Annotated in this window: 58 protein-coding genes and 1 pseudogene (2 of these 59 only partly in view); 28 read left to right on the forward strand and 31 right to left on the reverse strand. The window is 56.8% G+C overall.

From position 1 onward, the window contains the following. Positions 1-97 carry the end of a GMP/IMP nucleotidase gene (gene yrfG, locus VXJ35_RS02065; RefSeq protein WP_064020291.1) on the forward strand. Its footprint begins 581 nt before the window's first position, so 97 of the gene's 678 nt are visible here — the last part of the coding sequence; its start codon lies off the left edge, out of view; the stop codon is at positions 95-97. Here the strand turns inward: yrfG and rhlB are convergent. Then, positions 12-1,343 (reverse strand): ATP-dependent RNA helicase RhlB, encoded by a 1,332-nt coding sequence (gene rhlB / locus VXJ35_RS02070; protein WP_064020292.1) that lies wholly within the window; start codon positions 1,341-1,343, stop codon positions 12-14. The two genes, yrfG and rhlB, sit on opposite strands and share 86 nt — an antisense overlap. A gap of 101 nt (positions 1,344-1,444) precedes the next feature. On the opposite strand from rhlB, the gene trxA reads away from it, so the two are divergent. From trxA to VXJ35_RS02090, 4 genes are all read left to right on the forward strand, one after another. After that, positions 1,445-1,771: a thioredoxin TrxA gene (gene trxA / locus VXJ35_RS02075; RefSeq protein ID WP_054762347.1), complete on the forward strand. Its 327-nt coding sequence runs from the start codon at positions 1,445-1,447 to the stop codon at positions 1,769-1,771. A gap of 163 nt (positions 1,772-1,934) precedes the next feature. Next, the gene (gene rho, locus VXJ35_RS02080; RefSeq protein ID WP_054762345.1) at positions 1,935-3,191 is read left to right on the forward strand and encodes a transcription termination factor Rho; all 1,257 of its coding nucleotides are present in this window, start codon (positions 1,935-1,937) and stop codon (positions 3,189-3,191) included. Between the two features lie 241 nt (positions 3,192-3,432). Beyond that, the gene (locus tag VXJ35_RS02085; RefSeq protein ID WP_197495949.1) at positions 3,433-5,103 is read left to right on the forward strand and encodes an ABC transporter ATP-binding protein/permease; all 1,671 of its coding nucleotides are present in this window, start codon (positions 3,433-3,435) and stop codon (positions 5,101-5,103) included. 158 nt (positions 5,104-5,261) lie between these two features. After that, positions 5,262-5,519 (forward strand): hypothetical protein, encoded by a 258-nt coding sequence (locus tag VXJ35_RS02090; protein ID WP_064020294.1) that lies wholly within the window; start codon positions 5,262-5,264, stop codon positions 5,517-5,519. On the opposite strand, the gene VXJ35_RS02095 is transcribed toward VXJ35_RS02090, so the two are convergent. Both VXJ35_RS02095 and VXJ35_RS02100 read right to left on the reverse strand, forming a co-directional pair. Next, positions 5,501-5,953: a molybdenum cofactor biosynthesis protein MoaE gene (locus VXJ35_RS02095; protein ID WP_064020295.1), complete on the reverse strand. Its 453-nt coding sequence runs from the start codon at positions 5,951-5,953 to the stop codon at positions 5,501-5,503. The genes VXJ35_RS02090 and VXJ35_RS02095 overlap by 19 nt on opposite strands. 5 nt (positions 5,954-5,958) lie before the next feature. Then, entirely contained in the window at positions 5,959-6,192 is a 234-nt protein-coding gene (locus VXJ35_RS02100; RefSeq protein WP_064020296.1) for a MoaD/ThiS family protein, read from the reverse strand. A gap of 51 nt (positions 6,193-6,243) precedes the next feature. On the opposite strand from VXJ35_RS02100, the gene moaC reads away from it, so the two are divergent. Then, entirely contained in the window at positions 6,244-6,738 is a 495-nt protein-coding gene (moaC, locus tag VXJ35_RS02105) for a cyclic pyranopterin monophosphate synthase MoaC (RefSeq protein ID WP_064020297.1), read from the forward strand. Here moaC and VXJ35_RS02110 read toward each other — a convergent pair. The 6 genes from VXJ35_RS02110 to rlmH form a co-directional block, all read right to left on the reverse strand. After that, on the reverse strand, positions 6,735-7,310 hold the full coding sequence (locus VXJ35_RS02110; protein ID WP_064020298.1) for an outer membrane protein assembly factor BamC: 576 nt from the start codon (positions 7,308-7,310) through the stop codon (positions 6,735-6,737). The two genes, moaC and VXJ35_RS02110, sit on opposite strands and share 4 nt — an antisense overlap. An 8-nt stretch (positions 7,311-7,318) precedes the next feature. After that, on the reverse strand, positions 7,319-8,137 hold the full coding sequence (locus VXJ35_RS02115; protein WP_064020299.1) for a carbon-nitrogen hydrolase family protein: 819 nt from the start codon (positions 8,135-8,137) through the stop codon (positions 7,319-7,321). A gap of 61 nt (positions 8,138-8,198) precedes the next feature. Further along, positions 8,199-12,005, reverse strand: coding sequence for a YhdP family protein (locus tag VXJ35_RS02120; protein ID WP_064020300.1), 3,807 nt, complete (start codon positions 12,003-12,005; stop codon positions 8,199-8,201). Between the two features lie 9 nt (positions 12,006-12,014). Next, positions 12,015-13,472, reverse strand: coding sequence for a ribonuclease G (gene rng, locus VXJ35_RS02125; protein ID WP_064020301.1), 1,458 nt, complete (start codon positions 13,470-13,472; stop codon positions 12,015-12,017). Continuing rightward, positions 13,469-14,047, reverse strand: a complete 579-nt coding sequence (locus tag VXJ35_RS02130; RefSeq protein ID WP_064020302.1) for a nucleoside triphosphate pyrophosphatase — start codon at positions 14,045-14,047, stop codon at positions 13,469-13,471. The genes rng and VXJ35_RS02130 overlap by 4 nt, the downstream gene beginning before the upstream one ends. 4 nt (positions 14,048-14,051) lie before the next feature. Continuing rightward, entirely contained in the window at positions 14,052-14,516 is a 465-nt protein-coding gene (rlmH, locus tag VXJ35_RS02135; RefSeq protein WP_064020303.1) for a 23S rRNA (pseudouridine(1915)-N(3))-methyltransferase RlmH, read from the reverse strand. 310 nt (positions 14,517-14,826) lie between these two features. Here rlmH and VXJ35_RS02140 point away from each other — a divergent pair, with 310 nt between their 5' ends. Then, positions 14,827-15,417 carry a Uma2 family endonuclease gene (locus VXJ35_RS02140; protein ID WP_064020304.1) on the forward strand — a complete coding sequence of 197 codons (591 nt, stop codon included), beginning with the start codon at positions 14,827-14,829 and terminating at the stop codon, positions 15,415-15,417. Between the two features lie 93 nt (positions 15,418-15,510). Here the strand turns inward: VXJ35_RS02140 and VXJ35_RS02145 are convergent, their stop codons facing one another. Continuing rightward, the gene (locus VXJ35_RS02145; protein WP_197495951.1) at positions 15,511-15,723 is read right to left on the reverse strand and encodes a phage integrase N-terminal SAM-like domain-containing protein; all 213 of its coding nucleotides are present in this window, start codon (positions 15,721-15,723) and stop codon (positions 15,511-15,513) included. Positions 15,724-15,810: 87 nt separating this feature from the next. On the opposite strand from VXJ35_RS02145, the gene VXJ35_RS02150 reads away from it, so the two are divergent. The 5 genes and pseudogenes from VXJ35_RS02150 (at position 15,811) to VXJ35_RS02170 (ending at position 19,126) form a co-directional block, all read left to right on the forward strand. Further along, on the forward strand, positions 15,811-16,461 hold the full coding sequence (locus tag VXJ35_RS02150; RefSeq protein WP_064020306.1) for a hypothetical protein: 651 nt from the start codon (positions 15,811-15,813) through the stop codon (positions 16,459-16,461). 430 nt (positions 16,462-16,891) lie between these two features. Then, positions 16,892-17,233 carry a hypothetical protein gene (locus VXJ35_RS02155; RefSeq protein ID WP_157198042.1) on the forward strand — a complete coding sequence of 114 codons (342 nt, stop codon included), beginning with the start codon at positions 16,892-16,894 and terminating at the stop codon, positions 17,231-17,233. A 158-nt stretch (positions 17,234-17,391) separates the two neighbouring features. Then, positions 17,392-18,371: pseudogene (locus VXJ35_RS02160) on the forward strand (IS5 family transposase). A gap of 316 nt (positions 18,372-18,687) precedes the next feature. Then, complete coding sequence (locus tag VXJ35_RS02165) at positions 18,688-18,912, forward strand: type II toxin-antitoxin system HicB family antitoxin (RefSeq protein ID WP_064020308.1); 225 nt, start codon at positions 18,688-18,690, stop codon at positions 18,910-18,912. Continuing rightward, positions 18,905-19,126, forward strand: coding sequence for a type II toxin-antitoxin system HicA family toxin (locus VXJ35_RS02170; protein ID WP_064020309.1), 222 nt, complete (start codon positions 18,905-18,907; stop codon positions 19,124-19,126). Before VXJ35_RS02165 ends, VXJ35_RS02170 begins: the two co-directional genes overlap by 8 nt. A gap of 71 nt (positions 19,127-19,197) precedes the next feature. On the opposite strand, the gene VXJ35_RS02175 is transcribed toward VXJ35_RS02170, so the two are convergent. Beyond that, complete coding sequence (locus VXJ35_RS02175) at positions 19,198-19,458, reverse strand: DUF2024 family protein (RefSeq protein ID WP_064020310.1); 261 nt, start codon at positions 19,456-19,458, stop codon at positions 19,198-19,200. Positions 19,459-19,565: 107 nt separating this feature from the next. After that, positions 19,566-20,615 carry a low specificity L-threonine aldolase gene (locus VXJ35_RS02180; RefSeq protein WP_064020311.1) on the reverse strand — a complete coding sequence of 350 codons (1,050 nt, stop codon included), beginning with the start codon at positions 20,613-20,615 and terminating at the stop codon, positions 19,566-19,568. A 208-nt stretch (positions 20,616-20,823) separates the two neighbouring features. On the opposite strand from VXJ35_RS02180, the gene VXJ35_RS02185 reads away from it, so the two are divergent. From VXJ35_RS02185 to VXJ35_RS02215, 7 genes are all read left to right on the forward strand, one after another. Continuing rightward, positions 20,824-22,296, forward strand: coding sequence for a NuoM family protein (locus VXJ35_RS02185; protein WP_064020312.1), 1,473 nt, complete (start codon positions 20,824-20,826; stop codon positions 22,294-22,296). A 43-nt stretch (positions 22,297-22,339) separates the two neighbouring features. Continuing rightward, positions 22,340-25,489 (forward strand): DUF2309 domain-containing protein, encoded by a 3,150-nt coding sequence (locus VXJ35_RS02190; protein WP_064020313.1) that lies wholly within the window; start codon positions 22,340-22,342, stop codon positions 25,487-25,489. Between the two features lie 8 nt (positions 25,490-25,497). Further along, entirely contained in the window at positions 25,498-27,069 is a 1,572-nt protein-coding gene (locus VXJ35_RS02195; protein WP_064020314.1) for a proton-conducting transporter membrane subunit, read from the forward strand. Next, the gene (locus VXJ35_RS02200; RefSeq protein ID WP_064020315.1) at positions 27,066-28,601 is read left to right on the forward strand and encodes a NuoM family protein; all 1,536 of its coding nucleotides are present in this window, start codon (positions 27,066-27,068) and stop codon (positions 28,599-28,601) included. Before VXJ35_RS02195 ends, VXJ35_RS02200 begins: the two co-directional genes overlap by 4 nt. Continuing rightward, on the forward strand, positions 28,594-30,153 hold the full coding sequence (locus VXJ35_RS02205) for a NuoM family protein (RefSeq protein ID WP_064020316.1): 1,560 nt from the start codon (positions 28,594-28,596) through the stop codon (positions 30,151-30,153). Before VXJ35_RS02200 ends, VXJ35_RS02205 begins: the two co-directional genes overlap by 8 nt. Before the next feature lie 148 nt (positions 30,154-30,301). Continuing rightward, the gene (gene can, locus VXJ35_RS02210) at positions 30,302-30,934 is read left to right on the forward strand and encodes a carbonate dehydratase (protein WP_064020317.1); all 633 of its coding nucleotides are present in this window, start codon (positions 30,302-30,304) and stop codon (positions 30,932-30,934) included. Between the two features lie 33 nt (positions 30,935-30,967). After that, the gene (locus VXJ35_RS02215; RefSeq protein ID WP_064020318.1) at positions 30,968-32,527 is read left to right on the forward strand and encodes a SulP family inorganic anion transporter; all 1,560 of its coding nucleotides are present in this window, start codon (positions 30,968-30,970) and stop codon (positions 32,525-32,527) included. Positions 32,528-32,610: 83 nt separating this feature from the next. Here the strand turns inward: VXJ35_RS02215 and VXJ35_RS02220 are convergent, their stop codons facing one another. The 4 genes from VXJ35_RS02220 to VXJ35_RS02235 form a co-directional block, all read right to left on the reverse strand. Further along, positions 32,611-33,684 (reverse strand): phosphotransferase enzyme family protein, encoded by a 1,074-nt coding sequence (locus VXJ35_RS02220; protein ID WP_064020319.1) that lies wholly within the window; start codon positions 33,682-33,684, stop codon positions 32,611-32,613. Beyond that, positions 33,681-34,265 carry an RdgB/HAM1 family non-canonical purine NTP pyrophosphatase gene (gene rdgB, locus VXJ35_RS02225; RefSeq protein ID WP_064020320.1) on the reverse strand — a complete coding sequence of 195 codons (585 nt, stop codon included), beginning with the start codon at positions 34,263-34,265 and terminating at the stop codon, positions 33,681-33,683. The genes VXJ35_RS02220 and rdgB overlap by 4 nt, the downstream gene beginning before the upstream one ends. Before the next feature lie 4 nt (positions 34,266-34,269). Beyond that, positions 34,270-35,019, reverse strand: a complete 750-nt coding sequence (gene rph, locus VXJ35_RS02230; RefSeq protein ID WP_054763034.1) for a ribonuclease PH — start codon at positions 35,017-35,019, stop codon at positions 34,270-34,272. Positions 35,020-35,080: 61 nt separating this feature from the next. Then, entirely contained in the window at positions 35,081-35,980 is a 900-nt protein-coding gene (locus tag VXJ35_RS02235) for a serine/threonine-protein kinase (protein ID WP_054763035.1), read from the reverse strand. 43 nt (positions 35,981-36,023) lie between these two features. On the opposite strand from VXJ35_RS02235, the gene VXJ35_RS02240 reads away from it, so the two are divergent. After that, on the forward strand, positions 36,024-36,887 hold the full coding sequence (locus VXJ35_RS02240) for a YicC/YloC family endoribonuclease (RefSeq protein ID WP_054763036.1): 864 nt from the start codon (positions 36,024-36,026) through the stop codon (positions 36,885-36,887). A gap of 90 nt (positions 36,888-36,977) precedes the next feature. On the opposite strand, the gene VXJ35_RS02245 is transcribed toward VXJ35_RS02240, so the two are convergent. The 10 genes from VXJ35_RS02245 to VXJ35_RS02290 all read right to left on the reverse strand — a co-directional run bounded on the left by VXJ35_RS02245 (position 36,978) and on the right by VXJ35_RS02290 (position 44,812). Then, on the reverse strand, positions 36,978-38,453 hold the full coding sequence (locus tag VXJ35_RS02245; RefSeq protein ID WP_064020321.1) for a class I SAM-dependent DNA methyltransferase: 1,476 nt from the start codon (positions 38,451-38,453) through the stop codon (positions 36,978-36,980). 18 nt (positions 38,454-38,471) lie between these two features. After that, a complete protein-coding gene (locus tag VXJ35_RS02250; RefSeq protein ID WP_082409911.1) occupies positions 38,472-38,828 on the reverse strand; it encodes a DUF2442 domain-containing protein in 357 nt (118 codons plus the stop codon). Between the two features lie 7 nt (positions 38,829-38,835). Continuing rightward, on the reverse strand, positions 38,836-39,069 hold the full coding sequence (locus VXJ35_RS02255; RefSeq protein ID WP_064020322.1) for a DUF4160 domain-containing protein: 234 nt from the start codon (positions 39,067-39,069) through the stop codon (positions 38,836-38,838). Further along, positions 39,062-40,591, reverse strand: a complete 1,530-nt coding sequence (locus tag VXJ35_RS02260; protein ID WP_064020323.1) for a restriction endonuclease subunit S — start codon at positions 40,589-40,591, stop codon at positions 39,062-39,064. Before VXJ35_RS02260 ends, VXJ35_RS02255 begins: the two co-directional genes overlap by 8 nt. A gap of 83 nt (positions 40,592-40,674) precedes the next feature. Next, the gene (locus VXJ35_RS02265) at positions 40,675-40,944 is read right to left on the reverse strand and encodes a DUF2442 domain-containing protein (RefSeq protein WP_064020324.1); all 270 of its coding nucleotides are present in this window, start codon (positions 40,942-40,944) and stop codon (positions 40,675-40,677) included. Next, a complete protein-coding gene (locus tag VXJ35_RS02270) occupies positions 40,937-41,203 on the reverse strand; it encodes a DUF4160 domain-containing protein (protein WP_064020325.1) in 267 nt (88 codons plus the stop codon). The genes VXJ35_RS02265 and VXJ35_RS02270 overlap by 8 nt, the downstream gene beginning before the upstream one ends. Positions 41,204-41,237: 34 nt before the next feature. After that, positions 41,238-41,378, reverse strand: coding sequence for a type I restriction-modification enzyme R subunit C-terminal domain-containing protein (locus tag VXJ35_RS02275; RefSeq protein WP_082880770.1), 141 nt, complete (start codon positions 41,376-41,378; stop codon positions 41,238-41,240). A gap of 13 nt (positions 41,379-41,391) precedes the next feature. Further along, a complete protein-coding gene (locus VXJ35_RS02280; RefSeq protein ID WP_064020326.1) occupies positions 41,392-41,778 on the reverse strand; it encodes a type II toxin-antitoxin system VapC family toxin in 387 nt (128 codons plus the stop codon). Next, the gene (locus tag VXJ35_RS02285; protein ID WP_064020327.1) at positions 41,775-42,002 is read right to left on the reverse strand and encodes a hypothetical protein; all 228 of its coding nucleotides are present in this window, start codon (positions 42,000-42,002) and stop codon (positions 41,775-41,777) included. The genes VXJ35_RS02280 and VXJ35_RS02285 overlap by 4 nt, the downstream gene beginning before the upstream one ends. A 44-nt stretch (positions 42,003-42,046) precedes the next feature. Beyond that, a complete protein-coding gene (locus tag VXJ35_RS02290) occupies positions 42,047-44,812 on the reverse strand; it encodes a DEAD/DEAH box helicase family protein (RefSeq protein ID WP_064020328.1) in 2,766 nt (921 codons plus the stop codon). 345 nt (positions 44,813-45,157) lie between these two features. Between VXJ35_RS02290 and VXJ35_RS02295 the strand changes: the two genes are divergently transcribed. The 7 genes from VXJ35_RS02295 (at position 45,158) to VXJ35_RS02325 (ending at position 52,419) form a co-directional block, all read left to right on the forward strand. After that, positions 45,158-45,298 carry a hypothetical protein gene (locus tag VXJ35_RS02295; protein ID WP_157198043.1) on the forward strand — a complete coding sequence of 47 codons (141 nt, stop codon included), beginning with the start codon at positions 45,158-45,160 and terminating at the stop codon, positions 45,296-45,298. A gap of 122 nt (positions 45,299-45,420) precedes the next feature. Further along, the gene (locus tag VXJ35_RS02300) at positions 45,421-45,735 is read left to right on the forward strand and encodes a hypothetical protein (protein WP_064020329.1); all 315 of its coding nucleotides are present in this window, start codon (positions 45,421-45,423) and stop codon (positions 45,733-45,735) included. Positions 45,736-46,003: 268 nt separating this feature from the next. Next, positions 46,004-46,156, forward strand: coding sequence for a hypothetical protein (locus tag VXJ35_RS02305; protein ID WP_157198044.1), 153 nt, complete (start codon positions 46,004-46,006; stop codon positions 46,154-46,156). Between the two features lie 315 nt (positions 46,157-46,471). Then, positions 46,472-47,803, forward strand: a complete 1,332-nt coding sequence (locus tag VXJ35_RS02310) for a TolC family protein (RefSeq protein ID WP_064020330.1) — start codon at positions 46,472-46,474, stop codon at positions 47,801-47,803. Positions 47,804-47,820: 17 nt separating this feature from the next. After that, complete coding sequence (locus tag VXJ35_RS02315; protein ID WP_231914832.1) at positions 47,821-48,999, forward strand: efflux RND transporter periplasmic adaptor subunit; 1,179 nt, start codon at positions 47,821-47,823, stop codon at positions 48,997-48,999. 15 nt (positions 49,000-49,014) lie between these two features. Beyond that, positions 49,015-52,083, forward strand: a complete 3,069-nt coding sequence (locus VXJ35_RS02320) for an efflux RND transporter permease subunit (RefSeq protein ID WP_064020331.1) — start codon at positions 49,015-49,017, stop codon at positions 52,081-52,083. Between the two features lie 9 nt (positions 52,084-52,092). Continuing rightward, positions 52,093-52,419: a P-II family nitrogen regulator gene (locus VXJ35_RS02325; RefSeq protein WP_064023327.1), complete on the forward strand. Its 327-nt coding sequence runs from the start codon at positions 52,093-52,095 to the stop codon at positions 52,417-52,419. A gap of 23 nt (positions 52,420-52,442) precedes the next feature. On the opposite strand, the gene VXJ35_RS02330 is transcribed toward VXJ35_RS02325, so the two are convergent. Continuing rightward, the gene (locus VXJ35_RS02330; protein WP_064020332.1) at positions 52,443-53,339 is read right to left on the reverse strand and encodes a phosphoribosylaminoimidazolesuccinocarboxamide synthase; all 897 of its coding nucleotides are present in this window, start codon (positions 53,337-53,339) and stop codon (positions 52,443-52,445) included. 69 nt (positions 53,340-53,408) lie between these two features. On the opposite strand from VXJ35_RS02330, the gene djlA reads away from it, so the two are divergent. After that, positions 53,409-54,212, forward strand: a complete 804-nt coding sequence (gene djlA, locus VXJ35_RS02335) for a co-chaperone DjlA (protein ID WP_064020333.1) — start codon at positions 53,409-53,411, stop codon at positions 54,210-54,212. A gap of 88 nt (positions 54,213-54,300) precedes the next feature. Here the strand turns inward: djlA and VXJ35_RS02340 are convergent, their stop codons facing one another. From VXJ35_RS02340 to VXJ35_RS02355, 4 genes are all read right to left on the reverse strand, one after another. Then, positions 54,301-54,462, reverse strand: coding sequence for a hypothetical protein (locus tag VXJ35_RS02340; protein ID WP_172680320.1), 162 nt, complete (start codon positions 54,460-54,462; stop codon positions 54,301-54,303). Between the two features lie 157 nt (positions 54,463-54,619). Beyond that, positions 54,620-55,180 (reverse strand): YigZ family protein, encoded by a 561-nt coding sequence (locus tag VXJ35_RS02345; protein WP_064020335.1) that lies wholly within the window; start codon positions 55,178-55,180, stop codon positions 54,620-54,622. Between the two features lies 1 nt (position 55,181). Then, positions 55,182-55,922 carry an ABC transporter ATP-binding protein gene (locus tag VXJ35_RS02350; RefSeq protein ID WP_064020336.1) on the reverse strand — a complete coding sequence of 247 codons (741 nt, stop codon included), beginning with the start codon at positions 55,920-55,922 and terminating at the stop codon, positions 55,182-55,184. Continuing rightward, positions 55,919-56,069 carry the end of an ABC transporter permease gene (locus VXJ35_RS02355; RefSeq protein WP_064020337.1) on the reverse strand. It continues 614 nt past the right edge of the window, so only the last 151 of its 765 coding nucleotides appear in the window; its start codon lies beyond the right edge, outside the window — the gene reads right to left on this strand; the stop codon is at positions 55,919-55,921. The genes VXJ35_RS02350 and VXJ35_RS02355 overlap by 4 nt, the downstream gene beginning before the upstream one ends.

Below are 56,069 nucleotides of genomic sequence, written 5' to 3' on the forward strand. Positions count from 1 at the left end.
CCGGCGCCCGGTCAGGCCGATTGCGGAGTTTCCGGCGATTGAGGATTTTCGGGCGTTGATGCCTGGCTTGCAGCCGGATGCGGCCGGTGTTCCCTAGGTTTGCGCTCGGGCCGCGGCGGACGTTTGCCGTGCGGTACCACCCGTTCGCGCGGCTCGCGGCGTTCCGGCTTGGCGACGTGTTCGGCCAGTAGTTCCGGTTCGATCGCCGCGACCGGTACTTTTTCGCCGATATAGTCTTCGATGTCCGGCATCGAATAGGCGTATTCCTCGCAGATGAAGCTGATCGCTTCGCCGCTGGCGCCGAAGCGGGCGGTGCGGCCGATACGGTGCACGTAATCCTCGACGTCTTGCGGCAGGTCGTAGTTGAAGACGTGAGACACGTCCGGAATATGCAGGCCGCGGGCGGCAACGTCGGTGGCGATCAGTAGGTTGACCTGGTTGTCCTGAAACGCGGCGAGCAGTTTTTGCCGTTTTTCCTGCGGCACGTCACCGCTCAGCATCGCGACTTTGTAGCCGTTGGCTTGCAAGTAATCGTCGAGCCGTTCGGCGCAACGCTTGGTATTGACGAAAACGATGCTGCGCTGCGGCTGGTGGTGTTTCAATAAACCCAGCAGCAGCGGAATCTTCTGGTCGTTGGCCGGGCAATAAGCGATTTGCTTGATGGCTTTGGAGGTGACTTCCTCGGGTTCGATCCGGATCAGCACCGGGTTGTTCATGTGTTCGTATGCCAGCTCGGTAACCTTGTAGGACAGCGTGGCCGAGAACAGCAAATTCAGGCGTTTGTCGGCCGGCGGCATCCGCCGCAGCAGAAAACGGATGTCCTTGATAAAGCCCAGGTCGAACATGCGGTCGGCTTCGTCCAGCACCGTGACCTGGATGTTGTCCAGCGTAAACGCGCCTTGTTTGTAGAAGTCGATGATGCGCCCTGGCGTGCCGATAATGATGTCGACGTTGGTCTTAATCTTGTCCAGTTGTTTCTGGTAATCGGTGCCGCCGTAGATCAGCGCTAACTTCAGGTTCAGATATTTGCCCAGCACCAGTGCGTCCTTGTGGATCTGAATCGCCAGCTCGCGGGTCGGCGCCAGGATCAGTGCCCGCGGATTCTTGATTTTTTCGCTTTCGTCGTTGATCAGGTGCTGGAAGGTGGCGAGCAGGAAGGTCGCGGTTTTGCCGGTGCCGGTTTGCGCTTGGCCGGCGATGTCTTTGCCGCGCAAGGATAACGGCAGGGACTTATCCTGGATCGGGGTACAGTTGATGAAACCCGCTTCTTTCAGACCTTTGATGATGGAGTCGGACAGCTCCAGATTGCTAAATCGCGTTTCTGTTAAGTGTGTTTTTTTCATAACTCGCTAGAATAACTCAAAATGCGGCGCGGTTGAAATCGATTGACAATTTAAGCGCGGCGAAACTATAGTCTTGGCTTTGCAAACTAACGGAGAATGGCGTGAGCGACCTAGTCCTTCATGTATCAGACGCTGATTTTAACGAAACAGTCTTAAAAGCCGGCTCACCGGTATTGGTCGACTACTGGGCCGAATGGTGCGGCCCTTGCAAAATGATTGCTCCTGTACTGGATGAAATCGCATCCGAGTACCAAGGCAAACTGACCGTCGCCAAACTCAATATCGACGAAAATCCGAAGACCCCGCAGCACTACGGTGTGCGCGGTATTCCTACCTTGATGATTTTCAAGGGCGGCGAGGTGGAGGCTACCAAAGTCGGCGCCTTGACCAAATCGCAGTTGGCCGCATTCATCGACAGCAACCTGTAGTACGGCTGCACCGGGCTTGTCGAAAATGTTTTGATAAGTCCGGTTATTGCGCTAGAATTCCGCCCGCTTCTCGCACCCCGATCGCCCGAGTTTTTCCAACACACTTCTTCCGCCGTAAACAGCTTTCTGCTGTTTTGCATTTCTTCCATTTCCCTAAGTCAACATGAACCTTACCGAGTTAAAACTTAAACAACCGACAGAAATCATTGCTATCGCCGAATCCCTGGGGCTGGAAAACATCGACAGAGCCCGAAAGCAGGAGCTGATTTTCTCGATTTTGAAGAAGCAGGCGAAAAGCGGAGAAGACATATTCGGCGACGGGGTGCTGGAAATTTTGACTGACGGTTTCGGCTTTCTGCGCACGCCGGGTTGTTCTTACTTGGCCGGACCTGACGACATCTACGTATCGCCCAGCCAGATTCGGCGTTTCGGCCTGCGCACCGGCGATACCGTCAGCGGCAAGATTCGGCCGCCGAAAGAGGGCGAGCGTTACTTTGCGATGCTGAAGGTGGAAAGCATCAACTTCGAATCCCCCGAGCAATCCAAAAACAAGATTTCCTTTTCCAACCTGACGCCGTTATTCGCCAACAAACGCTTCCGCCTGGAGCAGGGCAACGGTACCAGCGAAGACTTGACCGCCCGCATCATCGATTTGATCGCGCCGATCGGCAAAGGCCAGCGCGGCCTGATCGTTTCGCCGCCGAAAGCCGGTAAAACCATGATCATGCAAAGCATTGCCCACGCCATCGCCGAGAATAACCCTGAATGCTACCTGATCGTGCTGTTGATCGACGAGCGTCCGGAAGAGGTGACCGAGATGGAGCGTTGCGTGCGCGGCGAAGTGGTGTCCAGCACCTTCGACGAACCGGCCACCCGCCACGTGCAGGTCGCCGACATGGTGATCGAAAAAGCCCGGCGCATGGTAGAGCACAAGCACGACGTGGTTATTCTGTTAGACTCGATTACACGTTTGGCCCGCGCTTACAACATGGTGGTGCCGTCCTCCGGCAAGCTGCTGTCCGGCGGTGTCGACGCCAATGCCCTGGAAAAACCGAAACGCTTTTTCGGTGCCGCGCGGAATATCGAAGAAGGCGGCAGTTTGACGATTATCGCTACCGCGCTGGTAGAAACCGGCTCGCGGATGGACGAGGTCATTTTCGAGGAGTTTAAGGGCACCGGTAACATGGAGTTGCATCTGGAGCGGAAAATTGCCGAAAAGCGGGTCTATCCGGCCATCAACATCAACCGTTCCGGCACCCGCCGCGAAGAATACCTGGTCGATCCGGACGAGCTGCAAAAAACCTGGATCCTGCGCAAGATTCTGCAACCGATGGACGAATTGGCGGCATCCGAATTTTTGCTGGGCAAACTGAAGGACTTCAAAACCAACGCCGAATTTTTCGATTCGATGAAGCGTTAATGCTTGTCCTCGGGTCGGCGGATGGCGCTCTGCTCGCCGTTCGCCGCCGATCCTCCCCCGTTTTCCAGTCTCCTGCGCCCTGCCGCATTTTTTCCCGCCAGCACAGCAACCTAGTTCCAGTCTAAGCCGCGTTCGCCATAACACCGAAATATTTCTTGGTTGTGTAAGCGATTAATTTTGTTATATTGCGCCCCGACCTTTACGCGGAGAGATGGCCTTGCGAAATACCAGCAAATTTTTCATGCAGTTCGTCCGACTGGCGGGACCTTTCTGGTGTTCCGAAAATAAGGCCAGCATTCGCGGACTGTCGGCGGCGCTGGTTGCGCTAACCGTCGCTCAAATCGCGGTTTCGGTGATTATCACCGAATGGAGCGCGGACCTGTTCGATGCGCTGGAACAGCGCTCGATGTCGCGCTTCTTTACCCAAATCGGGCTGATCGTACTGATTTTTCTGGCGAACATCGCCATTACCGCCACGCACCTGGTGGTGAAACGCCGCTTGCAACTCGGTTGGCGCGGTTGGCTGACCGACAAGCTGATCGGCCAGTGGATGCGCGACGGCCGGCATTATCTGGTCACGCACATTCCCGGCCAGCACGACAATCCCGACGGCCGTATCGCCGAAGACGTGCGGATATCGACCGAATACGCAATCGACTTGCTGCATACCATGTTCTATTGCCTGCTGTTGTTGATCAGTTTTACCGAGATTTTGTGGACATTGTCCGGCAGCGTGACCATGGACCTGGGTATTGCCGAAATTCCGATCCAAGGCCATCTGGTTTGGTTGGCCCTGATTTACGCGGCTAGCGCTTCGGTGCTCGGCTGGTGGATAGGCCGGCCGTTGACAACGGCGACCGACAACCGGCAAACCGTCGAGGCCAATTTCCGTTTTGCCTTGGTCAAGGCCCGCGAAAACGCCCAGGCGATTGCGTTAATCCACGGCGAGCGCCACGAAAATCCGCATTTTCACCGTTTGTTCGGCAATATCGTCGATGCCTGGAACCAGCAAACCCATGCCTGGCAGCGGATTACGATGTTCAGTTCCGGTTATTCCATCCTATCGATGGCTTTTCCGATCCTGGTGTCCGCGCCGCGTTTCATTCTGGGAACCATCAGTTTGGGTGCCTTGATGCAGTCGGCCCAAGCCTTCCAGCAAATGGTCGCCGCTTTGTCCTGGCCGGTGGATAACATGGGTAAGGTCGCCGAATGGCGGGCGTCGGTAGAGCGTATCCTGGGCTTGAGCAAAGCTCTGGAGCAATTGGAGCGGGAAATTGCCAAGCCCGATCCGCACCGCATCCGCATCGTCAAGAATGAAGGTTCGGTGTTGGCATTCCGCAATTTGTGCATTAGCCGGCTGGACAATATCGTCTGCGTGTCGATGCTGAACGAAGAAATCCGTGCCGGCGAACGGGTATTGATCGCCGGTAACGCATTTTCCGGCAACAAATTGTTCAAGGCCATCGCCGGTTTGTGGCCCTGGGGCGAAGGCACGATAGAGCTGCCCGACGACGAACCGATGTTTTTCATGCCGCCCAAGCCTTACTTGCCGACCGGCCTTCTGCGTGCCTCGATTTGTTACCCGAGCGATGCCGGCGCCTTCGATCCCGACGTATTGGCCAGTATCATGCAATTGGCCGGCGTCGGCGAACTGGTGGAGCAGTTGAACCAACAGGCAGACTGGGATAAAAGCTTGGAGCGCGAGCAAAAGCAACGTTTGGGCTTGGTGCGGCTGTTGCTGCACAAGCCGAAGTGGATTTTGATGCAGGAGGCCTTCGATTCGCTCGATCCCGACGGCGAGGTGGAAATGGTTAGCCTGATCCATAAGAAATTGCCGCATGCGGCGATGCTGACGATTACCAAGCAGCCGACGATACAGAGGTTGCATAAACGCCGGATCACGCTGAATTGAGCGCAGGCCGGATTTGCGATCGGCCATGGGTACACTTGACCCGGGTAAATTTTTAATAGCAAAAGTGGGGGAATTGGTTTCTGAAACGTCTTAATGGATAAGGAGCCCGAGGTGCGGCGCAAATGCCGGGGTAGGCCTTAACATGCTCAGGTAATTTTATGAAATCAAGACATTCTCGCAGCAGGCCGGCGGATTCGCCGGCCGACAAGGTCGAATCCGGTTTTCCGTCGGCCCGTTATTTTCAGGTTCATTTCGAATATCTTCACGAAACCATCGGCGAACTGAAGCAGCAGATCGAGACGGCGAACCGGCAAATTGCCGAATTGCAACAGCGGCTGTTGGATACGGAAGCCAAGGGCATCGAATTGGAAGGTCAGCCCGGCAACGCCTTTACGACTCAAGATTGGCGTTTGTAACCGCCGCTGTTTTTATCGACCCAGCGCTGCTCGCCGTTAGCCAGCGTTTCGCGTTTCCAAAACGGCGCCCGGCTTTTCAGATTTTCCATGATAAAGCGGCTGGCGTCGAAGGCGTCGCCGCGATGTTCCGACCAGACCGCAACCAGAACCAGCGTATCGTTGGGCTCGACCCGGCCGACGCGGTGTACGACCAGCGTCTCCAGCACCTGCCATTGGCTTGCGGCTTGCGCGACGATCAGTTGCAGTTGGGTCTCGGTCATGCCCGGATAGTGTTCCAGATACATGCCGCAGACCGCATCGCCCTGGTTGAAATCGCGCATCGTGCCGACGAACACGGCCGTGGCGCCGTATTTTCCGGCCATTCCGGCCGCTTGCTGGTGGTTCGCGATTTCTTGCCAAGGGTCGAAAACCGTATCCGATAATTTCACCGCCATAGCCTTCAACCTCCCGTGACCGGTGGAAAGAAAGCCACCTCGTCGCCGTCGCTGGCCAGACTATCCAGGCTTGCGTAATTCATGTTGACCGCCGCCAGCAAAGCATTCGGCAGCGGCAGGTTCGGATTCGCCAATTGCCAGAGCTCCAGCAGCGAAACCGGCGCCGAAACCTGTAGTTCGTCGCCGCTGCGGCCGACGTGGTCTTTAAGGCTTGCGAAGTACAGCACTTTGATCGACATTCTGTTCCACCGGGTAATACAATGCGCGCTGTTTCAATAATTCCATCCGCCATGTCCGATTCGCCGCTCACCCATTTCAACGCCGCCGGGGACGTCCACATGGTCGATGTCGGCGCCAAGACGGTCACCCAGCGCAGCGCGGTTTGCGAGGGCTATATCGAAATGCGGCCGGAAACGCTGGCGTTGATTGTAAACGGCGCGCATAAAAAAGGCGACGTACTTGGCGTGGCCAGAATCGCCGGGATCATGGCCAGCAAAAAGACGGCGGAACTGATTCCGTTGTGCCATCCGTTGCCGCTGACCCATGTCGAAATCGATCTGCAGCCCCAGGCCGGCCTGAATCGGGTTTATTGCCGGACATTGGCCAAAACCAACGGCCAGACCGGCGTCGAAATGGAAGCGCTGACCGCGACGCAGATTGCCTTGCTGACCGTCTACGACATGTGCAAGGCCGTCGATCGCGGCATGGTGATCCAGGGCGTGCGGCTGTTGGAAAAAAGCGGCGGCAAGTCCGGGGATTGGCGGGCGGACGCCGCCGCGGCTTAGTTTTCCGGTTTGGCCTGCGGGCTCCGGTTCAGAATTTTCTCGTCTATGGTTTTGTGCAGCAAGCGCAACAATTCGGCGGAGCCGTCTTCGTCGCTCTCCATTTCTTCCGGTTTGGCCAAAGCCGCGCTGACGCGGATGCCGCCGGTTTCCTGATGCAGCGTAATCAGATACTCGGCCTCGGCGTAATGGTTGTTCAGCAAGGTTCGGATCAGGCTCAGATCCTTGCCGGCCGTATCCGGATCGTAACGCACTTGAAACCGGCCGTCCTGCTGGTTCTTATCCAGGATTTCAATGTCGGTGATTTTCAAAGCCGTTGCCAACATATCCCAGGCCCGTTCTTCGCGGGTCTTCAGGAGCAGCAGTGGTTTGTCGCCGTCGGTGAAGGCCATCAGCCCGGCCAGGACCGATTTCGGTTTCAAGTCGTCGGCGTCGATGGCCGGTTGCGGATTGGTGTGCTCGATCGGCAATACCGGCGGTAATTCCAAGTGGTGGGTGTCGCGGTATTTCTCGGGCGTTTCGCCGCAGGCGGCCAATAGCAAGCAGGGAAGTACGTGGCGGACTCGTTTCAACATAACCGGATTCACTCGCAAAAATAGCGTCTGTGTTCCAGCACCGGGAACGAGGCTCGCATTTTTTCCAGCCGGTTTTTATCGATCTCGCCGCAGACGAAACCGGGACCGGTTTTGTAGCAATCCAGCACCACGCCCCAGGGGTCGATGACCATGCTGTGGCCGTAAGTTTGCCGGCCGTTGATATGGAAGCCGCCTTGGTTGGGCGCCAGCACGTAGCACAGGTTTTCGATGGCCCGCGCCCGCAGCAGCACTTCCCAGTGTGCGGCACCGGTCTTGGCGGTAAAGGCCGACGGAATGACCAGGATGTCGAGGCCTTTGCGGGCCATGGGCCGGAAAAATTCCGGAAAGCGCAAGTCGTAGCAGACGGCGACGCCCAGGCGGCCGAACGGGGTATCGATCACGCAGGAGCCTTCGCCGGCTTCCACCGAATCCGATTCGCGGTATTCCTCGGCGGTGTCGGGAACGCTGACGTCGAACAAATGCACCTTATCGTATCGCGCCACGCGTTCGCCCTGGTCGTTGTAAATCAGGCAGGCTGCGCGGACTTTATTCGGCACCGAGGCCTGCATCGGCATCGTGCCGCCGACGATCCAGATGCCGTATTTTTTCGCCGTGGCGGCCAGAAACTCCTGAATCGGGCCTTGGCCGTCGGCTTCGGCCACTTTAACTTTGTCGTATTCGTTCATGCCCATGATGGCAAAGTTTTCCGGCAAAGCCACTAGTTTGGCTCCGGCGTTGACCGCTTCGGCAATTTGTTTTTCGGCTTCCAGCAGATTGGCGCTGACTTGCGGCCCGGAAGCCATTTGAATGGCGGCACATAGTGTCATGAGTGGTCCCTGTTGGTTTTTTAGGTTGATTGCGCGTTGGGGCGGGCCGGCGCCGGGCCGGTCATTTGCCGAGCGAGTCCAGCCACTCGAAGCCGGTCAGGCTGCGCCAGGCTTTCTTCACCAAACCGTCCTGGTCGTGCAGCGGCGTGACTTCGACATTGCCCCACGGCCCGCTCAATTTGTATTGCGAGCCGAAGAAATATCCCTCTTTGTAATCGTCGGTCACCGCCTGGGTGATGATAGCGGCGATGCCGCCGACGATTGTACCAGCAATGGGAACGGCGCCGGAACTCTTGGGCACTACCGCCACCCGCTGGTCCAGGGTCTTGCGGACCAAGTCGGCGCTGCCGGCGACGCTGAGTTTGGCCGAGACCGCGTCGATCACCAGATCGTCGGAATACGCCAGGCCGTTGCTGATTTTGACGGTGCCGGTAATCGTATCGAAGGCCAGCCCCTGGCGGTAAACGTCGCTGAAATCCAGACTCAGGCGTTTGGCCCATTGTTCCATCGCGATCAGTCCGAGTAAGCGGCCGAAGCCGGGTTCGATGCTGGAGATGCGGCCGTCGCTGAGTTTGAGCCGGAGCTGGCCGTTGACGTCGGCCAGCGAAAACTGCTGCGGCCCGCCGCGCCAACTGCCGTTGAAGCCGATTTCGGCGTCGGTGCCGCGGAAGTCGTCGGTAAAGCCGAGTTGCGACAGGAACAAGCCGAAGCCCTTCATGTTCAATTTGCCGGTCAGTTGGGTGGAACTGGCGCTGCCCAATTTCAACCAGTCGGCGCTGAAATCAATGGTGCCGGCCACGCTGGCCAATTGCACGTGTTTGAAATGGATGCCGTTGATCAGCCTTTCGGTGCGCAGTTTCAGATTGCCCAGGTCCACATTCCGCCACAGCAGTTGCTTGCTGTCGATATCGATCAGCGGCAATTCGCCGACGGCCGCCTCTTCGGCCTCGCCGAAATTCAGCCCTTCCATGGCGGTCAGATTTAGGTGCTCCATTTGCAGGCGGATGCGTTCGGCGCCGCCGCGCTGGTCCGGAATCGCGAAGCGGCCGCTGGCCATCGCGCTGTCGATGGTGCCCTGCCAGGCTTGGCCGCTATGCTGCATGCTGCAGGCGACCGCGCCGAATTGGTGGCCTTGCCAGATCAACTCGCCGCTGTCCAGCACCAGTTCCTGCAGCGCAGGCAGACGTGCCTGGCTGTCGCCGTCGGCGAATGCGGCCAGCGCTTCGGATAATTTGAATTGCGGCTGACGGATTTCCAGTTTCAGGCCGGGCCGGTCGAAAATTTCCGCGCTGCCTTCGCCGTAAACGATATGCGCCGAACGCAAGCCATTCCGCTTGCCGTCGATTTGCAGGGCTGCCTGCAAATCCCGGCCGTAACCTATGTGCAGCGGCACGAATTCGCTGTCGTCCAGCACAAAGCGCAAATTCAGCGCGCGTTCCTCGCCGGCGGTTTTGCCGAGCCGCTCCGGCGCATCCAGGCTGACGCCTTGCAAATTGCTGGTGATCTGCAAAACGTCCGGCTGGTCGGCGGCGTAAGGCAGGGTCAGTGCGGCCTGGTAATTGAAGCCGCCCTTGGCGGCCTGGTTTTTCAAGAACGCGAATTGCTTTTGCAGGCGGTCGACGTCGGTAACGCCGCTGATCAACAATTGCGTCGCGCTCTGGTCGCTTTGCAGTTGGCCGCGGATCGGATAGCCCAGGGTTCTGGCTTCGAGCGGGCTGCTGCTGACGCGGTCTTCGGTAAAGTGCAGCACGCCGCCGATATTGTCGACCAGCAGGTCGACCGGCTTCAGCACTAAGCGCGCCTTGTCCAGATGGGCATCGACTTTAACCGTGGTGGGCAGGGTTTCGTAATAAGCGATTTTCAGGTCCAGATCGACTCGCGTGTCGCCTTCCGGTGCCAGCACCTTGGCCAGAGGGTCGGTTTTGACGTGCAGCGGGGTTTTTTGCAGGTATTGCATGCTTTGCGGCAGCTTGCTGTGTACCTGGCCCCAGACGTAAACGTAATCGCTGTCGGCCAGATCGGGAATGGTTACCACGGCCTGGCCGATATCGACCTCTTCGCTATGGCCGCCGTCGATGGCAACTTGCAGATCGGCGCCGAGAAATTGGACGTCGGCGTGCACCGCGCGCAAATGCGGCCACAACGCGTTGAACTGGATTTCGCCGTCGTCTATCGCGAACACGACTTCGAAACGGCCGCCGCCGTTGCTGAACGGAAAGTCCGCCAGCTTGCCCTGCAACAGCATTTCGCCGTGGTCGATATGGCCGCCGATAAAGGCGTCATCCAGCCAGGCTACGGCGTCCTTGCCCATGATTTTCGCCGGCAGGTAGCGCGGCACTTTGCCGATGTCGGCGAAATTGCCGAAGCGGGTATGCATGTCCAGTACCGGGCTGGAGCCGTCGTTCGGTAAACTCAATTGCAGCCGGGTGTTGGTTTGGAAGTCGGCGCTGTCCAGTTGCAGGCCGTCGCTCGAAATCTGCCAATCGCTGCCGGTTTGCACCCAGTCCAGCCGGCCGCTCAGGCGGGCAATCTCCAGCTTGTCCCGGAACAGTTCCGGCGCGTCGAAGCCGGCGCGTTCGGTCGCGAAATCCAGCCGGCCGCGCTGGTCGCCGGCACTGATGCTGCCGCGCAAGCCTTGCAATTGCGGTACGCCGCCGCCGCCGGCTATGCCGAGCTCGGCAAATTCGCCGTGCAGGGCGTAATGCTGCAGTGCGCTGTCGCCATAAAATGCCGTATCGCGCAATTCGCCGCGCGGATTCAGTTTCAGCCAACGCTCGAAGCCGGCGGCGTCGGCCAGAAAAGGCGCGGTCAAATGGTCTAGGGCCTGCAAATTCAATATTTCGATGCGGCCGCCGAGATTGCCTTGGGCGTCGCGCTGTAGGTAAAACTCGCCGCCGCGCCAGCGCTGGCGGTTGCTGACCGCATTCATGTCGTAAACGCCCCAGCGTTGGCGGCCGCCGTTTTCGCTCCAGGCCAGATTGCCCTCGAAGGTGTCCAGTTGCAGGGCTTTGCCGTTCTGTTTGCCGATTTTAATCTGTTGGCCCTGGACGTAACCGGCGATCCGGTAAGGCGCCGAGTCGCGCCAATCGCTCCAAAGCCGGATATCGCCCGAGCCCGAATACAGGTGCAGTCCGGCCGGTAAGTCTTCGATCAACCAGGCCGGCCCTTGCAGATTGTCGCCTTCGACGTAGATCCGGCCGTTAAGCGCATTGGCCTGGAAAATATTGCCGTGCAATAGCGCGGAAATCCGCAGGCTATCGCCCAGCGTGTCCGGCAGCCGGCTGATGAGATGGATTTCGTGGTTTTGTTCGGCGCGGTCGTTTTCGATGCGCAAATCGAAGTCGGTTATCGTCACCGGCGGCCGTTGCCGTTTCAAGTCCAGCCAAGTGACCTGGCTTTGCAGGATTTCGTACTGGCCGCCTTCCAGCAGCCAAAGCGGCTGCTCGTCGCTGCTGTGCAAGCCTTTGATGCGCAGCGAGCCGTCTGCATCGCGGATGATGTCCAATTTGGCGCCGACCAGCGTGACCCAGCCGGAGGCCATCGCATCCTGGGTAAACAACCATTCCAGCAAATGGATGCCGATCCTGACCTGTTGCAAACTGATCGCCGGTTTGCTGCCGGCTTCCGCGGCGTCTATCGTTATGTCGCGCAGAATCAATTCCGGGCTGAAGCCGCGCATCTTGGCGCTGAGCCGGCCGATATGCAGCGGCACGCCACTGATGCGGCGAATCTCGCTTTCCAGCCGTTGCCGGTGGTCGGCAATATCGACCAGAAACAGCCTGACCGCGCTAAGCGCAAAGGCCGCCGCGATCAGCGACCAGAACAGCAGATGCCGGGTAGCCCGGCTGACATGGCGGTGGATAAGCAAAACGTTAGCCTATAGCAACACCACGTCGTAGTGTTCCTGGTTGTACTCGGCTTCGGCGCGAATCTTGATCGCCACCTTCAGAAACACCTCCAGCTCGGCCAGCATGTCGGCTTCCTCGTCCAGCAGCATTTCCACCACTTGCTCGGAGGCCAGCACCAGTATCTGCTGCACGCTGTATTGGCGGACGACGCGAATGATTTCGCGGAAGATTTCCAGGCAGATCGATTCGGCGGTTTTCAACACGCCGCGGCCGCCGCAGGTCGAGCAGGGTTCGCACAAGATGTGCTCCAGGCTCTCGCGGGTGCGCTTGCGGGTCATTTCCACCAGGCCCAGCGCCGAAACTTCGGTGATCTTGGTTTTGGCGTGATCTTTTTCCAGATTGCGTTGCAGCGCGGCCAGCACTTGTTTCTTGTGCTCGTCGCTCTGCATGTCGATGAAATCGATGATGATGATGCCGCCCAGATTGCGCAGCCGCAGTTGGCGGGAAATGGTCTGCGCCGCTTCCAGATTGGTCTTGAATATGGTTTCTTCCAGATTGCGGCCGCCGACGTAGCCGCCGGTATTGACGTCGACCGTAGTCATCGATTCGGTCTGGTCGAACACCAGATGGCCGCCGGATTTGAGTTTGACCTTGCGGTCCAGCGCCTTGCTGATCTCGTCCTCGACGTTGTAGATGTCGAACACCGGCCGTTCGCCGGAATAGTGTTCGATCACCGAGACGATTTCCGGCACGAAGGTTTCGGCAAATTCGACCAACTTTAAAAAGGTTTCCTTCGAGTCGACCCGGATCTTTTCGATGCCGTCCTTGTACAGGTCGCGCAGCGTGCGGATACTGAGCGGCAAGTCTTCGTGGATCAGCGATTTGACCTTGGCCTTTTTGCTCTTGTCCAGGATCGACTCCCACAGTTTGTGCAGGAAGGTCATGTCCGAATACAGAATCACTTCCTCGACGCATTCGGCGGCGGTGCGGGCGATGAAACCGCCCGGCACTTGATGTTTTTGCTGATAGGCTTCGATACAGGCCCGTAACCTTACCCGCTCGGATTCGCTGTCAATGCGCTGCGACACGCCGGAATTGCCGGCGTAAGGCATGTAGACCTGGTAACGAGATGGGATCGAGATGTCGGTGGTGAGCCGGGCACCCTTGTTGCCCAGTGGGTCTTTGGTGACTTGCACCACCAGCTTTTGACCTTCCTTCAGGTAATGTTCGATATTCTCCGAGCCTTTTTCGGCCAGCTCCTGGCTGCTGAAGTCGGACAAATGCAGAAAGGCGGCCTTGTCCAGACCGATATCGACAAAGGCCGCCTGCATGCCCGGCAATACCCGGCACACTTCGCCTTTATAAATGTTGCCGACCAGGCCCTTTTGACGAACGCGCTCGATGATCAGTTCCTGCAACACGCCGTTTTCGATGACGGCGACCCGGGTTTCCGGCGGCGTCACATTGATTAAGATTTCTTCGCTCATTGAATGACTTCTATGCCGGCTTGGCTCAATAGTTGTGCGGTTTCGAACAGCGGCAGGCCCATCACGCCGGAAAAACTACCGGTGATCGACTCGATAAACACGCTGGCCAGCCCCTGAATCGCATAGGCACCGGCTTTGTCGCAAGGTTCCCCGGTTTGCCAATAGCCGACGATTTCCTGGTGGCTCAACGGCCGGAAGCGGACCTCGCTGACGCTCAAAGCTTGCCAATGACAGCCTGCGCTGCGCAAAGATACCGCGCTGTAAACCTGGTGGTTGCGGCCGGACAGCCGGCTCAGCATCTCGATGGCATGTTGCAAGTCGTCGGGCTTGCCCAGAATCCGGCCGTCGCAAATCACGCTGGTATCGGCCGCCAGTACCGGCAACGAGCTATTGTTTTGGCTGGCGCAGACGGCCGATTTTTCGGCAGCGACCCGCTCGACATAGGCGGCCGGCTGTTCGCCCGGCAACGGAGTTTCGTCGACATCCACCGCGTTGACCAGGTGGCGGATGCCGATTTGGGCCAGTAATTCGCGGCGGCGCGGCGATGCCGACGCCAGGATGATTTGAGGATTCATGCCGTTAACGGTGGTAAGGGTGATTGTTTAGCAGACTCCAGGCCCGGTAGATTTGTTCGGCCACCACGATACGGACCAGCGGATGCGGGAAAGTCAGCGGCGACAGGCTCCAGGATTCGCGCGCCAGCTCCTTGACCTGCGGCGCCAGGCCTTCCGGGCCGCCGACCATCAGCGCCACCGGCTGGCCGTTGCCGAGCCACCGGTGCAAGGCTTGGGCCAGATCGGGCGTAGACCACGGTTTACCGGGGATGTCCAGCGTCACGACGTGCGCCCGCGGCGGTAACGCTGCGATCATGCGCTCGCCCTCGTCGCGGGTAATGCGGGCCACGTCGCCGCTTTTGCGTTTGTCCGGCGCGATTTCGCGCAACACCAATTCGCATTCCCGCGGCAGCCGCTTGGCGTAGTCATTATATCCTTGCTGTACCCAGTCCGGCATCTTGTTGCCGACGGCGATCAGATGAATTTGCATGGCGGGGAGGATACACAGATGTTATGGGTGTGACAATGCGACGGCGGTTGGCGTGGCGGGGGATTTCCCGATAGAGGAAGGTGTGGCAGAAAGTCGATTTGACAGCGATGTGTTCGTCGCGGCCGGCTTTAATTTTGCGAAACAGCCTTTCATCTAGCGCCGCCATGCACCGATCTGATGATCGCCAGCTTGCTCATAGCCGCTTTTTTTCGCAAAACCATGCGTCCCAACCCATTTGCCGGGCGCTTGCCGAGCCGCGAGTCGCTGTAATATCCTTGGTTCAAATACATTCGATTTGCCGAGGTGACTCATGTCCGCCGTGCTTCAACAAACCCGTTATACCGCCGAAGAATACTTAAGTCTGGAGCGCAGCACATCGATTAAAAGCGAATTCCACGACGGGCAAATTTATGCGATGACCGGCGCCAGCCGGGAACATAATTTAATTTCCGGAAATATTTATAGAGAACTCAGTCAGCAACTGAAAAGCCGTCCCTGCGAAGCCTACATCAACGACATGCGGGTCAAGGCCACCGAAGCTCGCAGCTACCACTACCCCGACATCGCCGTGGTTTGCGGTAAACCCGAGTTCGAAGATGCGCAGGTCGATACTTTGCTGAATCCGATGCTGCTTATCGAAGTGCTGTCGCCATCCACCGAAGCCTACGACCGCGGCGGCAAGTTTGCCCATTACCGAAAAATACCCAGCTTGCGCGAATATCTGCTGGTGATGCAAGACCAGCCTGGTATCGAACGTTATCTGCGCCAAGGCGAAGTCTGGATATTGAGCGAGGCGCTGGGCCTGGAAGCAAGCGTAGCGCTGGAAAGCATCGATTGCCGGCTCAGCTTGCGCGAGGTTTACGATAAGGTTTTTGAGGGCAATGCAAGCGGGGAGATGTAAGTGAGTTGCGTCTTGGCGGACGACATGCAAATGCTTGATTGCTAGACCTGACCCCGATTCTCGGAATTTGAACAAGCCGGTTTGTTGCTTAATTTAGCGACATTCGATCTTGGCCTCGGCGTCCTCGAACAACGAGACTCTTTCGCCAAGCCGATGAAACTTTACGAACTGCCTGATCCACTCGCAATAAGTGCGCTCGGTATGCAGCGAATAATGCTTAAGCCGCACGATGCGGCGTAAGTCTTCAAGCAAGGTCGGTGATGTGGTGCTTGACAGCAAATGGTTAGCGAATATAGTGATGCGCACGGCTTCTTCAGAAGCAAATCCGCCCGAAAAGGCCGCTAATATCAATTTGTCGGGCAGATTTGCCCAATTCAATGGTTAAGTGTCACTATGCTCGGCGACGATCTACGTCTTTGGTTTGAGTTGTTCCACGGTATCGTTGTCTATCGCCCCTTATCCGGCGGTGGTCATTCATCTGATGGATGGCTGAATTGGTCGGATATTGAAAATCGCTTCACGCGCGAGAATTTAACGTTTGAAGGGAAGAAATACGATCCTCAAAATGCCAAGCAAAAAAACCAACTTCTGAATGCCCTCGTAAATTACGCAAGTATGTTCGTTACTCTGCGTCTTGTTGAAAGGCGCAGACAATTGGCGCCACCTTCTTTAGATTACCGAGTGACCTCATTTGGTAGGCGAGTTGGTAATTGGGGTTACGGTGCAAATCCTCGATTTAAGAAACGAGCATTCTTCTTTGTGGCTGCTGTGTTTTTCCGGGCATATAAATTCCGTTGGATTATTGCTATTGGTGCAATTGGATGGGGAGTTCTAAATGCAATCCGGTTTTACACCACTGCCTTAGACTGGGCGACCGATTTACCTTTTGCCTCATGGTCTGCCGCTTTCATAACAGTCATCGTTGCTGTTGTGGCAATTCTTAACAGGTTGGTGAAAAACTCTTTTTTACAACCAATAGAGTCTATATTTAGTGTCGACAGGCTGATCTTTATACTAAATAAAGGCCCGATCCATCTGAATTAGTGACCAGAACATGGTTTTTCACCAACCTGTTAAGTCCAAATTAGAGTGACTCACATGGCACTTACTCTTTCGGTCAAGTGGCACGCTTTTCCTGCAAGGCGCTCCTTAGCTCAAACGTTATGCCTAATTAGGATTCGAACCAGTGATTAGAGAAATGATTTTAACAGCACTGGAAGCTACAGAATGCCCATATTTGCTAACGCCTCTTGATTTTGGGTTTAATCCTGGATCAGGTTTCTCTCGCGGTTATGCCGGTTGGGCCGCGGTTAATCGATAATTTTCTCCACGATTCAGCATGGCCCAAACAGCGCGGGCATTTTAGTCGACGAGTGCAACCGCTGCACGTTTTTAGCCGCCTCGGACAATCAACTCCCGTCGCGCCATTTGGGGAGGGAGATTCCATTTTATTTGTTAGCTTCATCGAGACTGAATGAGCCACTATTTAAAATATATATCGGAATGGATTGGCATGGGAGCAATAATCCCATTCATATATGCGTTCGCTTTGGCTGGTCCATTTGCCCTGTTTTTCTTATGCGGGGACAACAAAACCGAGGTTTTAAAAAAGCTAAAATTGGTCGTTTCAATATGTACACTGTTCGCCTATTTCTTTTGGTGCATAGGTACAGGCAGCCACATTGGTCGCCTAGCAAATTTTTCCGGATCTGGTGTCGTTGGCATCGGAGCCGGCTTTGTTTTTTTCTATTACTCAGTAATTCTGTTTGGCAAATTCATAGATTCAAAAGAGAAAAGATCGACCGGGAACAATTAAAAGTGACAAAGCTAACCAAAACGCTCAACCAGTCCCACCAATGCGAGGCGGTTTCGTTATCGAAGGCTCCCTCGGCGGTTTGGTTAGGGAGGCGCTGATTAAATCCTCCGTCAGGAGATGGGATAATATCCCCCATCTGATCGTACCGAGACAAGCCGATGAATGCCCCCACCCAAACCAGTTTTGCCGAACTTGAATATGCCAGCAAAAAACGCCAAACCCGGCGGGAAAAATTTCTGGCGGAAATGGAGCAAGTGGTGCCCTGGACATTACTGTTGGCCCAACTCGAACCGCATTATCCGCAGAGCGGTCGCCGCGGCCGGCAACCGATGGCATTGAATCGCATGCTCCGTATCTACTGCATGCAACAATGGTTCAGCTACTCGGACCGACAAATACCCACAGGGCACAAGTGGAAGATGCACTGTATGAAATCGAGAGCATTCGGCGTTTTGCCGGTTTTGGTAGCGTTACCGAAGCGCTGCCGGACGAAACCACGATTCTCAACTTCCGTCACTGGCTGGAGAAGCACAAGTTGACGGAGGTGCTGCTATCGACGGTCAACGACCACCTGAAAAACCAAGGCCTGTTGGTCTCCAAGGGTACGATGGTCGACGCCACGATTGTTCACGCGCCGAGCTCGACCAAGAATCAGGATCAAGCACGCGATCCGGCCATGCATCAAACCAAGAAAGGCAATCAGTGGTATTTCGGGATGAAAATCCACGTCGGCGCCGACGTCAATTCAGGGGCCGTACACAGTGTAACGGTGACCTCGGCCAACACGGCTGACATCGTGGAATTACCCAAGCTGCTCCGCGAAGACGATCAAGTCATCTTTGCCGATGCCGGCTACACCAGCGACGACTACAAAAAAGGCTCGCGGCATCTGGGACTGAGCTGGTGCGTCAACGACAAGCGCAAGCCCGGCAAAAACCTGTCGAGCCGCCAGCGTAAGCGCAACCGAAAATATTCGTCGGTCCGCGCCCGTGTCGAGCACATTTTTAGGATCATCAAGTGCCAGTTCGGCTTTCGCAAGACTCGCTACCGAGGCTTGGAGAAGAACACAGCCCAGGTGAACTGGCTGGTGGCTTTGGCCAATTTGTATCTGCTGCGCCGCCAGTTGATGGCGGCCTAGGCCGAAATCCGTCTACCGTGCGCCCAAACACGGTAGACGGGAATAAAAAACGCAGGAATTGGGGCTATTTGAACGATCCGTCAGCGCATGTTTGTAAAAAATTACGCTTGGGTCGCAAGGCGCGGCTTGCGGTTTGATTTGTTCAGCGCTTCCTTAGCTTCCCTCAGTGGGAGTCCATACTGCATGAAGGTTGGTATGCGTTCCCATTTATGCCCTTCGGGTACGCAGCAGCGTTGGAACATGGAAAAAAGAAAGCCTGTTTGCTTAGCCAAAAGGTAAACTGTTGGCCACTCTTGGCATTTCGTTGGAGCGCACCATGAATCACCGGCAACTGACCGCCATCATAGAACGCGAAGGCGACGGGTATGTTTCGCTTTGCCCTGAACTGGATATCGCCAGCCAGGGCAGCTCTGTCCAAGAAGCGAAATCGAACCTTAAGGAAGCGCTGGAACTGTTTTTCGAAACCGCTTCACCGGAAGAAATAGACGCCCGCCTTCATGATGAAGTTTACATCACCCGATTGGAGGTCGCGGTTGGGTAAATTGCGGATTTTGTCCGGTAAGGAGCTTTGCGCCATTTTATCGGTGCATGGTTTTAGCGAAGTCCGGCAGCGTGGCAGCCACATCGTCATGCAAAAGCAACTCGAAAATTCGACCATCACGGTGCCGGTACCGAATCACGACGAAATTCGCATCGGTACGTTGCAATCGATCATTCGCCAATCCGGTATCCCAAAAGCCGAGTTCGAATCCTGAGGCATTTTCACAACAAAACGCTCAAGCCGACCCGCTTCCGCCACGCTCCAGTCCCTTAAGGTCCGTGCCGGCTAAGCCGGGCAGCCTTCCATTTTGTAAATAAAGTATCCGTCGCGTTTGATGCTGTCGATCACGTCGGCCGGCGCTTTCTGGCTGTGGCAGAAACGGCACTCCTTGCTGCTGACTGCCGCATCCGCTTCGCCAATCGATGCCAGCCATTGTTTGGCATAGGCGATTGCCTGTTGGTCGTCGCGTTCCGCGGTGAATACGTCGAAGTGCATCAATCGGCCGTCGCCGGCGGTGACGTAAGTGTCGTAAACATGGATCTGCATAGTGAGTTCTCCTGGTGCAAAAAATCGGTATTGGCCGGCATATCCGGTCAGGCTATTTTATATCGAATCAATACTAATTTGCCGATTGCTTTGCAGAACGCGGCCGATCACTGCAATAGTTCGATAAAGCGGTCCACTGCTTCGGCTTCTGTGGCAAAGCTGGCGACCAGGCGCAGCAACACCTCGTTTTCGGCGAGCAGGCCGGGGTTGGCATGCGGCGGATTCCACGGGTAGAACACCGCGCCGGCTGCTCGCAGCCGCTCGGCATCGCTCCGTTCCAACACGGCAAACACCTCGTTGGCCTGCGCCGGCCAGGCCAGACGGGCGCGGCGGGAAGCGGCAATGCCTTGTTGCAGCCGGGCCGCCATCGCGTTGGCGTGCCCGGCCAGCTCCAGCCATAACCCGTCTTGCAAATAGGCTTCGAATTGGGCGGCAATGAAGCGGCTTTTGGAGAACAGTTGCGCGGCACGTTTGCGGATGAACGGCAGGTCTTTCGCTGCCTCCGGGTCCATGAACACCAAAGCCTCGGCACACCAGCAACCGTTTTTGGTGGCGCCGAACGAGACGATGTCCACCCCGAGTTGCCAGGTCATTTGCGCCGGCGTCAATTGCAGCGCGGCCAGCGCGTTGGCGAAGCGGGCGCCGTCCATGTGCAAAGGCAGCCGGTGCCGGCGGGCGACCTCGGCAATGGCGGCGATTTCATCGGGCCGGTACAGCGTGCCGATTTCGGTGGCCTGGGTGATCGAGACCGCCATCGGCTGGCCGGCGTGGATGAAGCCGGGCGGAAAGCGGCCGATTTCGGCGGCCAGTTTGGCCGGGTCGATCTTGCCCAAGTCGCCGTCGACCGGCGCCAGCCGGGCGCCGTGGGTGAAAAACTCCGGCGCGCCGCATTCGTCTTCCAGCATGTGCGCTTCGCGGTGGCAAAACGTGACGCCGCCGGGGCGGTTGATTGCAGCCAAGGCCAGTGCGTTGGCCGCGGTGCCGGTGCCGACGAAAAATACCGCAACCTCGCGTTCGAACAATTCGCAGAAGCGGCGTTCGATGTTGCGGTCCAGTTCGCTGTTGCCGTAAGGTGCGGCGAAGCCGCTACCGGCGGCCAGCAGGTGTTGGGCGATTGCCGGATGGGTACCGGCCCAGTTGTCGGATGCGAAATTCATGGGGTATCGACGCGGTTGAGTTGCTGGAAAAAGGGTTCCGGTTCGGCGTTGGCCAAGCGGTTGCGGCGGCGCTACCGCTAGCGCGGGACGGGCGGATCGGTATGGGCGCTAGTTTTGGTTTATTTCAACCAATCGGCTTTTAAAAATGGCTTTTTTCAACCAATAGCCGGTAGAATGCGGCCATTTTCGACTCATTACCCTATCAACGATGGCCATACTCAGCACGCTGCTTTGGACCCCCGCTGCCGGGGCGCTGGTGCTAGTACTGATTCCCGCCCAGCGGGCGCAAGCGGTGCGCCTGGCGGCCAATCTGTTCGCCGCTGCGGCGCTGGTTCTGGCTTGCATACTGTTGGCGCGCTACGATGCCGCCGATCCGGCATTGCAATTCAACGAATTCTACCCGCTCAACCCCAAACTCGGTAGCGCCTATGCCTTGGGCATCGACGGCCTGTCGTTGCCGATGCTGGTCCTGGCGGCGCTACTGACCTCGATTTCGCTGATCGCGTCCTTTAATCTGGCCGACGGCGTCAAGGGTTACCACATCTGCATCCTGCTGCTCGAATTCGGCATGCTCGGCGTGTTCATGGCCCAGGACTGGGCCTTGTTCTATATCTTTTGGGAAGTGACCCTGATCCCGTTGTTTTTTCTGATAGACCGCTGGGGCGGCAAACGCCGCCATGCCGCCAGCCTGAACTTCGTGTTGTACACGATGGGCGGCTCGGTGTTCATGCTGCTGAGTTTGTTGGCGATCAGCCAGTACGACTTGCAGAACCAGGGCTCGTTGATGGCGTCGATGGGGCAGGCGGCGCAGAACATGCCGGCCGTCGAACAAGTGCTGGTGCTGCTGGGTTTTTTGATCGGTTTCGGCGTGAAGATGCCGATTTTTCCGCTGCACGGTTGGCTGCCGCTGGCGCACGTCGAAGCGCCGAGCGCGGTCAGTATCCTGTTGTCCGGCATTTTATTGAAGATGGGGGCTTACGGTCTGCTGCGGTCGGTGGTGATGCTGCCGGTTGCCGCGCAAATGATCCAGCCGCTGCTGATGTTTCTGGCTCTGTTCGGTATGGTTTACGGCGGCCTGCTGGCTTGGCGCCAGCCGGATATGAAAGCGATGGTGGCCTATTCGTCGTTGAGCCACATGGGCGTGGTGTTGCTCGGCATCGCCACCTTGAACCGGACCGGCTTCATCGGCGCCATTCTGCAAATGAGCGCGCACGGCCTGATCGCCGGCGCCTTGTTCCTGCTGGTGGGGCTGCTGTACGAACGCACCCATACCCGCAATATCCAGGATTACAGTTCGTTGGTGCAGGTGATGCCGCGTTTTGCCGGGCTGGCGACGCTGGCGCTGCTGGCGGCGATGGGCCTGCCGGGCTCGATCGGCTTTGTCGCCGAATTGCACACCGTGATCGGCGGCTTTCAGCAATGGGGCGGCTGGATGGCGTTTTTCAGCCTGAGCATACTGATCAGCGCGGCCTATGCCATGCGCACCATCGGCCTGCTGTTCACCGGTCCGGTCAAGCCGCAGATGCGCGACGTTGCCGATTTGACGCCGCCTGAGCTGGCAGCGTCGGCGGTTTTGGTCGGCGGTATCGTTGTATTCGGCTTGCTGCCGGCGCCGTTGATCGAGTTATCGGCCGCGTCGGTGGGGCGAATGTTGGCCGTGATCGGCGAGAGGTTGCTGTGATGCGGCTAAGCTACGTCGGCCGGGCCGATTCGGGAGCGGTCTGATGGCGATGTCGGTCACCGGCGAACTGGACCCGCGCGGCATTGTCCGCCAGGCGCTCGAGCATCTGGACCACGTATTGCCCGGCCAGGCGCCGATCCACGATTTCGTGCACCACAATACCTTGCACGGCTTTCAGCATTTGCCGTTCGAACAAGCCTTGGCCGAATTTACCGAGCTGACCGGCATCGACTGCTATCTGTCGGCCGAGCAGTTTCGCGAGTTCTACCGGCAACAACGCATCACCGACCGCGATCTCGATGCCGCGCTGCAGCAGCGCTTCGGCAGCGCTTTAACCGAACCGCTGGCCGGCTACCCCGGCGCGACGCAGCGCGAACTTTACCGCGCGGTTTTATTGCACGACATCCAGGTTATTACCCCGCAGCAACTCGCCTGGCGGCTGCGCGAATCGGCCGAGTTCGCCAGCGAAACCTGCGGCTGCGGGCCGTTGCCGGAGCTGTGGCAGGCCGTATCGGCCAAATTGGAGTTGCCCGCAGCCGAGTTGCACCCCGAGGACATGTTGGAGCTATCCGCCGAGCAACTCGACGACTGGTTGCCGCAGATGGACGATGCCGAAAGTCCGGCGCGCTGGTTCGGCCGGGTCGGCGATGGCCGGACCTGGCGCGGCGTGCTGCTGGCGTTGGCCGGCAAGGACATTCTGGATTCGGTGCGGCCGCAATTGATTCGCTTGTGCGCGTCGCTGCTCGACGAAGGTTTGGCGGCCTGGCGCTTGCCGCAGCGCCAGGAACTGGGGCTGTATGCGGCTTGGCGGCAGGCGCTGGAGTACGATGCGCTGCCGTTATTTCACGATTTGGACGATTGGCGCGGCATCACGGCGCGCTTGCCGGAGCAGCCGCTGGACGCCATCGTGCAGCAATTGCAGGCCATGGCGTTGCCGGCGGCACGCTGGGAAGGTTATTTGCGGCGGCTGGCGCTGGAGTTGCCGGGCTGGTCCGGCCTGGTCAACTGGCGGCAGCGGCACCCGGATTATCGGGAAGGCCGGCCGGTACCGGTCGATTTGGCCGACTATCTGGCCATCCGCCTGGTGTTGGACCGGCTCTACGCGCAAGCGCTGTGCCGCAGCCTGTGGCATAGCCCGGCCCAACTCGACCGGTTGCAGGCATACTTTGAAATGCACCGAGCCGAATTCGCCGTGCGCCGGGCGCTGTTCGCCGGCGAATTGCCGGAGTATTTGGCCCAGGCCGCGCAGCAAGTGCTGTCCGCCGCCGATAGCTCGCGGCAAGCGTGGCAAACGCTGGCGGAACGGATTCGAACCTGGCGCCACAGCCCATTGGCGGTAACTCCAAACCGAGTCAACGCGTGCGACCATGGCTGGCGGCTGTTTTCGCTGTGCCGCCACTTGGCTTTGGCGCCCGACACCGTGTCCGCTATGGACAAAAGCCAATTGCTGGCCTGGTTGCCTATCGTCGATGCTTTCGACGGCCAACAACGGGCCATGGTGTGGTTGGATGCTTACGAGCGCCATTACCGCCAGGAGTTATTGCAGGCCTTGCACGCCAACCGTGGCCGTGGCCGTTGGCGGCAGCGCGAGCGGCGGCCGCAGGCCCAGGTTTTTTTCTGCATGGACGAGCGCGAAGAAAGTTTCCGCCGCCATTTGGAAGAGTTGAACCCGGCCGTGGAAACCTTGGGTGCGGCCGGATTTTTCGGCGTGGCGATGGATTACCGCGGTTTGGATGACCATCACGCCGCGCCGCTGTGCCCGGTGGTGGTCACGCCGGCGCACCGGGTCGAGGAAATCGGGTTGGCCGGCAGCGAGGATGCGCTGACCGCCCATCGCGCCGGCTTGAACCGGGCGCAAATCCTGAGCGATTGGCTGTATCAAACCTTGCGCCGGCATCTGTTGCGGGCTTATCCGCTGTTATACCTGTTTGCGCCGTTGAAGCTGGCCCGGTTGTTGGGCAAGACCCTGTGGCCGGACTTGCAATACCGTCTGGAACAGGCCTGGCAGACGCGGCTGGTGCCGGCGGCGCCGACTCGCTTGCAGTTCAGCGCGGATGCGGCAGCGCCGGCCGCAGCAAAGCCGGGTTTCAACGATGCGGAACAGGCGCAGCGGGTCGGCCAATTTTTGCGGACCACCGGCTTGAGTTACGGCTTTGCCCGCATCGTCGCCATTTTGGGCCACGGTTCCACCAGCCAAAACAATCCGCACGAGGCCGCCCACGATTGCGGCGCCTGCGGCGGCCGCCGCGGCGGACCGAATGCCAGGTTGTTCGCGGCTATGGCCAACCGGCCGCAAGTGCGCGCCTTGTTGGCTGCCCAGGGCATCGCGATTCCGGACGATACCTGGTTCGTCGGCGGCCAGCACGATACCTGCAGCGACGCGATTGACTGGTACGACGCGGATCTGGTGCCGGCTGCGCTGGCCGCGGATTTTGCCCGGTTGCAGGCCGATCTGGCAGAAGCCGACCGGCGGGCGGCGGCGGAACGTTGCCGGCGCTTTGCCTCGTCCGGTTATCCGGCTGCGCCGTGGGCCGCGTTCCGCCATGTGCAGCGCCGCGCCGCCGACTTGAGCCAGGTGCGGCCGGAGTTCGGCCATGCCACCAACGCCGCGGCGTTTATCGGCCGGCGCGCGGCGACGCAGGGCGTGTTTTTCGACCGCCGCCTGTTTTTGATTTCCTACGATCCGACCCAAGACGGCGACGGCGCGATTTTGGAGAACATTTTGCTGACCGCCGGACCGGTCGGCGCCGGCATCAATCTGGAGTATTACTTTTCGACCGTCAATAACGACCGGCTCGGCTGCGGCACCAAGATTCCGCATAACGTCACCGGTTTGTTCGGCGTGATGGAAGGCGCCGCCAGCGATTTGCGCACCGGTTTGCCGTTGCAGATGGTGGAAATTCACGAGGCGATGCGGCTGCAAATCGTGGTCGAGGCCAAGACCGAAGTGCTGGAACGCATTTACGGCCGGCAAGCGGCGTTGCAGGAACTGGTCGGCGGCGGTTGGGTGCATTTAAACGCTGTGGACCCGGACGACGGCCGGATTTTCCTGTTCGACCGCCGCGCCGGTTTCGTAGCCTGGCAACCGGAACCGCGCGAGTTGCCGCTGCGCGACGACTCGGCGGCCTGCTATGCCGGGCAGACCCAAGCCGTTGCGCCGATGTTGGTGCGACAGCCGGAAACCATGGAATAACGACGACGATGGCCGCATACGCATTCTTGATACCGCTGTTACCGCTGCTCGCTGCATCGTGCATCGGCGGTCTGCATTTTTTTAATCGGTTGCACGGTGTCGCCGGCGAGCGCATCAGCGTCCGCTTGGCGGTAGCGGCGATTGGCTTGTCCGCCGCGTTGGCCGCGAGTCTGGTCGGGTTGGAGCTGGCCGGCAGCGCCGGCGGGTTACAGGTTTACGGCAATTGGCTGGCCAGCGGCAAACTGGCGATAGCCTTTTCGTTGCAGGCGGGCGGTTTGAATATGGCATTGGCGGCCTTATTCGGCGTGCTGTTGCTGGTCGTGGCCCGCTTTTCCGCCAATTACCTGCACCGCGAGCCCGGTTTCCACCGTTTTTTCTTTATTCTGAGCCTGTTTGCCGCGGCAATGCTGTTGTTGGTGTTGGCCGGTAATGCGATATTCACCTTCGTCGGCTGGGAGGTCGCCGGCGTCTGTTCCTATCTGCTGATCGCCTACGCCTACGACCGGCCGGTCGCGGCGCACAACGCCACCCGCGCGTTTGTCACCAACCGGGTCGGCGACGGCGGATTTTTGCTGGGCATCGGCTTGATGCTGGCCTGGCTGGAAACCGCCGACTGGCAAAGCCTGAATGCCGGCGCGGCCGACCTGGACCGCGGCGACGCCACCTTGCTGGCTTTAAGTTTTGCCGTCGCCGCCTTCGCCAAATCGGCGCAGATCCCGTTTACGCCGTGGTTGGCGCGGGCGATGGAAGGGCCGACGCCGTCCAGCGCGATTTTTTACGGCGGGGCGATGGTGCACGCCGGCGTGTTCCTGGTCATTCAATTGCGGCCATTGTTCGAGCAGGCGCCGGCGGCGATGGCCTTGTTGGCGGCGATCGGGGCGATGACGGCGGTTTACGGCTATTGGGTGGGTTTGAGCCAGACCGATATCAAAAGCTCGCAGATATTCGCCGCGTCGGTGCAACTGGGGTTGATGTTCGTCGAATGCGGTTGCGGCTGGTGGACGTTGGCGGCCTGGCATTTGGCGGCGCATGCCGTGGTGCGCTGCTATCTGTTCCTGACGGCGCCGTCGATTTTGCATAGCACGCATGGCCGGCCGATAGCGCCGGTCGCGGCCACGCTTGCCGATTGCCGCTGGGCCTTCGTGGCCTCGTTACAGCGCGGCTGGCTGGAACCGGCCGTGGACTGGCTGTTGGTGAAGCCGGTGTTGCAATTGGCCAAGGACGCCCGCTATATCGAAGAGCGGATTCTGGACCCGCTGATGGGCTCGCCGGCGCCGGCGATTCGGGCGATGTCGACGTTGGCGCAACGCGAGGAGCAAAAAATGGGCGCCAATCTGAGCAGTGCCGAAGACCGTTTCGCCCAGGGTAGCGGTCTGGCCGGCAAGCTGGCGCAATGGACGGCGGCGTTGCTGAACTGGTTCGAATACCATTTCATCTTGCGCGGCATCGGCCGCGACTCGATCCAGGTCGGACGCCGGCTGGGGCGGGCGGCCAACCGTTTCGAACATTTGCTGCTGCGAGCCCGTTATCTGGCACTGTTCGTCTTGATTACCTTGATGGTGGCTTTGGGATACCGATGACGACCGATATTGTTTATTGGCAAGCTGCCGCGGCATTTCCGGTGCTGAGCGTGTTGACCGCGCTGCCGCTGTTGACCTGCGGCGCGGTTTTGGGCTTGAAAGGCTGGCGGCTGTGGCCGACCGCGTTGACCGGCGCGGTGCTGAACGTGGTGTTGAGCATTTATCTGCTGTGGGTGTTCGACGCCGAAGCCCCCGGCATCCATCTGGCCGAGAAAATCGACGGCCTGGGCTACCGGGTCGGCGTCGACGGCACCAATATTCTGTTCATCCCGTTGACGGCGGTGTTGGGCGCGCTGGCACTGGTCTATACCCTGATCACCCGCCACTGCAACGACCGCTTGTTCGTCGCCTGTTTGCTGGCTTACCAAGGCATTCTGATCGGCGCGTTTGCGGCGCTGAACACGCTGCAGTTTTGGTGCTGGAGCCTGTTGGAGCTGGTGCCGGTGGCCTTGCTGACCATGGTTGCCGGTACCGGCCGCTTGCGTAACCAGGCCGTCAAAACCCTGCTGCAATACTGGTTGTCCGCTCTAGCGATGAGTTTGGCCGGATTTCTGTTGCTGAGTTTCGGTCTGGCGGCGAACGGTATGGAATTGAGCTTCGATTGGCTGGCGTTGAAGCAGCATAATCTGGCGATTCCGAACGAGACCTTGATCTTTCTGTTGCTGTTCTTCGGCTTCGCGGTGCGGATGCCGCTGTTTCCGTTCCACGCCTGGCTGCCGGTACTGGGCGAACACGGTACCGCAGCCAGTGCGGCGATTTTCCTGCACGGCCTGAAGCTGGGCATCTACGCCTTAATCCGTTTCATCTTGCCGCTGACGCCGGGCGCCGCCGAACAATGGACCCATTTCGTCGTCACGCTGGGGTTGATCGGGATTTTTTACGGCGCATTGCTGGCCTTGATGCAAATCAACATGCGGCGCTTGATCGCGTTCGCGGTAATCAGCCATACCGGCATGCTGGCCATCGGCGTATTTTCGTTCAACGATTTTGCGCTGGAAGGCAGTATTTTGTTGTCGGTGGCTTACGGTCTGGCTTCCGCCGGCATGCTGTTCAGTATCGGCCTGATTTACGAACGCACCCGCACCTCGTTTCTGCCGCGCTTGGGCGGGCTGTTCGAGACCAATTCGACCTTGGCCCTGCTGTTTCTGATCTCGGCGCTGAGTACCATGGTGATGCCGGGCACGCCGGGATTCGACGCCGCCCACCTGCTGATCGAGGGCACCATCGAAGAGCACGGCTGGTGGATCGCGATCTCGATTCTGTTGGGCAACGTGCTGGGCGCGGCGTTTTTATTATGGGCGTTTCAGCGCCTGTTCATCGCCCATCCGCGCCGTTTCGTGCAGCCTTACGGCAGTATCCACCATCCGGTACTGAAAGAACGCATTATCGCCGTTACCGTATGCGGTTTATTGATCGGCACCGGTTTTTATACGACGCCTTGGTTGAAATACATCGACCAGGAAGCCCGCGAAATCGGCGAGCATTATCCGGCCCACCATCGCCACCATATCAACGAGACCCACCATGAATGAAGGTTTGCCGTTATTGACGCTATGCCTGCTCTGGCCCTTGCTCGGCGCGTTGGCGATTGGCTGCGTCCGCGATAGCGGCCGGGCGAAGCGGCTGGCCTTGGCGGTGGCCGGCGTCGAATTGCTGCTGACTTTGGGCGTCGTCTACGGGTTCGATCCGAGCGACGGCGGCTTTCAATGGCAGGAACAATACTCGTGGATACCCAGCCTGAACGCCTACTACGCGGTCGGGGTGGACGGCGTTTCGCTATTGTTTCTGCCGCTGACGGCTTTGCTGACCTTGATGGCGCTGTTGGCCGGCTGGAACGCGGCAACGCGCTTGCACCGCTTTCACTTGGCGCTGATGCTGATATTGGAAAGCGCCACCGTCGGCGTGTTCGTGGCATTGGACATGGCTTTGTTTTTTCTGTTTTGGGAGTTGACGTTGCCGCCGATTTTTTTCCTGGCCGGTTTATGGGGGATCGGTGCCGAACGGCGCCAGGCCGCATTGAAGTACACCTTATATATGTTGTTCGGCGGCGTGCCGCTGTTGTTCGCGATCGCGACGCTGGCGTTGAACCACGCCCATTACACCGGCGGCGGCGTGCCGGGCGGCTTGGCCTTCAGCGTGCCGGTGTTGCTGAACACGCCGATGGACGCCACATCGCAAGAACTGGTGTTTTTCCTGCTGATGCTCGGCTTCGCCGTCAAGGCGCCGCTGGTGCCGTTTCATACCTGGCTGCCGACGCTGGCGATGGAAGGGCCGGCATTTCTCAGCGCGTTGTTGGTCGGTTTGAAGTTGGGTTTGTACGGTATCGTCCGCTTTGCCTTGCCGTTGGCACCGCAAGCGGCACTGGAACACCGCTGGCTATTGGCCATCGTCGGCGCGGTTACGCTGGTATACGCGGCCCTGATCGCAATGCAGCAAACCAATCTGCGCCGCTTACTGGCCTATGCCAGCATTAGCCACGTCGGTTTGGTATTGGTGGGTTTGGCCGCATTCAATTACCAGGGCCAGCAAGGCGCGTTGCTGCAGTTGCTGAATTTTACCGTGGCCGCCGGCAGCCTGATGCTGATGGCCGGTATGTTGCAACAGCGCTTGGGCAGTTGCGAGCTGGTGCATTTGGGCGGATTGGCCAAACCGGCGCCGCGCTTGGCTTGCTTGTTCTTTTTGTTTGCGCTGGCTAACATGGGGGTACCCGGTACCAACGGTTTTCCGGCGGAATTGCTGGTTTTGGTCGGTACCTTGCAGGCGTATCCGGCCTTGGCGCTGGTGGCTTTGTTCGGCGCCGTGTTGAGTGCCGCCTATTTGCTCGGTTTTGCCAGGAAGGCCTTTTTCGGGCCGACCGGAACCGTCTCCGCCACTTGCCCCGATCTGACGACGCGCGAGCTGGTGCTATTGTTGGTGCCGGCTGTGCTGGTGCTGATGGTGGGATTCAGCCCGCAAAGCGTATTAGCCTGGCCGGAAAGCAGCCTGCAAATGCGGCAACGGGCCGTGGCCGAAGCTGAGGCGGTGCGCGCGGCTTCCGGGCTGACTCCGTCGCGGGCCGTGGTTTACCAACAGGGCTCGATTTAACTTAGGCCGAAAGCGCGAACCAGGCCGGAAAATTGATTGGCATATAGTTTCGAATCGATATAGTATTGACTTCAGCCCGGCCTGCTTTAGGTCGGCGTACCGAAAAACTCATTCTGTTATTGGGATTACCCCATTAAGGACGACAACTATGCATACTCCTGCGAAATTATTGTTAGAAAATAGAGCCTGGTCCGAAGAAATCAGTAGAAAGGACCCGGATTTTTTTGCCCAGTTGGCCAAGGAACAAAAACCGGATTTTTTGTGGATCGGTTGTTCCGACAGCCGGGTGCCGGCGGATACCATCGTTAACGCCAGACCGGGCGAGATTTTCGTCCACCGCAACATCGCCAATCAGGTTATAGTCACCGACTTCAACTGCCTCAGCGTGGTGCAATACGCCGTCAACGTCTTGAAAGTCAAACACGTCATCGTCTGCGGCCATTACGGTTGCGGCGGGGTCAAGGCAGCGTTGCAGCAGCAAAAATCCGATCTGGTCATAGCCAACAAATGGCTGATGCATATCAAGGACGTGTACCGCCTGCACCAGGAAGAGCTGGAGTCGATCTCGCCGGAGCAGAAAGTGGACCGCCTGATCGAGTTGAACATCGTCGAACAGGTCTACCGCTTGGCGTATACCTCGATTATCCAGTCCGCCTGGCGCCACGGTCACAAACCCAGTTTGCACGGCTGGGTATACGGTTTGAACGACGGTTTGATCCAGGAATTGATCAAGCTCGACCATAACACCCAGATCAATCCGATTTACCGTTACGCGGATTAAACTGCGAGCTCCCTTAACTACCGATTGAAGCCAATGACATCGCAACTGAATTTGTACTTGAAGCATTTGCACCAGGATTTGCCGGCCGGCATCGTGGTTTTTCTGGTGGCGCTGCCGCTCTGCCTGGGCGTGGCGCTGGCGTCCGGCGCGCCGCTGTTTTCCGGGATCATTGCCGGCCTGATCGGCGGTTTGCTGGTGTCCTGGGCCAGCGGCTCGCAGCTCAGTGTGTCCGGTCCGGCCGCCGGTCTGACCGTGATCGTGTTCGAGGCGATAGAGACTTTGGGCGGTTTCGGCGGCTTTTTGTTGAGCGTCGTGCTGGCCGGCGGGTTGCAGATTGTGTTGGGCTTCTTGAAAGCCGGGGTCATCGGTGCATTTTTTCCGGCGGCGGTGATCAAAGGCATGCTGGCGGCCATCGGTTTGATTTTGATCATCAAGCAGACGCCGCACGCCACCGGTTTCGACGCCAGCCCCGAAGGCGACGAGAGCTATATGCAGGAGACCGCCGAATCGAGTTTTTTCGAGTTGTCGGAAGCATTGGAAGGCATTACGCCGGGCGTGACGCTGGTCAGCGTCGTGGCCTTGCTGATCCTGATCATTTGGGACAGCGCTTTCGTCAAACGCGTTAAAGCGTTTCGGCTGGTGCCGGGGCCGTTGCTGGCCGTGATTTGGGGCGTTGGCTTCAATGTCGCGGCGTTGCGCTATTTTCCGGAACTGGCGATCAGCGAGAAGCATTTGGTTTCGTTGCCGGAGTTGGGCAGTACCGCCAATTTCCTCAACCAGTTGCGGTTACCGGATTTCAGCTATTTCGATAATCCGAAAATTTATTCGATTGCTGTGACCATCGCCGTTATCGCCAGCCTGGAAACCCTGTTGAGCATCGAGGCGGTCGATAAGCTGGACCCGCATAAACGGGTGGCGCCGACCAACCGCGAGTTGAAGGCGCAGGGCTTGGGCAATGTCGTCAGCGGCCTGATCGGCGGCTTGCCGATCACCGCGGTAATCGTACGCAGTTCGGCCAATATCAACGCCGGCGGCCAAACCCGGGTGGCCAGCTTTTTCCACGGCGTGCTGTTGATGGTCAGCGTGCTGTTTTTCGCCAAGTACCTGAACATGATTCCGCTGGCCTGTCTGGCGGCGATATTGCTGCAAACCGGTTACAAATTAGCCAAGCCGGGCATGTTCGTCGAGTTTTACCGCAAGGGCTGGAACCAATTCCTGCCGTTCGTCATTACCGTTGGCGCGATTCTGTTGACCGATTTGCTGGTCGGTATCGCGATCGGTATGATCTGCGGCTTCTTCTTCGTGTTGCGCGCCAATTTCCACGCCGCGATTACGTTGACCCAACACGGCGAACACTATCTGTTGCGTTTGCATAAAGACGTATCGTTTTTGAACAAGGCCCTGCTGCGCAAGTATCTGCAAGAGGTACCGGATGATTGCGAGTTGCTGATAGACGGTTACAAGGCGCAATTCGTCGATTTGGATATTCTGGAGACCATCGGCGATTTCATGCTGGCAGCGCCGGACCGCGGCATTGCCGTGGAAATCCAAGGCATCCCGTTGGAAGACATTACGCCGTCCGCCGGCCATTGATCCGCCGGCCCGCTCGCCAGCGCGGCGGGCGGCTGTTCGACCGTCTCTATCTATCACCGACATTCCGTTCGGGCAAAGCAGGTCTAAGCCCGGGCGGCTGCCGGAGTCAATCCCGCTATCAACTCCCGTATCGCGCCGCTTTGGCGTTCGATGTCCCGCACTAGCTCGAATTGGGCCAGCGCCCGGCGCAGATTTTGGCCGGCGTCGTCGACTTTAAAATAACGGTTGCCCTGCAAATAATCGGTGAAGAAGCGCAAACCCAGTTCGAACGGGATCAGGCGAATCGCCGGATACAGATAACGGTAATCCGCCGCCGTAAAAAATCCGCCCGCCTCGGCCAGATAATGCTCCAGAATCGTGCGGCAGCGCGGCAGATCGAAACCGTTGGTTTCCGGAATGTGGCAACAGGAGCGCAGGCAATCGCCGATATCGTAATGTACCAGGCCCGGTTTGACGGTATCCAAGTCGACCAAACCGATAATCCGGTCGCTGTCCGGTTCGAACAGAAAGTTATTCAGTTTCGGGTCGCCGTGAATCACGCGTTCGGCCAATTCGCCGCGGTGTTTGGCCTGTTCCAGCTCGCCGATTTGTGCGGCGAAATCGGCGATAAAATCGCGGCAGCGTTGAATGTCGGGGCTGGCCGGCAAGATTGGCGTTTGCGCCAAAGCGGTTTGATATTGGCGAAAATATTCCGGCGCGATATGAAAGCCGGGCAGGGTGTCGTGCAGGGTTTCGGCGGCCATAGCGCTGCACAAGCTATGAAAATGGCCGAGTGCGGCGCCGACTTGGCCGGCTTGGGCCGGATTGGCGAGCCGCTCCCGGCTTTCGGAAGGCGCGATCCATTCCAGTGCCCGCCAGACCCGGCCGCTGGCGTCGTCGCGAATGTGCCAGCCGTCTGCGGCCGGCAGCAGCCGCGGGATCCGTAGCCGCACCGCACTGGCTTGTTGCCGGCCGATATGCAGGCTCAATAGGTTTAAATTGACGGCGATGCGTTCCGGATGCGGGAAAACCCGTTCGTTGATGGCTTGTAAGACAAAGTTGCCGCCGTCCGTTTCGACCAGGAAGGTGTCGTTGATCAAGCCGTTGCCTAGCGGCCGGACCGCGCCGATGCGCCGGCCGCCGGCGAAGCGGCGGGCAATCGGTTCCAGCCGGTTCAAGGGGTTAGCTGCCGGGCCAACGCCCGCAAGGCTTGGCCGCGGTGGCTGATCGCATTTTTGGTTTCCGGCGCCAGTTGCGCGGAGGAACATTGGTATTGGTCCAGCCAGAAGATCGGATCGTAACCGAAGCCGTTTTCGCCGACCGCCGCACGCAGGATTTTGCCCTCCCAAACGCCTTGCGCGATCAGCGGCGTCGGGTCGGCGGCGTGGCGCAAATAGACCATCACGCAAACAAAGCGGGCGCTGCGCAAGGTATCCGGCACCTCGCGCATTTCCACCAGCAGTTTTTCCAGATTGGCCCGGTCGTCGGCGCCAATGCCGGCATAGCGCGCGGAAATCACGCCGGGCGCGCCGTTCAGTGCGTCGACCACGATGCCGGAATCGTCGGCAATCGCCGGCAGCCGGCAATGGGCGGCGGCGTTGCGGGCCTTGATGATCGCATTTTCGATGAAGGTGGAACCGGTTTCCTCCGGCTCGGCGACGTTGAATTGCGACTGCGGCAGAATCCGGTCGTTTTGCAGAATGGCCTGGATCTCCCGAATCTTGCCGGGATTGCCGCTGGCTAAAACAATCGAACTCATCCGTTTACAGCACAACCCGCAGCGGCGCCGGTTTTACGGCGTCGCGTAACGCGGCTTGTTGTTTTTCGATCAGTTGGTTGATGCCCAATTCGGCCAATTCCAGCATGACGTTGAGTTCGTCCTTTCTGAAGGCATGGCCCTCGGCGGTGCCCTGGACTTCGATGAAATGGCCGGCTTCGTTCATGACCACGTTCATATCGGTTTCGGCCTGATGGTCTTCGGCATAGTCCAGATCCAACACCGGCACGCCGTTGTAAATACCCACCGAGACCGACGCGACTTGGCCGTGCAGCGGGTTTTTCTTAATCTTGTGGGTTTTCAGCAGGTGGTCGATCGCAATCGACAGGGCGACGAAACCGCCGGTAATCGAGGCGGTGCGGGTGCCGCCGTCGGCTTGGATCACGTCGCAATCGATGGTGATGGTATTCTCGCCCAGCGCCTTCAAGTCGATGGCGGCACGCAAGGAGCGGCCGATCAAGCGTTGGATTTCCAGCGTTCTGCCGCCTTGTTTGCCGCGGCCGGCTTCACGATCCATCCGGCTGTGGGTCGAGCGCGGCAGCATGCCGTATTCGGCGGTGACCCAGCCCTCGCCCTTGCCTTTCAAAAACCGGGGGACGCTGTTGTCGACGCTGGCGGTGCACAAGACCCGGGTGTCGCCGAATTCCACCAACACCGAGCCTTCGGCGTGTTTGGTGTAATGGCAGGTAAAACGAATTTCGCGTAATTGGTCCGGATTGCGTCCGCTTGGTCTCATAGGTGTCTCGGCAGTATCAAAAGTTGCGGCATTATACTGGCTTTGCCGGGCCGGTTTTTAACTATTGGGGACTTAGCGCCTGCTGCAATTCGGCCACGCTTTGCGGCCGGTTTTCCGGAAAAATCGCCATGGCCCAGTCGATGGCCTTTAACAGATATTCCGGAAACCGGCGTTTGTGGGCTTTGACGGCCGGCGGCAAGTTGTCCTGTTTGACCCGGTCCGGCGACGGTATCGGGATTTTGAAGTCGAGGCAGGCGCGCATGCTGGCGCCGACGGCGTAGATATCCGACCAGGGGCCGAGGTTGCCGTTGTTGTCGTATTGTTCGATCGGCGAATAGCCGTTGGTCAGCACCTTGGCGCGGTTGCGTTGCGGGTCCAGCGTAATTTTGCGGATCGCGCCGAAGTCCAGCAACAGCGGATCGTTTTCGGCGCGGATCAGAATGTTGGCGGGCTTGATATCCAGATGCACCAAGCCTTTTTGGTGCACGGCCTCGATGCCGTTCAGCAGCAGAGGAAATACCGCCAGCAGGAACTCTTCGGTGATGGGCAGCATTTTGCGGTGCAGGATTTTGTCCAGCGTGACGCCGTAGTCGTAGGTCATGACCATATACACGGTATCGTTGGCCTGGAAGAAGTTGATTACATCGACGATGTTGTGGTGTTTCAACATCGCCAGCACCTTGGCTTCCTCGAAAAACAGCGCCCGGCCGCGCATGAACAAGGTCTTGGCCTCATCGCCGTTCGGCGCCACCAGGTTGTTCCAGGTGCGGTGCGCCAGCTTGCGCGGCAGGTATTCCTTGATCGCCACTTGGGTCTGGTCCGTCATTTGCCGGGCCAGATACACCGAACTGAAGCCGCCGTGCGCCAATTCCCGCTCGATCATGTACTGATCTATAATGGTTCCCGATTGCAGGTAGTTCCATTGTTTCGGGTAGGTTTCCGGATCGTAGTATTCGGCCATGGGCAAAGCTGCACGGGTAAAGCGTGAAGATTATAGGTGAAAAATGATTAGAAGCATGACCGCGTTCGCGGACGGCGAAATGAGTGCCGACAACCTGACTATCTTGTGCGAATTGCGTTCGGTTAACCACCGTTACAGCGATGTCAGCGTCAAGCTGCCCGAGCGTTTGCGCTTTGCCGAAGCCGATGTCCGCCGTTTGATCTCGGAAAAACTGAAACGCGGCAAGATCGAATGTTGCTTGAGTTACAAGAAGCAGGCCGGCGAAGCCAGCTTCAACGTCAACCGCGAAATCGTGCAGCGGCTGCTGGCGGCTACCGCGGCCATCGAAGCCGAAATGCACAATCCGCAAGCCTTTTCCGCGCTCGACGTGTTGGCTTTCCCCGGCGTGCAGCAAGAGCAGGAAACCGACAAGGAGGCCTTGCGCGACAAGATCGTCCAGCTTTTGGACGATACCTTGGACAAAATGCTGGAGACCCGTGCCCGCGAGGGGGCACAACTGGCGCAATTGCTGGAAGACCGTTGCCAGAAGGTGATGCTGCTGGTCGAAGCCGCCCACAAACGCATGCCCGAGGTATTGAACAACTTGCGCAACAAACTGACGGCGCGGGTACTGGAAATGGTGGCCGAGCCCAATTTCGACCGGCTGGAGCAGGAGCTGGTACTGCTGGCGCAAAAGTTAGACGTGGCGGAAGAGCTGGACCGGCTGGAAACCCATGTGTTGGAAGTGCTGCGCGCATTAAAACAGCCGGAACCCACCGGCCGCCGCCTGGATTTTCTGATGCAGGAAATGAACCGGGAAGCCAATACGCTAGGCTCCAAATCCGCCGACCGGGAAATGACCCAGATCTCGATCGATTTGAAAGTATTGATCGAGCAGATGCGCGAGCAGATTCAGAACATCGAGTAACGCCAAGCGCTGGCTGGCCGGGGAATTTCGATTATTCCCGGCCCGAATGCTCCCGTTATCCGGCCGGGGATGCGGCCGCCACCGTGCGGATTAGCCCAACATCCCGGCAATCTCCCGAAAACACGCCAGCCCAGCCTCCACGTTATCGATAATCTCCGCCGCAATATCATCCGGTTCCGGCAGATTATCCAGATCGGCCAACGACTTGTCCTTCAGCCAAAAAATATCCAGACTGGTTTTGTCTCTGGCCAGGATTTGCTCGTAGCTGAACTTGCGCCAGCGGCCTTCCGGGTTGGTTTGCTCGTGCCAGGTTTCGCTGCGTTGCTGGCGGTTGGCCGGGTTGTAGCAGGCGATAAAATCCTGTAAATCCTCGAAGCGCAGGGGTTTCTTTTTCAGCGTGTGGTGGATGTTGGTGCGGTAATCGTAATACCAGATTTCCTTGGTCCAAGGATTCGGGCTGGCCTCGCGGTTATCAAAAAACAGCACGTTCGCCTTGACGCCGTTGGCGTAAAAAATCCCTGTCGGCAGCCGCAGAATGGTATGCAGGTCGGTATTCTGCATCAGCTTTTGGCGGACTTTTTCTCCGGCACCGCCTTCAAACAACACATTATCCGGCACCACCACGGCGGCACGGCCGCTGATTTTCAGCATGCTGCGAATGTGCTGCACGAAGTTCAACTGCTTGTTGGACGTGGTGGCCCAGAAGTCCTGGCGGTTATAGGTTAAATCGTCTTTTTCCTGCTCGCCTTCCTCGTTGGTAAAAGTCATGCTGCTTTTCTTACCAAACGGCGGATTGGCCAACACATAATCCACCGTTTCCGCCGGCGGCGATACCAAGGCATCGTTGGCAGATACGGCACTGTTGCCGTCGATCTCGCCTATGTTATGCAAAAACATGTTCATCAAGCACAGGCGGCGCGTGTTGGCGACGATCTCGTTACCGTAAAAAGTTTCGTGCTTCAAAAACGCCAACTGCTTTTTATCCAACGGATAATGGGTTTTCAAAAAATCATAGGCCGCCAAAAAGAATCCGCCGGTGCCGCAGGCCGGGTCGGCAATGCTCTTGCTCGGCTCAGGCCGCACACATTCCACCATCGTTTTGATCAAAGCCCTCGGCGTAAAGTATTGGCCGGCGCCGGACTTGGTATCCTCCGCGTTTTTTTCCAGCAGACCCTCGTAAATAGTGCCCTTGGTGTCCGCACCCAACAACACCCAATCGGTATCGTTGACCAGCTCGATTAGCCGCGACAACTTGGCGGGGTCTTGAATCTTGTTTTGCGCCTTGGTGAAAATCTGCCCCAGCATCCCCGGCTTGTTGCCCAGTTCGCGCAGCAACAGCACATAATGCCCTTCCAGCGCCGCGCCTTTTTTGGCTTTCAGGCTTTGCCAGTTGTAGTCGGCCGGAATGCCGACATTGCGGTTATGCGGCGGCCGGCTGTACTCGTCGGCCATTTTCAGGAAGATCAAGTAAGTCAGTTGTTCCAGATAATCGCCATAACCCACGCCGTCGTCGCGCAGGGTGGTACAAAAACTCCAGACTTTGGAAACGATGGATTCGGCGTTCATTAACAGTTTTCTAACAGTTTATTCATAAGATTGACGCACAGATTGCAGTGTGTCGGATAAGGGCAAACGTTCGCCAGACGCAAGTTGCGCTAGCGAAGTGTTGATATCGTTTATGATTTCTAACCAAGTAATGTTCTTCCCCGTCGCCCGCTCGTACAAGGTTTCGGGCGACACATCGAAGCCGCAATCCCAAACCACGGTAGACCATTCATCCAGGCTGAATTGTTGAAAGCGGCTTTTATCGCGTAAGGGTTCTGCTGCCGGGTATTTGAAAACTAAATCCTGCAAATCCACCTCACCGTTCGCGCCGTCGTTGAAGTGCAGGCGTAATCGGTAGTCACCCAGATACTCTGCTTGAGTTACGCTAATAATCATGTTCACCTCACACCAGGGGTTCGAGTTTATGAAAATCCTTGCTCTGCCACATGATCAGCAATTCCGCCCATTCTTCCACCAAGCCGCGAACCTTGCCGGGTAAATAACCCGCCAGAATATTGAGCGTTTGGATGTCCATTACCGCTTTATAGTCGTTGTATTTGACATGAAAATGCGGCGGATTGTGATCGTCGAAATACATCAAAATCACGATACCGAGAAAGCGGCAGATTTCAGGCATGTTTGGTTTTCCTTGTTTTAGGTTTGTCCGACACGGCTTGCTCGGCGCGTATCCGTTCCAACAACACGCTGGCCGGTTCGTCGTTTGGGTCTTGTGGGACTAATTGGCCGGAGAAGGCTTTTTTCAGGATGGACTGGCGCAGGGCTTCGGCTTGTTGCAGGGCGGTGGTGATGGTTTGGTCGAGTTGTTCAACCATTGATATTCTTGAGTCTATTTCAGAAACAATTTGATTTTGTTCATCGAGGCCAGGTAACGGGAAAATTAATGATGAAAGAATCGTTTGATTTAAAAACTCACGAGACGAGCCTTTGCAAAGGTTCTTTACTTGTTCTTTTACAAAGCTCCCGCTTTGAAAGAGATAAACAAATAGATCTGGATTAATTACCCTCTGATTGAGAGATACACGAATTAAATTGGTAGAAATATATGCCTTGCCAAAGCTGTCTGGAACTTTACATATTTCCCCAACGGTTCCTGATCGAGAGATAACAATATCGTTTGCCTCCACGCTGAATGATTCAAGTTCTTTACCTTTTTCTTCAGAAACAAAAATTTTATTCCCGCGAAGAAAAACTCCATTGCCTATGTTTTCAATTCCTAATACTGGAATACCAGTTGATCTGTGTTCATTTTTCTTTAACGCAGTACCAAAAGGACCAGTGGTCATTGGTTTTTTATCTAATGAGAGAATCTCATCAATCTTGATAGTTGCCCAACACTCAGGCAATTCCGGCAACTCGGCCAATTCTTCCGTGGTCAGCGGCGGCAAGGTTTTGGGGGCTTTGGGTTTGCTGCCGGATTTGCCGCTGACTTCCCAGTCTTTGAGTTGTTGGTGATAGCGTTGCTCGCGTTCGGTTTGGATGCGTTGCAGTAAGGTTTCGGCGCTTTCCAATTTACCCGCATTCTCCGCCCGCCATTGCTCGGTGAGCTTGCCGGAAAAGGCGTGTTTCAACAACGCTTGCCGGTAGATTTTCAGTTGCTCGCGGGCGGTTTTAAAACTTTCGATGCCTTTGTCCAGCTCGGAAAACAAGGCTTCGATTTTGGCGACGATACGGTGTTGTTCGTTTACCGGAGGAATTGGAAATTGGTAATTCCAGAGTAAATCAGGGTCAACATGCGGCGTACCACTGCCTTTTGCTCTGGTATTGATTTGCTGATATTTAGACTGCAGGAAATAAAAGGCATAGTCATTCACCATTGATGGGAAGTTAATGCGAACCAACGTACTGCCAAGCGCACCATTAACACCCTTACCAACTAATCCTGACCTTGACCCATCCCACACCATCAAAAAATCCGTATCAAAACATAATCGACAGCCAACACCATCTGTCCACGATTTGATAACACCTTCTTCAAAGGCTTGAATATCGATGTATGGTAAAGAATGTGTTGATGTTTCTGTATTCGACTCGATTAAGGGTTTCTTTCCTTTTTCACTGTTAACAAAGTCCCCCAGTTTAACTACTGCCCACGAAGTTGGTAATTCCATTGCATTTACGATTGGTTGCATTTTATCCATTTATATATTTTAGGCCGCCAACGCCTCATTCAATTCATCCAACACCGTATCCATCTCCGCCCCAAACAGCTGATAAATCTTGCTCAAGCCACTTTCTCTTCATAACGCAACAATTGCCGCTCGGCTAACTTGCGATGAATATTGGCCGGACTCAGTTCTAAACCATTTGGCCAGCATAAAGCGCCTAATTCCAAATAGCAGCGTTTGAAATAGTTATCATCGGTTAACGGTTGTACCAATTCAGTATGCCGGGCAATGAGCGGTTGCAAATCGTAGTCGCCATGGCTGGCATCGGAAAAATACAAGCGCAAGAGTTTGCCCTCGAGAGGTTCTATACGGATGATTTTAATCATTATCGGCTCCCGGAATTCGCTGTAAGGGTTTGAGTTCGATCGCATATTGCCAATCGATTAACAATTCACTTTGGTGTTCGATAGCCCAGTCGCGAACTAATTTAAGCGCTTTATTGGGTAACGAACCGGCCAATACCTCGCCGGTTTCGATGGCAATTAAGGCTTCATGACCTTGATATTCGACATGAAAATGCGGTGGGTTATGGTCGTCATGGTACATACGGATGTAGATACCAAAAAAATAGGAAATGATCGGCATTATAAACCCCGCTTCAATCGGTCATATTGCAAACTCATGCCGCCAACGCCTCATTCAATTCATCCAATATCGTATCCATCTCCGCGCCAAACAACTGGTACATCTTGCTCAAGCCGCCCTGGCCGTCGAACGGGGCTAGTTCCAGGGGATGATCACAGTTTGAGCTAAAATCCACATCTGACCACTACTTACCATAAAACTGGAACAGAATAATTAGTAAACGCATGATCAGCAGTAATGATTGTCATATCTTCAACAATCGCCTGAGCGATAAGAATACGATCAAAAGGATCTTTGTGATGCGGCGGCAATTGTGCCAAATAACTAATATGCGAAAGCTCTACAGGCAATAATTGAATGTTGTTTTCTGTTCTGTTTTTATCTACTAATTCTTCGATGGGCATAGCTAAAGACAACTTGCCCAATTGGCATTTTATTTGTATTTCCCAGGGTGTTGCTATGCTCAAATAAAGTTCGTGCTCACCTGAACTTAATAATGTTTGTACTGTTGAGGCGAGTTGTTTTGGATCGTCATTTAGCCAAAGAAAAATATGCGTATCAAGCAATAGCTTCATATTTTTCCTTCTAACCAAAAGCTGTCTGGTAATGGCTCATCAAAATCATCACTTATTTGTATTTGTCCGGCAAATAAACCGAACGTGAAGGGTTTTGATGATTGCGCGGCCCTTTCCTCATACATCACAATCACTTTGGCTTTACCGGCCTTAACGGTATCGGGTAATTGCAAATGAATCTGGTGGTTTTGGTCAATATCTGCGGGCAATTCGATGGCGTGCATAATGGTGTTCCGGTGAATAGTTGCTGAGTTCAATTTTAACAAGCTCAGGCCGCTAGAGCCTCATTCAATTCATCCAATATCGTATCCATCTCCGCGCCAAACAACTGGTACATCTTGCTCAAGCCGCCCTGGCCGTCGAACGGGGCCAGTTCCAGGTCGTCGCGGTCGATGTGGTAGGAGACGGCGATTCGGTCGCGGATCATTTGCAACCACGCTAGTTGTTCTTCAGTAAATTTGTTGGGGTTGCCAGCGTGGTGTTGCATGATCCAGGTTTGAAAGTTGCGGCGCACGATGTCTTCGAAATGGGTCAGTTGTTTATCCAGTCCGCAAACCCGGCGAATCAACGCGATCAAGGCGGTCAGTTCGCTGACCGGTTGTTTGCCCTGATAGTTGTCGAGTTGGCTGTAGGCTTGCCAGACATGCAGCGGCGCCAGTTTGGGTTGATTGGCTTTGAGTAGCGCCAAAATTTGGTGAATCATGGCGTTGCTGATCTCGCGGCGGCGGTGCGGCTGGCTGTAGAAAATGCTCAGCGCTTCGATTTGGTCTTGATGGCTGGCGAGGAAGTCGGCGAATTGCTGGGCCAGGCTGCTGGCATGTTCGGCGGCTTCGGCTGACCAACCGGCGAAGGTCAAGTGATCGAGATTGTGGTGGTCGATGGTTTGTTCCTTGTCGCGGCGGATGTTGTCGAGCACTTCGATCAACGGCCCGTTTAAGACTTTGGCAGCTTCTTTAACCAGTTGCGCCTGGGCTTGCTGGTACTGTTGTTCGCTGGGGTCGGCATCGGCGGGCAAGCCGGCCAGTTCGCAGGCTTTTTGGCTGACCGCATCCGGGTCGATGGCATTAAACAAGGCGCCGACCAGTTGGCTAAGGCTGATTCCGCCGCTCTGTTGCTGGATTTGCTTATGGTCGTTGGCATCCAGTTGCTGATTCAGCCGCGCCAGGCGTCCGGCCAACGAGCTGACGGCGTCGCTGTCGTGGGCGCCCATCATCACCCCCATCGCCAAGTCTTTTAACGAGACGCCGGGTTTGGTAATCAGCGGCTGGCTGGCGGTTTTTAACGAGGTGGTCACGCCGACCGCATCGACGATGACGTAATGGGTTTTGCCGGTTTGCGCCGACGGCGTGACTTTTTTCAGGCCGTCCATATCCAGGGTGCGGGTGCCACGGCCTTTCATTTGCTCGAAGTAATTGCGGCTGCGCACGTCGCGCATGAACAGCAGGCATTCCAACGGTTTGACGTCGGTGCCGGTGGCAATCATATCTACGGTAACGGCGATGCGAGGATGGTAGGCGTTGCGAAAATCGGCCAGGGTGGATTTGGGGTCTTCATCGGCTTTATAGGTGACCTTTTTACAAAAGGCATTACCTTCCGCAAATTCTTCGCGCACGGTCTGAATGATGTCGTCGGCGTGGCTGTCGGTTTTGGCAAATATCAGGGTTTTGGGGACTTCCTGCCGACCGGGGAACATCGTCTGCCAATTTTGTTGATAGGCACGAATCACGGTGCGAATCTGGTCGGGGTTGACGACGCTGTTGTCCAGTTCCTTGTTGGTGTAGGTTTCGTCCTGATCTTGCTGCTCCCAGCGTTTTTTGCGGGTGAGTTTTTCGCGTTTTTGAATTTGCAGTTTGGCCGGGATTTTGCCGCCGGACTGGCTAATGTGGGTTTCGATCAGGTAAATTTCATTACCGACATTGACGCCATCCGCTACGGCTTTTTCGTGGGTGTATTCGCTGACCACGTTTTTCTTGAAGAATCCGTAGGTGCGGTTATCCGGCGTTGCGGTGAGGCCGATTAAAAAACTGTCGAAGTAATCCAGCACTTGTTGCCACACGTTGTAGATCGAGCGGTGGCATTCGTCGATGAAGATAAAATCAAAAAACTCCAACGGCACCTTGTCGTTATACACCACCGGCATCGGCTGCTTGGGTTTGGTGAGTTGTTCAGCCGGGTTAATGTCTTCCAGGCTGCTGTCGAGCTCTTCGCCTTTGAGGATGGAATACAGGCGCTGGATGGTGCTGATGCAGACCTGACTATCCTTGGCGACATACGACGATTGCAGGCGCTGCACGCTGTAAAGCTCGGTGAATTTGCGGTTATCGTCGTTGGGCAGATAACTCATCATTTCCTGCTCGGCCTGTTCGCCCAAATTGCGGGTATCGACCAGAAACAGAATGCGTTTGGCTTCGCCAAATTTCAGCAGCCGATACATAGCGGTGATGGCGGTATAGGTTTTGCCGGAACCGGTGGCCATTTGGATCAGCGCGCGGGGTCGATTGTGTTTGAACGAGTCTTCCAGGTTGTTGATGGCGATTTCCTGGCACTCGCGCAAGCCTTGCGGATTAAGATGCGGCAGGCTTTGCAGTCGATGACGCAACGAACAGCCTTGATCTAACCATTCCTTTAGCGTTTCCGGCCGGTGAAAGCTGAACACTTCGCGAGAGCGTGGCTTGGGGTCGCGAGCATCGGTAAAGCGGGTAATGGCGCCGGTGCTTTCGTACAAAAATGGCAGCGGTCCTTGGCTATTGACCCATTTCAGTTTGGCGGCGGCGTATTCGGCGGTTTGCTCTTCGACTGTGGTGAGCTTGTGGCCTAGGCTTTCTGCTTTGGCCTCGATGACGCCGACCGGTTTGCCGTCAACGAACAGGATGTAATCGGCGGGGCCGGTGTCGGTTTGGTATTCCCTGACCGCTTGGCCCAGGCCGCTATGTAGGTCGATTTGGTTTTTGTTTTGCACCGCCCAACCGGCCTGTTGCAACAGCTTGTCGATATGATCGCGGGCGATTTGTTCCGGGTTTTGGTTGCTGGGCATGGCAGTCCGTTACGCGCAGTGCTCGGTTTGTTGAGTAATAAATTCGGCCGTTAGTTTTTGCCAGTATAAATGAAACGGGCTACGGATTAGAACGGCAGCCGGCCGGATATCAATACGCGCTTTGGCTGGCCGCGCCTGGTCTGCAACAGGAATTGAAAATCGGCAGGGTTGCGAATCGGCCGCGTATGCACGAATTTACATTAATATTAATTCGTAAGTGATTGACATGCTTAATTCCTGAATAATCAATGTCTTAAGTGGACTTTAATCCAGTTGCTTTTTGCCGGTTTTATGTGAATACTCGCCATCCCTAGTCCATTTTTGCTGTCAATTTCGGGGGTGGTTATGAAGATGGTTATTGTCATATTGTCCGGTTTGGTCATCGGAGCTTTGGTGGTTATTGCTGCTTTGCAATTGATTCGCGTAGTTGGCAAGGAATTTGTGGATTTGATGTCGGAAGCCTGGAACAGCGCGGAAACTCATTGACCGGCGGATTGCCGGCCGTTTTCGAGCGGAGCGAGCGGCAATCGGTTGCGGTTGACGAATCAGCCGAAATTGGTCAATCTGTTGGTTTGCGGGCAACGGTTTCAATTTTCGGGGATGGTTAAATGAGTTCGGTAAACAAATTTTGGGGAGTGTTGTTGCTCGGTCTGGTGTCCGGCGCGGTTCAGGCCAGAGCGGTTGACTACTGTAAGTCAATACGAACTTTCGACGACAAAGATGCTAGTGCGGCTCCGGCGATCAAATACGAAGACTGTTCCGGTGTCGCCTTTATCGATTACGCTAAATATTATGTCGAAGCCCGTTGCTGGGCCGGCGCTTACGATCTAGTCCCGGGCAAATGCGATTCGGTAAAGACCGACGCTGCTGCGGAGCCCGAGCCGGCCGAAGCGACTCCGGCAGAACCGGCAGAGGCCGAATAGGAACGAAACATAAATTAGGCTCCCAAAACCAGATATCCAAAGCCGCTTTAATCAGCGGCTTTTTTGTGCCTGTCGATAAATGGCGATGGCCCGATGCGGAAAAAAAATATTCAATACCGGGTAACGCACGAGACACTCTCGGTAAAAATTTGCAAAATCGCGGAAATCACGGAATTTTGTGGCTACCGGGCTGTCGTATCGGCGTTCGGAACCATTCGGTTTAGTTTAAAGGGCTATTGGATATCGCTGGAGGTTGGAGATGATTGCTATGCGCTATAACATCAAAAAATTCGGTAAAGTCATTTCGCACATCAGCCCGGACAAAATGAGCCCGGGATTGGCGAAGGAATTGAAATCGCGCGGTTACAGAATCAGCAGCGCTTACCTCGATCAACACCAAGTAGCTGTCGCAGGCGGCTAACGCTAAGCGCAATCGAGCAGAACGGAGAAGCCGGCTTGTCGCCGGCTTTTTTGTGGCCGCATCTCTTTGACGAGCTTTCGTCTGTTATTTTCAACCAGTTCTTATCGGTTGATTTCAACCGGCCGTTAACCGAAATTTCCCGCCAAACCGACGGGTACGGCAAGTTGTGCACAATTCGGTAGCGTTTCGCTACTTATTTGCTAGAATCGCCCACCTTTGCGCGTGCTGCGAGACGGTTTTGGGCGGCGCACTGTTTGTGGCCTAAACGTTGCTATGTAGCATTGACTAAATTTAATCGAAAGACGCCGATTGCCAATGAAAGTTTCCCGTACCCGATTTATGGCTATCGCCGGCTTGAGTTTACTTACGGCCGGTTCGGCTTATTCGCAACAATCGCAAGTGTCGGTCGACGAGGTCGTTGCTCTGTTTTACCAGCGCAACCTGGATTTGATTGCCGCGCAATACAACATCGACCAAGCGCGCGCCGAACAAGTGGTGGCCGGGGCGATTCCCAATCCGGTGTTCGGTGTTCAAGTCTCCGAAATCGGTAACAATCCCAACATGGGCTCCAATGCTATCGGTTGCAACCATAGCCCCAGCGTATCGTGCGGGCCGGCCGAATATTTTTCTTTCAGCCAATTAATCGAAGTGGCCGGTAAGCGCGGTTTGCGGATGCAGAGCAGCGGCTTTGCCACGCAGGCAGCCGAGAGCGATTTGCGCGATGCCGTGCGCATCTTCAGCAACATGGTGCGCGATGCTTATTTCGATTTGTTACTGGCGCAAAAGAACCGCTGGTTAGCCGAAGAGATTGCCGGCCATTACCGCGAAATAGGCGAAGCCAACGCGTTGCGTCTGAAAAGCGGCGACATTGCCGAGGCCGATTATTTGCGGGTGAAAATGGAGGGGTTGCGTGCCCAATCCGATCTGGACAGCGCCCAAGCCGCGGTCGAGCAGGCCCAGGCGGCACTGGCGGTGTTGCTGCGCTGGCCGGAACAGAGTTTGCGCATCGAAGCGCAGGACGCCTGGCCGGCGTTGGCCGACATAGGCCAAACCGGCGATAAGCACGAATTGATCGATCGGGCCTTGCACCAACGTCCCGATCTGCAAGCCGACAAACAGCGCACCGAACAGGCGAAAAAGGAATTGGAGCTGGCGCGGCGCTTGAAATACCCTGATGTCACGGTCAACGCCGGCTACGCCCGCGATCCGAGTAACAATTCCTTGAATTCCGCCTTTGTCGGTTTCAGCGTGCCGCTGCCGTTGTTTTACCAATACCAGGGCGAGGCGGACAAGGCGACAGTCAATCTGAACCAATCGCAACTGGCGGTCGAACAAACCGAGCTCGGCATTCGCAACGACATCGTCAGCGCGCTGGCGGCGTGGAACAGCGCCGATAAAATCGTGCAACGCTTCGACGGCGGCTTGCTGGACGATGCCCGTAGCGTACGCGACAGCGCGGAACTGGCCTTTAGAAAAGGCGCGACCGGCGTGCTGGAGTTTATCGAAGCGCAACGCAGCTATAAGAGCGTGATGCGCGATTACTATGCGGCCATGATCAATCGCACCAACGCCTACTACGATTTGGGCAAAGCGTTAGGCATCGAACCAAGCGCCGGCCATCCTGCCGCAACCGCCGGTCCGAAATAAAAGGCCGGTTCTTTCCCATGTACAAAACCCCTTTCATGAATAAGCAAGCGATGTTCCGATTACACCGTTGCTGCGCCCGGTTCGGGTTGCTGGCATTGTTAGTGCTGAATGCCTGTTCCGAATCCGCCGATAAACGCCAGCCGCAACCTGTGGTTCAGGCGGTTCCCGGCGAAGTTTACTTAACCCCCGATTCGCCGAAGAAAGCCTATGTCAAAACCAGTAGGCTGAGCCTGACCCGGCCGCCGTTGCTGGAGCCGCTGGCCGGTAAAATCGCCTATAACGAAAGTGCGACGTCCCGAATCAGTTCTCCGGTCAGCGGCCGAGTGCTGAACAATCCTTTGCCGCTGGGGAGTAAAGTCGAGGCCGGAACCGTGTTATTGGAATTGCATAGTCCGGAGGTGGCGGATGCCCAGGCCGATTACGCCAAGGCGCAAGCGCAAGTGACCTTGGCCGAGCATGCGTTCCGGCGCCAGCAAGAGTTGTATCAAGGCAAGGTCGTCTCGCGTAAGGATTTGGAACAGGCCGAGGACGATTTGAGCCAAGCCCGCAGCGAAGTGCAACGGGCGCAAAACCGCTTGAAAAATCTGCAATTGGTCTCGGCCCAAAACAATGCCCGCTTCGCCTTGCGTTCGCCGATAAACGGCGTGGTGGTGGAGCGTAACGTCAATCCGGGGCAACAGGTCGGTCAGGATTTGGACAAGCCTTTGTTCGTCGTTTCCGATATGCAACGGCTAACGGTGGTGATGGACGTGTTCGAAGTCAATCTGGCCAAAATCAAGCCCGGCCAACAATTGAATATTTCAGTGCCGGCTTACCCGGGCGAAACCTTTCCGGCGACGATAGAGTACGTCGGCCAGGTCTTGAGCGAAACCACCCGTAGCGTGCAAGTGCGTTGCGCCTTGCCTAATCCGGACGGCCGCTTGCTGCCGGGCATGTATGCCTCCATCAACGTCGAAAGTCCGCCGGATGCCCTGGCCATTGTGGTGCCGTTGACCGCGGTATTCACCGAAGACGAATCCGACTACGTGTTTGTCGCCGTCGACGAAAACCACTATAAGCAGCGGCCGGTAAAAATGGGTTTGCGGCTGAAGGATAGGGCGGTGGTGACCGAGGGTTTGCAGCCCGGGGAGCAATTGGTTACCGAGGGGGCGTTGGTGTTGCGCGCCGAAGAAGATGTCAACGATGCCAACCCATAGTCCAGGACGCTAACAATGATTGCCCGCGTTATCGCTTTTTGTTTGCAACAGCGCCTGATGGTGATCGGCGCTACCTTGGCTATCGCCGTTTCCGGCATCGTGGCCTTCGAGAATCTGCCGGTGCAGGCGTTTCCGGACGTGCAGAACGTGTTCGTGCAGGTGGTGACGCAATTCCCCGGCCAGGCGCCGGAGGAAGTGGAAAAAGTCATTTCGTTGCCAATCGAACGGGAAATGAACGGCCTACCGCATTTGTTGAATATGCGCTCGGTGTCGATTTTCGGCCTGTCGGTGGTGACGCTGATCTTCGACGACGGTGCCGAAGACTATTTCTCCCGCCAGCAAGTCCTGGAGCGTTTGCGCGGCGCCGACCTGCCCGGCGACGTCAAGCCGCAAATCGGGCCGTTGTCGACCGGTGTCGGCGAGATTTACCGTTATGTGATCGACGCCAAACACCTGCCGTTGACCGAGCAGCGGGCATTGCAGGATTGGGTGATCGAGCCGCGGCTGCGTAGCGTACAGGGTGTGGCCGACGTGGTGTCTTACGGCGGCGGCGTCAAGGAATACAAAGTCGTGGTTCGGCCGGACAGTCTGAAAAATTACCGGTTGAATCTGAATCAGGTCTACGCCGCGATCGCCGCCAACAATACCAATACCGGCGGCGGCTATATCGAGGACGGCGACGAGGCCTTGGTGGTCCGGGGCGTCGGTTTGCTGAAATCGGCCGACGAGATCGGCGAAATCGTCGTGACCAGTAACGACGGCGTACCGATCCGGGTGAAAGATGTTGCCGATATCAGCATCGGCCCGCAACCGCGCACCGGTATCGTGTCGTTGAACCAGCGCGACGATATCGTCGAAGGCATCGTGTTGCTGATCAAAGGCCGCGACGCGGTCGGCGTGCTGGCCGGCGTCAAGCAGAAAATCGAGGAATTGAATGCGTTCGGCTTGCCGCCGGGTGTGAAAATCACGCCGATTTACGACCGCACCGAACTGGTCGGCCACACCGTGCACACCGTCGAACACAACATGATCGAAGGTGCGGTATTGATCTTGATCATTCTGCTGGTGTTTCTGCAACGTTTCGTGGCCGCGTTTCTGGTCACGCTGATTATTCCGCTGTCGTTGCTATTCGCTTTTATTCTGGTCGATTTAGGCGGTATCTCCGCCAACCTGATTTCGTTGGGGGCGATCGATTTCGGCATCATCGTCGACAGTGCCGTGGTCTTGGTGGAAGCGGTCATGGTGCAAGTGACGCTGGATATGCAGCGTAACTCGGACATCCGCCATTTGCGGCAATCGTTGTTGAATACCGCAACCGAAATGGGACGGCCGATTTTGTTCTCCAAGATCATCATCATCATCGCCTTCCTGCCGATTTTTACCTTTCAGCGGGTCGAGGCCAAAATCTTCTCGCCGATGGCGTATACGCTGAGCTTTGCGTTGGTGGCTTCGATGCTGTTCAGCCTGACTTTTATTCCGTCGATGCTGACTTATTTGTTGGGGCCGAAGCTGGCCGAGCGCCACAATCCGTTGGTGCATGCCATGGAACGCCATTACCGCAACATTCTGGAATGGGTGTTGAAACATGCCCGCTTGGTTTTTTTTGCCGCGGTCGGCGCCTTGGCCTTGAGTTTCTTGTCGGTGCGTTTGATCGGCACCGAATTCATGCCGAAGCTGGACGAGGGCAACATCTGGCTGACCATCACGCTGCCGACGCCGGTGTCGCTCACCACCGCGAAGGATATCGAGCGCAAGGTCCGCGAGCGGCTGGAAACTTTCGGCGAGGCCAGGACTATCCTGACCCAATTGGGCCGGCCGGAAGACGGTACCGATCCCAAAGGTTTTAACAATCTGGAGGTGTTGATAGACCTCAACCCCAAGGAAACCTGGCGTTATCCGAAAAAAGACGAATTGGTGCAGGCCATGGATCAATCGTTGTCGATTTTTCCGGGTATTCAGACCAATTTTTCGCAGGTGATTCAGGACAACGTCGAAGAAGCCATTTCCGGGGTTAAGGGCGAGATTGCGATCAAGGTGTTCGGTAGCGATCTGCAAACCTTGCAGGACAAGGCCGATCAGATTACCCATATCCTGGCCGGCATCCGCGGCGCCAGCGACGTTGCCGCCGAACAGCAGGCCGGCTTGGCGCAAGTCATCGTCGACATCGACCGGGCCAAAATCTCCCGTTACGGTATCAATGTCGCCGATGTCGAGCAGGTGTTGGAAATCGGCATGGGCGGTAAGGCGGCGTCGCATTTTCTGGAAGGCGAACGCCGCTTCGATATTTCGCTGCGCTATGCGGAAAACGCCCGCGATTCGGTCTCGGGTCTGGAAAGCCTGACGGTGCAAACTCCGCTGGGCCAATTGATACCGCTATCCGAGTTGGCGACGATCAAGGTCAATCAAGGCGCTTCCAGAATCAGCCGCGAAGAAAACATGCGCCGGATCGCGATTAAATGCAATCTGATCGACCGCGACCAGGGCAGTTTCGTCGCCGAAGCCCAGGAAAAGGTGGCGGCGCAAGTGGCGTTGCCGCCCGGTTACCGCATCGTCTGGAGCGGCCAATTCGAGAACCAGCAACGGGCGATGAAGCGGCTGGCGATCATCGTGCCGATCAGTCTGGGCTTGATTTTCGTCTTGTTGTTCTGGACCTTCATGTCGGTTAAAAACGCATTGCTGATCGTGATGAACGTGCCGTTTGCGTTGATCGGCGGTTTATTGATCCTGCTGGCGACCGGCATCAATCTCAGCGTTTCCGCCGCGGTGGGTTTTATCGCCTTGTTCGGCATTGCGGTACAGAATGGCGTTATTCTGGTGTCGCAATTGAACAAACTTCGGCGCGAGGGCCAATCGTTGCACAACGCAATCGTCAACGGTTCGGTCAGTCGGTTGCGGCCGGTGGTGATGACTGCGTTGATGGCGATGCTGGGCTTGTTCCCGGCGGCATTGTCCACTAGCGTCGGTTCCGAGACCGCCAAGCCGTTTGCCGTGGTCATTATCGGCGGCCTGATTAGCGCGACCTTACTGACCTTGACCCTGCTGCCGGCGTTATACCGTTACTTCGCCGAAGCCGACGAGCTTTAAAGGATGGCCATGAAAGAAATCCGTGCCTATATTCAGCCGCATAAACTTAACCAACTGACGCTGGCCTTGATGGAAATCCCCGATTTTCCGGGGATGTCGGTGATGGATTGCGAGGGTTTCGGCCGCGAACGCACCGAGCACATTCAGGATTACAAGCCGTTTCTGGCCAAAAAACGGATCGAGATCTTCGCACCGGAGCATCTGGTAGAGACGATTTTTCAGACCGTGATGAAAGTGGCGCGTAGCGGCCACCACGGCGACGGCAAGGTCTACATCGTAGAAACGGTGGCGGGCGGGCGGATCAGCACCGGCGAACGCGATGCCGATTTAGGCTAAGCCGGTAAGCTGAAAATGCCGGGTTACCGGCCCAGCAGTTTCAATTCCGCCTCGCGGTATTTCTCGGCGCATTTGCGGCTGACCTCTTCCGGCAATTTCGGGCCGGGAGCGGTTTTATTCCAATCCAACGTTTCCAGGTAATCGCGCAAATATTGCTTGTCGAAGCTGGGCGGGCTGATGCCGACTTGGTATTGTTCGACCGGCCAGAAGCGCGACGAGTCCGGCGTCAGCGCTTCGTCGATCAGGTACAAGGTGCCGGCCGCGTCCAGGCCGAATTCGAACTTGGTGTCGGCGATGATGATGCCGCGCTGGCGGGCGTATTCGGCCGCCGTGGTGTAAAGCCGCAGGCTGGCGTCGCGAACTTTGCCGGCTAATTCCTCTCCGATTAATTTGACGGTGTCGGCAAAGCTGATGTTCTCGTCGTGCACGCCGACTTCGGCTTTGCTGGACGGCGTGTAAATCGGTTGCGGCAGTTGTTGCGCCTGTTGCAGGCCGGCCGGCAGTTGGATGCCGCACACGGCGCCGCAACGCTGGTAGTCCTTCCAGCCGGAACCGATCAGGTAGCCGCGGACGATGGCCTCCACCGGCAGCGGTTTCAGGCGCTTGACGATAATGGCGCGGCCTTCCACCTGTGCTCTGAGCTCCGGATCGGGAATCACGTCGGCCAAGGTCAAGTCGTCGCTCAAGTGGTTGGGGATGATGTCGCGCATTTTCTCGAACCAGAAGTTGGAGACGCTGGTCAATACCCGGCCTTTGCCCGGAATCGGATCGGGCATGATCACGTCGAATGCCGACATCCGGTCGGTCGTGACGATTAGCAAATGGCTGTCGTCGATTTCGTACATGTCGCGGACTTTGCCGCGGCCGAGCAGTTTCAGATGCGGCAGGGAGGATTCGTAAAGGGCGGCGGGGGCATTCATATCGAGGGCGGATAGTCAGTGAAAATTGCTCGAAATTTTATCATTAATCGGAAGAGGGATAGGTAACGCATGAGTTGGTTGGGTAAATTGGTTGGAGGCGCTTTCGGCTTCTTGATGGGCGGTCCGTTGGGCGCCATTTTCGGCGCGGCGGTTGGCCACCAGTTCGATGCCGGGATGCAAGAGACGGCGGACCAGACTTTGCATCCGGGCGAGCAGCATCGGGTACAAACCGCGTTCTTTACCGCGACGTTTGCCGTGATGGGCCATGTGGCCAAGGTCGACGGCCGGGTGTCGAGCGAGGAAATCGGCTTGGCCAACCGGGTCATGGAGAATATGGAACTGACGCCGGAACTGCGCGAAGCGGCGATCCATCTGTTTCGCCAGGGTAAGCAAGCCGGCTTTCCGTTGGCCGGCGTACTGAAGCAATTCCGCAACGAGTGCCATCGGCGTACGCATTTGTTGCGGATGTTCGTCGAAATCCAGTTGCAGGCGGCGTTCGCCGACGGCGTGTTCGATGCCAGCGAAGAAGCGTTGCTGAAAGATATTTGCCGGCAACTCGGCTTGTCGGAATTCGAATACCGGGTGATCAAGGGCCAAGTCGCCGCCCAACAGCGCTTTCGCCAGCAGAGCAGCCGCGAATATGCCTCAGAACCCGCGGCACCGCGGGTGGAGGATGCTTATGCCGTGCTGGGCGTCTCGGCGCAGGCCAGCGAGGCGGAAGTTAAAAAAGCTTATCGTCGGCTGATGAGCCAGCATCATCCGGATAAGTTGGTAGCGAAAGGTTTGCCGGAAGAAATGATGGCCTTAGCCAAACAGAAAACCCAGCAGATCAGAAAAGCTTACGAAACTATCAAGGAGCGCCGGGGCTTTTAAAAAAAATGCCCGCCTCACCTGTGGCAGGTGGGCGGGCTAAGCTAAACAGAGCTACTGCTTGATCGCGTGAGGGGGTACAACAAACAGGTTAAGCGCGGAACGAGCCGGTAAAATCCAGATTGCTGGAAATGGTGGCCGCTCCGAACAGCATGGTGGAGATAATGAACTCACCCGACATGAAACCAAACACGCCGGTGGTAAAAAACAGACCAGTGAGTATGTCTCGATAAAGATTGTTAGATTTGCTCATGTTTCCTCCCAGACTGGTGACAGTCAATTCAATGAAGACGGTTCTACTATATGAGCTAGCGCTTTTATTTACAATAGCGACGATTGTGTACACCTTGTTTCCGCATGGGAAATAATTCTGTAATAAAGCCGTCACATTCGGCTGTTACGAGTCGGTTTTATGCCAGAAAGGCGTTGAGGGACGGGAGATTGTGCTTGGGCAGTTTCACCGTCAGCCGCACGTTGTCGCTAAATTCCTGAGCCAGGATGCTGCCGTCCAATTTCTTTAACTGGTATTCCAGCGGCTGCAAGCGGCTGTAGTCCAAGGTCAGGTCGACTTCGGCAAATTCGACGTAGTCGACAATGTCCGCCGCTTCGATCACCGCTTTGGCGACGTTGCCGTAAGCCCGGGTCAGGCCGCCGGCGCCGAGCTTGATGCCGCCGAAATAACGAACCACCGCAACGACCAAATTAATCAGTTGCTTTCCTTCCAGATGCTGAAAAATCGGCTTGCCGGCGGTGCCGCTGGGTTCGCCGGCATCGTAAAACCGGCAGACCAGTCCGTCGGCCGACTGGATGCGGTAAGCGTAAACGATGTGGCTTGCATCCGGATAACGCCGGTGCAGATCGGTTAACACTGCCAGCGCCTCGGCTTCCGAGCGGCACGGGCTGATGACGCCGATGAAGCGCGATTTCTTGACGATCTCTTCGATCTGGCAGGCCGCGGCGACGATTTTCACGTTACAACAGACCGTTGATGGCCGGATGCTGCTTCAACAAGTATTCGCGGAAGGCTTCGATTTGGGCTTCGTCGTGGCGGCCGTCGCGCGGTATATCGACGGTAATATCGCTGACGATACGCATCGGCGGCGGCGACAAAAATATCAGACGGTCGGCCAGCGCGATTGCCTCGCGCAAATCGTGGCTGACGAACAACACGGTATGCGGCCGCTGTTGCCACAGCGCATACAACAGCGTGCGCACCTGGCGGGCGCTGGGGGCGTCCAGCGATACGAAGGGTTCGTCCATCAGCAGGATGTCGGGATTCACGGCAAAGGCGCGGATGATCGCCACCCGGCGCTGCATGCCCAGCGACAGCCGCTCGGGGTAACTGTGCTGTACCGCGTCGAGCTGCATGCCGGCCAGCAACTCGTCGATCAGCGCGGCCGGCGGCGCACCCTCGAATACCAATTCGATGTTTTGGCGAACGGTGCGCCATGGCAGCAGCCGCGGACTTTGGAATACGTAGCCGATTTTAGCGGCGGCGGCTTGCCCGCCGATGCGGATTTGGCCCTGATAATGGCGGTCCAGGCCGGCCACCATATTCAACAGCGTGGTTTTACCGCAGCCCGACGGGCCGAGCAGGCAGACGAATTCGTTGGGTTCGACTTTGAAATTCAGATCGGCGATTGTGCTGCGTTGCGCGCCGCCATGGCCGTCGCGGTAAGTCTTATCTTGTATGCTGATGCCGATTTCGTTCATCGCCGCCACCTCAGCGCCGCCCGGTCCAGCGGCCGCAACACCAGCCACTCGATGGCCTGGATCACCGCAATAAAGGCAAAGGTGTAAGCCAACAGGCTGGCGACGTCGAACAACTGGAAGAACAAATGCAGTTGGTAACCCATGCCG

The sequence above is a fragment of the Methylomonas sp. DH-1 genome (genome assembly GCF_046097555.1).
GTDB lineage: Bacteria > Pseudomonadota > Gammaproteobacteria > Methylococcales > Methylomonadaceae > Methylomonas > Methylomonas koyamae.

Coding starts and splice junctions, on each gene's coding strand:
- VXJ35_RS02350 (WP_064020336.1), bottom strand. CDS start 55,922: ATGAACGAAATCGGCATCAGCATACAAGATAAGACTTACCGCGACGGC.
- VXJ35_RS02110 (WP_064020298.1), bottom strand. CDS start 7,310: ATGTTGAAACGAGTCCGCCACGTACTTCCCTGCTTGCTATTGGCCGCC.
- djlA (WP_064020333.1), top strand. CDS start 53,409: ATGAGTTGGTTGGGTAAATTGGTTGGAGGCGCTTTCGGCTTCTTGATG.
- rlmH (WP_064020303.1), bottom strand. CDS start 14,516: ATGCAAATTCATCTGATCGCCGTCGGCAACAAGATGCCGGACTGGGTA.
- VXJ35_RS02260 (WP_064020323.1), bottom strand. CDS start 40,591: ATGGATAAAATGCAACCAATCGTAAATGCAATGGAATTACCAACTTCG.
- VXJ35_RS02090 (WP_064020294.1), top strand. CDS start 5,262: ATGAAATCAAGACATTCTCGCAGCAGGCCGGCGGATTCGCCGGCCGAC.
- VXJ35_RS02155 (WP_157198042.1), top strand. CDS start 16,892: ATGAGCCACTATTTAAAATATATATCGGAATGGATTGGCATGGGAGCA.
- VXJ35_RS02185 (WP_064020312.1), top strand. CDS start 20,824: ATGGCCATACTCAGCACGCTGCTTTGGACCCCCGCTGCCGGGGCGCTG.
- VXJ35_RS02180 (WP_064020311.1), bottom strand. CDS start 20,615: ATGAATTTCGCATCCGACAACTGGGCCGGTACCCATCCGGCAATCGCC.
- moaC (WP_064020297.1), top strand. CDS start 6,244: ATGTCCGATTCGCCGCTCACCCATTTCAACGCCGCCGGGGACGTCCAC.
- VXJ35_RS02265 (WP_064020324.1), bottom strand. CDS start 40,944: ATGATTAAAATCATCCGTATAGAACCTCTCGAGGGCAAACTCTTGCGC.
- VXJ35_RS02330 (WP_064020332.1), bottom strand. CDS start 53,339: ATGAATGCCCCCGCCGCCCTTTACGAATCCTCCCTGCCGCATCTGAAA.
- VXJ35_RS02205 (WP_064020316.1), top strand. CDS start 28,594: ATGAATGAAGGTTTGCCGTTATTGACGCTATGCCTGCTCTGGCCCTTG.
- VXJ35_RS02115 (WP_064020299.1), bottom strand. CDS start 8,137: ATGACACTATGTGCCGCCATTCAAATGGCTTCCGGGCCGCAAGTCAGC.
- can (WP_064020317.1), top strand. CDS start 30,302: ATGCATACTCCTGCGAAATTATTGTTAGAAAATAGAGCCTGGTCCGAA.
- VXJ35_RS02340 (WP_172680320.1), bottom strand. CDS start 54,462: ATGAGCAAATCTAACAATCTTTATCGAGACATACTCACTGGTCTGTTT.
- VXJ35_RS02245 (WP_064020321.1), bottom strand. CDS start 38,453: ATGAACGCCGAATCCATCGTTTCCAAAGTCTGGAGTTTTTGTACCACC.
- VXJ35_RS02250 (WP_082409911.1), bottom strand. CDS start 38,828: ATGATTATTAGCGTAACTCAAGCAGAGTATCTGGGTGACTACCGATTA.
- VXJ35_RS02280 (WP_064020326.1), bottom strand. CDS start 41,778: ATGAAGCTATTGCTTGATACGCATATTTTTCTTTGGCTAAATGACGAT.
- VXJ35_RS02100 (WP_064020296.1), bottom strand. CDS start 6,192: ATGTCGATCAAAGTGCTGTACTTCGCAAGCCTTAAAGACCACGTCGGC.
- VXJ35_RS02150 (WP_064020306.1), top strand. CDS start 15,811: ATGCTCGGCGACGATCTACGTCTTTGGTTTGAGTTGTTCCACGGTATC.
- VXJ35_RS02285 (WP_064020327.1), bottom strand. CDS start 42,002: ATGCACGCCATCGAATTGCCCGCAGATATTGACCAAAACCACCAGATT.
- rph (WP_054763034.1), bottom strand. CDS start 35,019: ATGAGACCAAGCGGACGCAATCCGGACCAATTACGCGAAATTCGTTTT.
- VXJ35_RS02240 (WP_054763036.1), top strand. CDS start 36,024: ATGATTAGAAGCATGACCGCGTTCGCGGACGGCGAAATGAGTGCCGAC.
- VXJ35_RS02165 (WP_064020308.1), top strand. CDS start 18,688: ATGAATCACCGGCAACTGACCGCCATCATAGAACGCGAAGGCGACGGG.
- VXJ35_RS02310 (WP_064020330.1), top strand. CDS start 46,472: ATGAAAGTTTCCCGTACCCGATTTATGGCTATCGCCGGCTTGAGTTTA.
- VXJ35_RS02235 (WP_054763035.1), bottom strand. CDS start 35,980: ATGGCCGAATACTACGATCCGGAAACCTACCCGAAACAATGGAACTAC.
- VXJ35_RS02290 (WP_064020328.1), bottom strand. CDS start 44,812: ATGCCCAGCAACCAAAACCCGGAACAAATCGCCCGCGATCATATCGAC.
- rhlB (WP_064020292.1), bottom strand. CDS start 1,343: ATGAAAAAAACACACTTAACAGAAACGCGATTTAGCAATCTGGAGCTG.
- VXJ35_RS02175 (WP_064020310.1), bottom strand. CDS start 19,458: ATGCAGATCCATGTTTACGACACTTACGTCACCGCCGGCGACGGCCGA.
- VXJ35_RS02295 (WP_157198043.1), top strand. CDS start 45,158: ATGAAGATGGTTATTGTCATATTGTCCGGTTTGGTCATCGGAGCTTTG.
- VXJ35_RS02270 (WP_064020325.1), bottom strand. CDS start 41,203: ATGCCGATCATTTCCTATTTTTTTGGTATCTACATCCGTATGTACCAT.
- VXJ35_RS02140 (WP_064020304.1), top strand. CDS start 14,827: ATGTCCGCCGTGCTTCAACAAACCCGTTATACCGCCGAAGAATACTTA.
- VXJ35_RS02300 (WP_064020329.1), top strand. CDS start 45,421: ATGAGTTCGGTAAACAAATTTTGGGGAGTGTTGTTGCTCGGTCTGGTG.
- VXJ35_RS02130 (WP_064020302.1), bottom strand. CDS start 14,047: ATGAATCCTCAAATCATCCTGGCGTCGGCATCGCCGCGCCGCCGCGAA.
- VXJ35_RS02190 (WP_064020313.1), top strand. CDS start 22,340: ATGGCGATGTCGGTCACCGGCGAACTGGACCCGCGCGGCATTGTCCGC.
- VXJ35_RS02195 (WP_064020314.1), top strand. CDS start 25,498: ATGGCCGCATACGCATTCTTGATACCGCTGTTACCGCTGCTCGCTGCA.
- VXJ35_RS02320 (WP_064020331.1), top strand. CDS start 49,015: ATGATTGCCCGCGTTATCGCTTTTTGTTTGCAACAGCGCCTGATGGTG.
- VXJ35_RS02085 (WP_197495949.1), top strand. CDS start 3,433: ATGCAGTTCGTCCGACTGGCGGGACCTTTCTGGTGTTCCGAAAATAAG.
- VXJ35_RS02325 (WP_064023327.1), top strand. CDS start 52,093: ATGAAAGAAATCCGTGCCTATATTCAGCCGCATAAACTTAACCAACTG.
- VXJ35_RS02315 (WP_231914832.1), top strand. CDS start 47,821: ATGTACAAAACCCCTTTCATGAATAAGCAAGCGATGTTCCGATTACAC.
- rng (WP_064020301.1), bottom strand. CDS start 13,472: ATGAGCGAAGAAATCTTAATCAATGTGACGCCGCCGGAAACCCGGGTC.
- VXJ35_RS02200 (WP_064020315.1), top strand. CDS start 27,066: ATGACGACCGATATTGTTTATTGGCAAGCTGCCGCGGCATTTCCGGTG.
- rdgB (WP_064020320.1), bottom strand. CDS start 34,265: ATGAGTTCGATTGTTTTAGCCAGCGGCAATCCCGGCAAGATTCGGGAG.
- VXJ35_RS02215 (WP_064020318.1), top strand. CDS start 30,968: ATGACATCGCAACTGAATTTGTACTTGAAGCATTTGCACCAGGATTTG.
- VXJ35_RS02095 (WP_064020295.1), bottom strand. CDS start 5,953: ATGGCGGTGAAATTATCGGATACGGTTTTCGACCCTTGGCAAGAAATC.
- rho (WP_054762345.1), top strand. CDS start 1,935: ATGAACCTTACCGAGTTAAAACTTAAACAACCGACAGAAATCATTGCT.
- VXJ35_RS02305 (WP_157198044.1), top strand. CDS start 46,004: ATGCGCTATAACATCAAAAAATTCGGTAAAGTCATTTCGCACATCAGC.
- VXJ35_RS02255 (WP_064020322.1), bottom strand. CDS start 39,069: ATGCCTGAAATCTGCCGCTTTCTCGGTATCGTGATTTTGATGTATTTC.